The sequence below is a fragment of the Clostridium sp. AM34-9AC genome (genome assembly GCF_003480225.1).
GTDB lineage: Bacteria > Bacillota > Clostridia > Lachnospirales > Lachnospiraceae > Acetatifactor > Acetatifactor acetigignens.
In genome coordinates this window covers 173015-230685 of sequence record NZ_QUIU01000002.1, presented here as the reverse complement: position 1 = coordinate 230685, position 57671 = coordinate 173015, and the positions used below count along the sequence as shown (strand labels likewise).

The window sequence follows — 57671 nt, the reverse complement described above, 5'->3', positions numbered from 1 at the left end:
TGACATCCTTACCGCCGACATAGACCGTACCCTCATTTACATCATACAGACGGCTGATGAGGTTCACCAGACTGGTCTTGGAACTACCGGTACCACCCAGAATACCGATGGTCTCTCCGGCTTTGATCTCAAAGTTCAAATCATCCAGTACCGGCTTCTCACTCTGTTTGTTATAGCGGAAGGTCACATGATCAAAACGGATACTACCGTCTGTCACATCGTAGTCAGGCTGTTCAGGATTGGTGATATCTGCCTTCTCTTCCAGTACTTCTGCAATACGCCTTGCACTGGCTGCACTCATGGTCATCATAACGAAGATCATGGCTAACATCATCAGATTCATCAGGATACTCATGCAGTAGGTCAGCAGGCTCATCAGTTCACCGGTGGTCAACTGGCTGGCAACGATCATGTGAGCGCCAAGCCAGCTGATTCCAAGGATACAGCCGTATACGGTAAACTGCATTACCGGCCATACATAAGTCATGGTACATTCTGCTTTTTTGAACATCTTGTAGATGTTGTAGCTGGCCTTATGGAACTTGTCGATCTCATAGTCCTCACGCACATAAGCCTTTACCACACGCTGTGCGGCTACGTTCTCCTGTACGCTGGCATTTAAATCATCGTATTTCTTGAATACTTCACTGAAATACTTGGACACTGCTCTCATAATAAAAATGATAACGATTCCAAGGAACACTACCGCCACCAGATAAATGCTTGCCACTCTTGCATTGATCAGGAACGCCATCAGCATAGCACAGATCAGGCTGACCGGTGCGCGGAAGCACATACGTAAGAGCATCTGGTAAGCGTTCTGGATATTGGTAACATCCGTGGTCATACGGGTGACCAGTCCTGCCGTGGAGAACTTATCAATGTTGGAGAAAGAGAAGGTCTGAATGTTCTCATACATGGCCTCTCTTAAATTTCTGGCAAAACCGGTGGATGCTTTCGCACCGTATTTACCACCCATGACACCGGCGAACAATCCGACAATAGCTGCCAGGATCATGTAACAACCGATGACAAAAATATGTTTCATATCTCCCGCCTGCACGCCGTCATCAATGATGGATGCCATCAGGAGCGGAATCACCATTTCCATGGCTACTTCCAGGATCATGAAAATAGGAGTTACAAGAGATGCACTCTTATATTCCTTGATCTGTTTTGCTAATGTTTTGATCATAGCTGGTTTCCTTTCTTGTATTTTTCTATCCTATAATAAATGTTTTGTAACCTCTCTGTTATGCATGACTGCCAGCATCACTCGTTCCGGCATGGCCCGTTACAACGTCCGGTCCGCCTGCTGTCCTGTCCCAGATTCTGCATCATCTTATCTAAAATAGTTAAGAATGTCTGCTTCTCTTCTTCGGTAATACCGTTCTCCAGCTCTCGGTTGAAATCCCGGATCTGCTCTTCGATCAGATTGTGATGCTCGATTGCTTTCTCCGTCAACAGGATCCTTTTCAGTCGGGCATCCTCCGTGGATGCCACCCGGACGATATAGCCCTTCTGTTCCAGACTTTGGAGCATTACCGTTGCCGTGGATCTGCGGATTCGGAATTCCTTCTCCACATCCTTCTGATATACATCGCCGTTCCGGCTCTTGTGATACAGATATCCCAACAGCGGCCCCTGCATTCCGTTGATTTCATTTCCTTCCATCTGAGCAAAGATCGCATCGATCTTCCGGCGGATCATGTTGTTGGCGGCCTTGATCTCAAATCCAAGCTGACGGTTCGTCAGTACACTTGTCTCCTCGTTCATCCTGCCTCCTTATCTCCTATGCCTCTAATGCGGTGTTCGTCAAATCCTCATGCCAGCATGGGATTTTCCTCTCTACTCGCGCAAACTATGAGAAACACGCTTCGCGAGTTTCTCAAGTTATCGCGGCAGTCGCCAAGGTCTCGTGCAAGCACGGACTTTGGCTCGTTGCTCGCGTAAATAAAAATGTTAGATAGCTAACCATTTTTGTTAGCCATCTAACATTATAACGCAATCTTTTATGTTTGCAAGAAAAAAAGTATAAACTCTTTATAAACTCCGTCAATCCTTCAGTACCCGGTTCAGGACTTCATCTTCCAGCACCAGTTTCTTTGCTGCTTCGCGGTATTCTTCCTCGTGGAGATAGGTATGGCGGTGGGGTTTGATGGTGGGAGCCATGTCGATGGCTTTGAGGAAATCGGCCTTCTTCATATGTAAGGTTGCCACGTAATCCCAGAATCCGGTATCTTTAAGTACCGTGCTGACACGGATGTAACGGTGATCCTGTACCTTTGCCATGATATAGGTGGCAATACCTACCTGGATGCCATGAAGCTGCGGCACTTCCAGGATCTTATCCAATGCATGGGAAATCAGGTGCTCACTTCCGCTGGTAGGGGCACTGCTGCCGGCAATCTCGTTGGCAATACCGCTCATGGCCAGAGAATCCAGCAGTTCTTTTAGGAACAGCTCGTCCTTGATGCTCTCATAAGGGGTACGAACGAAGCTGTTCACCGCTTTCTTTGCGATCATCACTGCAAAATCATTCACCTCACCGCAGCCGGCCTTTTCTTCGAAAATCCAGTCATAGAGTGCCGTGATCTTGGAAATCATATCTCCGATGCCGGAGTAAATGAACTTCTCCGGAGCGGTACGGATCACCTGGGTATCCACGATAATGCCATAAGCCAGTCTGGCAGGGACAGAAGTACGCTTTCCCTGCACCAGAAGAGATGCGCTGGCACTGGAAAAGCCGTCGCTTGAACTGGAAGTCGGCACACTGATAAAAGGAAGGTTCCGCAGAAATGCCGCATATTTTCCGGCATCGATGACCTTGCCTCCACCGATAGAGATCACCGCCTTTGCCTTGTTGGGAATTGCGAAAGCCAGCGTAATGATATCGTCAATATCCACCGTATCCAATTCATTGTATTCCAGAACATTCACGTCCGCTTCCTTCAGTGAATTCATGACCAGCTCTCCGAACATATCGATCAGTCCGTTACCGAAAAATAACACTACCTGATCCAGACCTTCCGTTTTTAAATAACCACCGATCTTACCTAATGCCCCGTTTCCGATCTTCAGGATGGACGGGATCGCCATCTCTTTTCCTATCTGCATGGTAATCTCTCCTTTAACATTTCATAAAAAAACTTTGCCCGAAACCGCGTCCGGACAAAGTCATTTTACACTGTTTTCTATTTCAGTTCAACTTACAATTGGATCCCGAACATCTGCAGCACCCAGCAGATCAGTCCCAATGCCCAGCTGGCGAAAATTCCGTACAGGATCACAGGTCCTGCAATGGTGAATATCTTGCAGCCGATACCGAATACCTGGCCTTCTTTCTGGTATTCCACCGCCGGGGCTGTCACGGAATTGGCAAAGCCGGTGATGGGTACTAAGGCTCCTGCACCTCCCCATTTGACGATCTTGGGATAAATATGCAATGCCGTGAGTACCACCGATGCAAACACCAGGATCAGGGAACACCAGCTGCCTGCCGTCTGGGGATCCATTCCCAGCACATTGCCGGTATAGTTCAGGATTCCCTGCCCGATACAGCAGATGATCCCACCGGTCAGAAACGCTTTTCCCATCTGTGCCCACAGATTGTGGGTGGGAGTCACCGATTTGACATACTGTTCGTATTCCTGCTTCTGCTGTACATCCGGTTGTGCCGGATTCCCGGACATATGCGGGGTCTCTTTCTGCATCTTCTGCTGATTGCCCTGTTTTGTGTCTTCCTGTTTCATAGATGTACCATGCCTTTCCGCCGCCCGGCCGCTTGCACGGCAGGCAGACTCTGTGACTGCTCTCTCTGATAACAGAATGTCCTTTTTCACTCTTTTTATGTATGCTTCTATTTACAAATTTTCTTTTAACACAGTTTTCTTCCATAAAAACAGACTTCTCAACAGCTCCGCAACCTCTGCCACGGCGGTATCCATATCATTTCCGGTATCCATGATCTGTTCCGCATCCATAAGATTATGATCTTCTGCCAGTGTCTTGTGCACCATATCCGGTGTCGCCACCATCTGCTGCAATTTCACCGCGTCATAATAATACCCCGGTGTCACATCCACCGGAAGCCATCCAATACCGTCGAAATAGACCTCCGCGGTCGCAGGATCCTGCGGCCGCGGAACGCGTTATCCGCATTCTGTTCCCGATTCTCTGTTGTCGTTTTCTCTTCGATACTGCCTTCCTCTGCCAGAGGCAGCTGAAAAAACACGGTGAAATCCGAGCCCTTATCTTTCAGACTCTCTACGACGATTTCTCCGCCCATGAGCTGTACCAGCTGATCCGTGATGGCCATACCGATTCCGGTGTCATGTACCCGGATCATGAGGTCCACACCGTTTTCCTGTAAAAAAGTCTTTTCTTCTTTCCTGTGGTTCTGACTGTCCACCGGATTCCGGCTCCCCATCTTTTTACGAAAAAAAAAGAACCAGAATTTTGTTTTTTCTTTGGTATTTTTTCAGATTGTAAGCAATTACACTGTTTGACGCTCTCTTTTTTTCATGCGATAATGGGCGATGAGTATAAATTTTATTTCATGAGGGAGATTATTATGAAAAAAAGAACAAGGAAAAAGTTACGGGCCCTTTGGGGTCTGCTGCTGGTCCCCGTGGTTCTGACCGGGTGCCGCATCCGTACCACGCCTATGGGCGTATTTGCACAGATCCTGGAGTATGCCGGACAAAACAATTCGCAGGCATCCTCGCCTCACGGTCATGGTACTTACCATACCGAATCACAGCCGTCTTCCACCCCTATTCCCCAGATGGATTACGACTCGCTGGATGCTATCGGTGAGGTCCAGACCATCATGGTCTATCTGGTAGGCTCAGATCTGGAATCCGATTACGGTAATGCCAGTCTGGATCTGGACGAGATGGAAACGGCCGGAGTGGACACAGCGCACAATAATATTCTGGTCTATGCCGGTGGTGCATCCGAATGGCAGGACCGCGGCCTGTCCAGTGACGAATGCACCGTCCTGCTGTTGACCGACACCGGTTTCGTCCCCGTGGATACCTATCCGGCGGAAAACATGGGGGATCCCCTGACTTTGAGCAGCTTTTTAAATTACGGTTTTGATTTCTTCCCGGCAGATTCCTACAGCCTGATCCTCTGGGATCACGGCGGCGGACCAGTGCTGGGCTACGGCGTAGATGAGAATTTCCGTGACCTTCTGACGCTGGATGAACTGTCCGAGGCGCTGGAAGATTCCGTGGGTGCACACATGACAAAACTGGAATGGATCGGCTTTGATGCCTGCCTGATGAGTTCCCTGGAAGTGGCTTCCGTGCTGGCTCCCTACGCCAACTATATGATTGCCTCCCAGGAGACCGAACCCGGTTGGGGCTGGAATTACGATTTCCTGTCAGAGCTGTCCGATGAGGTGATCCCGGGCGATGTCATGGGGGAATATATCGTGGATTCCTACATGGATTACGGGGAATACGTCTTCGACATCTATCCGAATCTGTATTCCGACCTGACGCTCTCCTGCGTCGATCTGAGCGCCTATGCTGAAGCCGAAGAAGCTCTGAACGATTATTTTGCGGAACTGGACACTTCTCTGGATGTGCAGAATTACCCCAGACTGGTGCGTAACCGTGCACGGGTGAGAGACTTCGGTACTTACTCCTCCGATATGAATTACGGCATGGTGGATGTCCTGCATCTGTTAGAACTGGTGGGGAATGATTCTGAAGCCGCACAGGCTGCCACAGAGGCCGTAGAAAACTGTATCGTCTATTCCGACACCAACATGGACAATGCCGGAGGAATCTCTATCTGCTATCCTTACCAGACGGATACGGATTACCGGGATGCCTGCATTGAAATGTTATATTATCTGGACTTTGCTCCCAATTACACCCGTTTTCTGGAAGACTTTTACGCCATTGAAAACGGTGACACCCTGCTGGCAGATCGAGAGATCTCCAATGCGGAGACTTCCGTCACCACCCAGAACGACGGTGCTTACGATGAATCCGACATTACCTTGCAGCTGACCCCCGAACAGCAGGCGAACTTTGCCTCCGGCGGCTACTACATCCTCTGCAAAGCCAGGGACGAAGGCTATATTACCGCGGAGGAAGACGAACGTGCCGATGATATGTATCTCTTCATTCAGGGAAGTACCCGTGTGACTCTGGATGAAAATGGTTTCTTACATGCTGCTTACAAAAATAACGCTGTCTACATGCAGGATCAGGACGGTCTCTCCGATATTCCCATGATCCTGACAGAGACCGATATCAGCGACACAGAGAATCGTTATCTGGCACATGCGGTGCTGATGAATTATACTGACAACTGGGAATCCCAGACGGCGAAAGTACAGATCGTCGTCAGCGACGAATATCCCGATGGTATCATCCGTAGTGCGATTCCTCTGGATCATGACGATGCGGAATTGCAGAGTGCCAGCAAGCAGTTGATCCATCTGGATGACTATGAGACTATGTCCTTAATGGCAAGATGCAGCTACGTGACCCGGGATGATAACGGTAATCTGTTGAACTTCTTCGACTGGGAAAAATCCGGCTGGATGATGGGCTTCGATGTGGATCTGACCGGTGATTATCATACCGTGGTACAGCCGCTGAATCACCCGGAAAATTACGTATGCATCTTCTTCATGAAGGATTCCCAGGGGAATACCTCTTATTCCGAAATGATTCCGCTAAAATAAGGGAAGGTCAGCTTTCCAGCTCTTTTCCTTCTCTTCCTGCTTGTTCGATCAGGGTCTTATCCACGTCGGTCTCGTAGTTTTTGATGGAGACTTCGACGGGGGTAGGATCCTTGGTCAGGCGCCTGCCACCGACATGATTGAAGAAAACGATAATGCCAGCTGCCAGCCCAAGAGAATAGAATACTTCCAACGTATTCAAGCCTCCGGGTTCAGCACCCATGGCCATCCGGTACACTTCCGTGAAAACCTCATTGATCCCCACATCATTATGGTAAGCCATGATCGTATAGGCTGTACCGAAAAAGCTGATCAGGCACACAAAAGCAGCCTTGATCCACTGCTGCCAGCCTTTGTGTCTGTTCACACAGATCCATTCCACCAGCACATCTGTCTCTCCAACCACCTGCACATCGATCTCCGGACAGATTTCTTCCATAAGACTTACCAGTTTCAGACAACTGATCACACATCGTTTTTCGCCGTCCTTGGGAAAATGATAAATTTTGATGGCTTTTAGTTTTGCCTGCAATACCGGATCCTGACAGCGAATCTCTGCCACATCTTTCAGGAAAACATCCTGTGCCTGCACCTCCGCACTTCTGTCACATTTCAGATAAACCGTCTGCTGCTTCATATACCCTGTCCCTTCCTGCCGTTTCTGCTCTGCATAGACATATTTTCCCAGATTGTCCATATTATTTGTGTGCTTGCTCCTCCGGAAGAATTCCCCTGCTTATTGCACGGTCCGATGCAGTTCTGTGGCAAAATAAAACAGTGACCCGCAGATCTTTCCCGCTGCCATCCCCAGAATGGCCCCGCCCAGCCCGTGGCGGAAAGAGATTCTTCTGGCAAAAATAGGAATACTGTCCAGCATCTCAGCAATGGCCAGCGCCAGACAGCCGATGAACATTCCGGCAAACAGCCCGAAAACCGCCTGTGCTCCAATGCCCGCTGCCGTCCACAGCCTCATCTGTTCCGGGAAGTGTTCCCGCAGATAATTTCCCCACTGACTGTACTCTGGGAAAATCGTAACAAAACATCCCGCCAGCGTCCCGAAAATGACCATTTCCTCATAGAGAAGTACATAACGTGCGGTATGGGTCTTGCCTGCGAACCGGGGGATCAGCCCCACCGCCACCAGCACTGTAAACACTCCGGCTGCCGACAGCAGGCCGTAACTGGCCCCGGTTACTATGAGCAATAATTGTCTGATCAGCATCTCCGTTCCCCTTTCGCAAAGTTCTGCTCCCGGCAGTTATCAAAGGATCTGCAAATGATCTTTTTCTGCACACAATAGAATATCCCAAAACCGAAAATCATATACGGATGGCATTTTTTTCCAAAATGTGCTATACTATCTTTATATATGTGCAGACGCTGCCCCACTTACTGTTTGCGTCGTTTTGAGTGAAGAATTTTAGATTTCAAAATATATGTGAGGTTTTACAACTATGAATACAGCAGATACGACTGAAAATACAGAAAAAAAGACGAGTACACTTCCCGCAAAAAAAGTCTCCGATTCCGAGACCCATCAGCTGCACGTAGTCATTCATCCGGATATCAACGGCTTCGGCAGACTGTTCGGCGGAAGACTTTTGGAATGGATCGACGAAGTAGCCGGTGCCACCGCCAGAAGACATTGCGGCAGAGATGCCACCACCGTAGCCATCGATAACCTGTATTTCAAATCCGGTGCCTATCTGAATGACATTATCGTACTGATTGGCAAGGTCACCCATGTAGGACATACCTCTATGGAAGTACGCGTGGATACCTACCGCGAGGAGCAGGACGGCACCAGACACCCCATCAACCGGGCTTATTTTGTCATGGTAGCCATGGGCGACGATGGAAAGCCCACTCCGGTTCCCGGCCTCATTTTAGAAAACGACGGGGAACGCATGGAATGGGATAATGCCATTAAGAGAAGAGAGTTAAGATTAGTTCGTAAGAAGGAAGGATTCTAAATCCGATTCTCGTCGCATCCGCAGATGGGAGGACTCAGGAATCTTCGATTTCCCGGATAATAGATCAACGGTTCGATCACATTATGGTAGTTTTCCCGATACAGATCATCTCTGATCCAGAAGATCTTTCCGTAATCCTCATGTATCTGAAAAGAGATAAACTTTTTCATGATTCTTCCTTTTCATTCTCTGAAAGCACGATCACCAGCCGCTTTGGCGGCAATGTATCCGCATCGGGATTATCCTCCATACCGATTCCATATACGGGCCTGTCATCGTATTTCTCCGGTATGTTATCTCTGTACTTATACATTTCACCGGACCAGTTGTCTCTGTCCACTACAGAAAAATATCCGAATATCTGTAAATAAGGTTTCAAGTCCCGAAACAAAAGCTTTCCTTCCGTACTCCGGACAATATCTCGGGGTTTCTGATACAATACGATCTCCACCCGGTCGATGTAGAAATAATTCCTGTACATAAATATCCTCCTCCCGTTTTCAGGCGTAAAATCGCTCTTTTGTCTCCAGACAGAGACAGGCAAGTCTTCCACCGGCAAAGCCACATCCGCAATCTAAGAGATATACGTTATGTCTGTCGTTGCACCAGATGGAATTGCCCGGCTCGTCCAGATATCTTCTGTCCTTCTTCCACACAATGCTGTCCGTGGGTGTATGACCGCACATGGAGATATATCCATCGATACCTTCAAAGAAAAAGCAGTCAATATCCATCGTCCCCCGCATGTAATATCGGTCCTCCTCCCGGACATCCGGATGAGAAGTCATGGCATGGGCAAACAGATATTTCTTTCCCTCCAGCTCCAGTTCCTTCTGTAGCGGCAGTCCCTTGATCAGATCAGCAATGTTCCGCATGTCTACTTCGGTAATACGCTGTCGCAGCAGTTCAAAACTATTGTAACCGTAGGGAGCTAATTTGTGCCGTTTTTTCTCCGGAGTATTAAAATACTCATAAGTGTAATTTGCCAGCCAGTCATCGTGGTTGCCTCGTATCCAGGAGCACCTTCCCTGCAAGCCGGCAAGGGCACAATATACCCCGAAGGGGTCCGCAGTTTCTCCACCCCGGTCAAACACATCACCAAGGACGATCAGTTCATCATCCCTGGTGATATTGATCTGCTTTAGGATCTGTTTCAGTTTCTTCAGGTCGTTATGTATGTCGCCGATAACATAATGCATATCCTTCCTCCTTTTCTCATTTCCTTCGGTAGCACTTCTGATATCTGTCGAGCTTTCTGGAAGCGGGATCGCTCCTTGCTTCTGTTCCCCTTCGCCTCATATACCGGCGTATGCTTATAGCTTCTGCTCATTCAGACTCCTTAATATACTTTGTCCCATATAGTTTCTGCCTCACCCGCGAACCCGCTGTGCTCTCTACTTCTCATCCTGCACCTCTTCCATCTCCGGAAAATCTGCCTCCAGATGTCCGAGAAATCTTTCCCTTCTACGGCCTCCATGCCAAAGGGGATTCGGAAAAACTGATATTCAAAGCGGTCCTTTCTCTGGGAATCCACCCGCTCCTCTTCCTCCGCAGGAATCTCGCAAGAATCCCATGTCAGACATTCTCCACCGGCTTTATGCATGCTGTTCCCGCTGCTTATTCCTATGCATTCCTCCCTGCCGGGAAGTTCTGGCTGTAATATATTATGTGGTGAAAACCGGGGAATCGCAATATGCTCTTCCTCACACTTTTTACTACCATGTCTGCGAGCCGTTTCATAATCCGCGAAGACACGCCTGCTCTGCATATTATGTATATTCAGAGCCGTTAATCAGTTCCTTCAAATACTTCACTGCCAGCCGTCTGTTTCCCGTACCTTCTCTGAGTGTCACCGGGATCACATATTTTTGAAGCTGCGGCAGCAAAGAATAGGAAAAGTCCATTCTATAGAGTTGAGATAACAGTTCCTGCAAAGTACTGTAAAATCAATGTTTTTGTAAATAAGTGGTAGTATATTTAGAAAATAAAATGATTTTTGGATATGGGGATATGGATAAGGTTATAAAAAATTTCTGGCTACATAAAACGAGACGGCCGCAACCGTCTCGTTTAAAGTCTTACTTTTAAAAAGTATCATTATTTGTATTATAGGAGCTATATTCGCAAGTGAATGAATATCTATTCAGGCTTTCAATTTGTCTCTTTCTTCAATCATTTTTTTTGCGTTTTCGAAATATTCCTTCCAATCCTTATCCGTTGCGTTTGCTAATTTACTGGGACCATAACTCCAAAATGGTATTATTTCTTTATGCGGGTCCTTATCCACAAAATAACACTCAAATTTATTGGTCTTTACATAATCAACCCACTTGGCTTCTTCTTTTATGTCATTCTCATGTATGTTTTTCAGTTTTGCATCCCAATTATCCAAGGCACCACCCCTGGATGTCACTGCTGCACTTGTCATATTGCCCACGGCATAAACTGATCCAAGGAACCCCATAAATGCATCTATAACGTCTTTTTCTATTTTTTCCCCTGTTTTTTCATGCCGAATTTTTGATAAGCTTCCTCGGAGTTGCTCTTCATCCTTCCCCATAGGAATCAGTTCCAATAAGACTTCCTCCAATTCTTTCCTTGATTTTTGCATTAACTCCTTCTTATTTCCCAATAAAAAGATTTTAGTCGGAGTCCACCAGCTTGTCATGATATCATTTCTCATCTTTTTATCACTCTGCTTCGGCATCAGTGAAGCATCTGCTACGCTATTTTCAACATCTCCAGGATATAATTTAGAAAACATAAGAGAATTATATAACATATTATTGTTGTCCCAATCCTTCGACAGCTTCACAAATTCGTCCAGTAATGTCCTTCTACAGTCTTTCATCTAGATCTTCTCTTTCATCGTAATCACCCTTTAGAAGTCCCCGAACCAGATATTCAGATCCACTTCCTCATTAATACCGTCCACAGCACCTTTTTCGCTGTACTGCCATACCTTATAGGCATACGGATAATACAGATCATCATTATAATAAGCGAACCACTTATCGTACTGTTCCAGCTGTCCCAGATCCAGCATCAGTGTTCCCATCTCCATGTTGTGATAGATCATGGGCTTGTAGCCGGCATCCTGGATGGTCTGGCAGAACAGGGCGGTCAGGCGGGTTCTCTCTTCCACGCTCAGTTCGTTGGCACGGCCCTTGCCGCCGCTGACTTTTTCCACGTCGAAGACGATGGGCAGTTCGATGTTATAAGGTTTTACCTTTTCCAGTACCAGATTGGCTTCTTCCAACAGTTCCTCGTCTGTGATGGCCTGAGAGTAGAAGTAGACACCTACTTTGATTCCTGCCTGTAATGCTCCCTTGACATTCTGCTCAAAGTATTCGTCCTCCACCAGCTTACCCTCAGTGCCGTAGCCTCTGAGGCCTACACGGATGAATGCGAATTCCACACCGTCTGCGGCTACCTTGGTCCAGTCGATATTGCCCTGATGCTTGGAGACGTCGATTCCCTTGTGGGATACTACCTGACCGTCCTGCATATACTGCACTTCTCCGTCCTCGAGAATGTTCAGGTTCTCCAATACATAATCATTTTTCTGCAAATCATCACGAATGGGTACGAAATTAAAGGTTCCGTTGCTCACAACGACCAGTTCATTGGGATAGTAAGGACGCAGGGTCTCTACCATGGTAGTGCCGGAGGTCAGACCATCACGGATCCCGGAGAGGATCTTGTTCTCTTCCTCGTCCTCAGCCTGCTGCTTTGCTTCAGCGATCAGGGCATCCACTTCCTCCTGCGTATAGGTCTTCACCACTTCCTGTGTGCTCTCTTCCGTCTGGCTTCCGGCTTCCGCTGCTGCCGCCAGATCGTTGGCATTATTCTGGAACTTGCTGTCGATCCAGGAATACAGGATTCCCGCAACATACGTTACCAGTACTAACACCAGCAGGCATCCGGTCATGACCAGAATGGATGCTATGGTGTTGTTTTTCTTACGCTTATTTGCTCTGCTCAGACGATCCTCGGGGATCCGTCCGTTTTCATTTTGTTTTTTCATAAGTACCCCTGCTCTCCTTTTTCATGCTGTCTCTCTATAACTATGCAGCATTGCGGTCTATAAGATTATATATAACTATTCAGAGCCGTGCAAGTTATGGCAATATGTACGTCGAATGCTTGCATTCGTAAGAACATTTGACATAATTTATACGGCGAAATAACCACATAAGCAAAAAGCAAGCTCTGAAAGAGCGTTTTTGCGAATGCGGGCTGAATAGTTCCTTCATATAATATAATCGAATTTCCGACGGAAAGGAAGAGGAAAAAATTTGTTTTATGAATTATTAATGAATTGGCCCTTATCCGGCCATCTCCCGCATTTCCCGCAGGATCTTTTTCTCCAGACGGCTGACCTGCACCTGACTGATTCCCAGGATCCCGGCGATCTCCGTCTGGGTCTTATTCTGAAAATAGCGCATACGGATCAGCTCCCGGTCTCTCTCCGGAAGCTCCCCAAGCAACTGTGCCAGCAGCATCTGATCCAGCAGCCTGTCCTTCTCCACATCATTTTCCACCGCACCGCTGCTTCCCATGCTGGCTCCCACACAGCCGTGGGCCGCGGCCACCACCCGGTCCGCCAGACACAGCTCGCTGCCGTCCTCCTGCCCGCTGCTGCTATAGAGGGATTCCACCTCCGCTCCGGCCTCCATGGCCAGAATCACATCTTCTCTGTCCAGCTGTGCCTCCTCGGACAATTCTTGTAAGGTGGGCTCCCTGTGCAGTCTGCTCTGTAAACGCTGTCTTGCCAGTCTGACCTTCAGCCCATCCTCCTTGATGGTACGGGATACCTTTAACAGACCGTCATCCCGCAGAAACCGTTTGATCTCCCCGGTGATCATGGGGACGGCATAGGTGGAAAACCGTACCTCCAGCTTCAGGTCAAATTTATCGATGGCTTTCATCAGACCGATGACACCGATCTGGAACAGATCCTCCGGGTCATAGCCTCTCCCCAGGAATCGTTTCACGATATGGTGTACCAGTCCGAGATTTTTCTCGATCAGTACTTCTCTTGCTTCTTTATCTCCGCTCTGTGATTTTCCGATGAGTACTGATACTTCTTCCATTCCTCAGTCCTCTTTTCCGATCCAGTCTCCGCAGCGCATTTTCTTCCACATATGTACTCTTGTGCCCTTGCCCGGGATGCTCTCCACTTCCAGCTCATCCATGAAGGCTTCCATAAAGGCAAATCCCATGCCGGACCGTTCCAGTTCCGGCTTCGTGGTAAATAACGGTTCCATGGCTCTGGCCACATCCTCGATGCCTTTTCCCTGATCCGATACCTCGATGGAAAGCGTATCGTTCTCAAGAATGCAATGCAGTCTTACCTTTCCCGGATGGATAATGCTGTACGCCGGGCGCATCTCCCCATGCTTCGTATAACCGGACAGATTCTCGTATCCATGGATAATGGCATTGGTTACTGCCTCCGATACTGCGGTCTTGATATCCGCCAGTTCTTCCAGTGTGGGATTCAGATGGGTAATGAAAGCCGCCACCGCCACTCTGGCAAAGCTTTCATTACAGGAGACCGCGTCAAATACGATCTCCATCTCATTCCGGCTGCCCTGCGTTCTCTGCTGCAAAAGTTCTTTTTCTTCCGTCACCTGAATGTTTTCCCTCTCTGCTACCATGTTCTCCTCATTTCTGCGCCTATTATTGCACTGTTTTTCATAATTTTTTGAATAATTTCTTTCATTTTCGACAGAATCTTCCTTCCAACGTTTAACCCGGCAGGATCTCGACGATCTTGTGAAGCCCGGACATACGGAAGATCCGCTGGATCTGCCGGTCTGCATGGATCGCATAGACATGTCCGCCGAAGCAGGAAATCTTGCGGTACCGCCCCATGATGATCCCGATCCCGGAAGAATCCATGAACCGGGTATCCTCAAAATCAAACACTACATTTTCCACGTTTTCCCTGACCAAGAGCCTGTCCGCCCCTTCGCAGATATAGGAGGCTCTGTGGTGGTCCACTTCCTCCGGCATGCGCACCATCAGGCAGTTATCAATGATCTGAAAGTCTTCCATATTTCCTCACATTCCGCTGTTTTCCAGCATTTTTACTCAAAAGAAAAGAGAACCCGCGCTTTACTTTACGCAAGTTCTCTTTCGTGTGTTGTGTGTCATTGTCTGATGGTATGTTGTTCTTCCCTACTGTGCCGTATTCTCTGCCAGCTGGGAACGATATCTCTGGGCACTTCTGGCCGTCTCCGTATCCGGGAACAGCTCTATGATCTTGTCATAGGTGGTGATGGCATTCTGGGCATCGTCACTCTTACGGTAAGAGTTGCCCAGGCTCAGCCAGGCATCCTTGTTGGTCTCATCGTAAATAACTGCCTTGGACAGGTTCTCGATGGCCGTCGCGTAATCCTCGCTGCGGTAAGCATTGTAGCCTGTCTCATAATACTGTGCGGACAGCTGCGGCCCGATCAGGCCAAGCAACGTCTTGTACAGCTTCTGGAATGCTTCGGAAGTACTGTCCACATCCACGGATGCCGAAATGCTTTCCAGGTTAGCCGCCGTCTGGGTAATATCCTGCGTCTCCAGATATGTGGTGGCTGCCGCTAACAGGCTGTCGATGGTCTGTAGCGTACCGTCGGTTCCCACATACCCCTGCAGTTCCTGATTCAGCGTATCATTCTCTGTCTGCAGTGCCTGCATCCGGGTCTCCAGTTCCTGGATCCGGGAGGTCTTGGTGTCTAACTGATTGCCGATGTCGGTGATGGTCTTCTGGGCCTCATTGTTGGCATTGGATACCGCTGCCGGAACCACCAGAAAATACATCACGGCCAGACCAATGATCAGACCGATGGCAATATTGATCAGGGAAGAGAGACCTGCACTCTTCTGCTCCTTCACATTCAAAGGCTGAATGATGATCTCATTGTCACTCTGGTAGCGAACCGCATCATCCTTCTTCCGCCGGCCGGTCTGCTTGCTATTCTCGTCCGGAGTCAGCTGCATCTCAACTTCCTTCAGATACCGCAGGGTCAGCGTATTGTTGCGGTCAATGTCCATGCACTTACGCAGTTCTCTCTCCGCTCTGTCCCACTGTTCACTGTCCATATAAAGCAGGGCTAACAGCTGATGTGCCCGGATGAACTTCGGGTTCAGGGACAGTACCTTTTTCAGCTGGATGATAGCCAGATCCTTGCTGTCCTGATTGCAATAGACCAGTGCCTGATTGTATTTCTTGATGGTCTGGTTAATGGCATCCAGGCGGGCCGCATTGGACTGCAGCATATTGATGTAATCGTCCGCGATATTTTTCTCAGGCCGCATATTTTTGCTGATGACCCATTCGCTCAGTGCCGCAACGACCTCTCCGGTCTCAAAATACACCAGTCCCAGCAGATTTCTGGCTTCGATATTGTTCTTATTAAATTTCAGGCTCTGCCGTAAGCTGTTGATCGCACCTGTGAGATCCCGTACTCCTGCTTTCTCCAGACCGTCATTGTAGAAACGGTTGGACATACACATGATCTTCTTGTAGAGGGATACATCTGCTCCGCAGGACGTACAGAAATCGTGCTCTGACAGATGGCAGCCGCAGTTATAACAAAACATGCTCTCCCTCCTTATTTCTCTTCTTTTTCTTCGGATTCTTTTATCATTTTCACCAACAGATCCGCCGCATCGGTCAGATCCTGATTGTAGATAGCTTCCTCAGCGTCTTCCACTTCCAGGCTGGGATGAAATTTCTTCAGTTCTTCTTCAAAATTGATCATGGTCCAAAGACTCCTTTATTTCCCCGACAAGATACAGGCTTCCCGCGATATAGAGCCGTTCTCCTGGCTGTCTGCCCGAGACTTCCGTCCGCAGTGCCGTATCCGCTTCCGTATACATAGTAAACCGGTCTTCCGGATAAGCTGCCAGTAAACCTTTCAGTTCTTCCAGCGAAAGCGACCTCGCCGTCCGCATATGCGTAAAAGCGATCCGGTCGAATAATCCCGACGTGATCACCCTCTGTATCATATGCCTGCAATCCTTATCCGCCGCCACACCAAATAACAGTCTCCTGCCCTCCGTGCAGCCGTCCTGTTCCACGGTATCCAGAAAAGCCCGGATGCCGTCATCATTATGCGCACCATCCACGTACACCTCCGGAAGTACTTCTTCCATGCGTCCCTGCCAGAAGCAGCCAAGGATTCCCTGTCGGATCTCTTCCACAGTGGGACACCCGGCTGCGGCACACATTCTGCCGTCAGGCATGTCCGTACTGCGAAACAGCACTTCCACGGCCCGCACTGCCAATGCCGCATTTTCCATCTGGTAGCGTGCAATGGTATGCAAAGTAAGACTAATATAATTATAATACTCAGAGCGCAAGGAAAAATCAATGTATTTCTTCCGAAATCCAAGGAAAGTATAGTCCTTTTTCGACACCGGTATCTGTATCGCACCAAGTTCTGACGCTTTGCGGCAAATTACCGCACTGGCATCCGCATCCCCGTCCAGATACACCACCGGAACACCGGGGCGCAGGATCCCTGCCTTTTCCGCAGCGATCTTCGCCGTGGTGTCTCCCAGATACTGTACATGATCCAGACTGATCCGCGTAATGACGGTCAGGAGCTTATTGTCCACATAATTCGTGGCATCCAGTCTGCCCCCCAGTCCGGTCTCAATGATGCAGTAGTCTGGCTTTTCTTCTGCAAAACAGAGTAATGCCATGCAGAAAAGATATTCATAAAAGTTGAGTACAAATTCCGGGAGTGCTTCTCCTTCCGACAGCAAGACTCCCGGGTTAACGGAATTTGCCTCCTGCAGCGCATCCCCTACTGCACAGTAAACCTGTAAAAAAGCTTCTTCGGATATCATTTTACCATTGACGGCAAAACGCTCCCGCATATCCACCAGATGAGGTGAAGTAAATACGGCCGTGCGATAGCCTGCTTCCCGCAGGATCGAACTCATGTAGGCACAGACAGAGCCTTTTCCATTGGTACCCGCCACATGAATGATCCGAAGATCCTTCTCAGGATTTCCCAGTTTCTTTAAAAACCATTTAAGGTCCCTGCTGTCCGCAGGATTTTTTTTAACAGTAAAGCGGGGCATATCCTTCAGATATGCCACCGCTTCTTCAAACGTTATCATGTCATTACCGAATCTCATCGTATTCCTTATGCTTTACGTTCTTTTTATTCTGTACGTTTCGTTGCAGATCATGCCAGCTGTTCTAAGCGCTTTGTCACCTGTTCCATCATCTGCTCGTATTTTGCCAGCTTTTCCTTCTCCTCTGCGATCTTCGCTTCGGGAGCCTTGGACAGGAATCTCTCATTGGACAGCATTCCCCTGGAACGTGACAGCTCGCCTTCCAGTCTCTTCTGCTCCTTCTTCAGTCGCTCGATCTCCTGTGCGATGTCTACCAGCTCTGCAAACGGAATGTACAGGGTTGCACCGGGGATCACTACGGATACCGCATCCTCTGCGATTCCGGTCTTGTCAGCCTGGATCATGATCTCATTCGCATAAGCAAGGCTTGCGAAGAACAGCTTACCCTCCTCAAAAATCCTGCGGATCTCGTCATTTTCGCTGACTACATACACACTTGCCTTACGGCTGGGTGCTACGTTCATCTCAGTACGGATGTTGCGGATACCGCGAACGGCTTCCTTAATCGTTTCTATGGCCTTCTCCTCTGCGGGGAATGCACGATCCTCGCTGTACTCCGGCCACTTGCTGATCATGATGGACTCTTCTTCATTCTGAATGGTGCAGAAGATCTCCTCAGTGATGAACGGCATGTAAGGATGTAACAGCTTCAGGGCGTCGATCAGGACAGTCTTCAGCGTCCACAGTGCCGCATTCTGGCTGACTGCATCGTCGGTGCTGTACAGACGGGGTTTTACCATCTCGATGTACCAGTCACAGAACTCATCCCAGATAAAGTCATATACCTTCTGTACGGCGATACCCAGCTCGAAGTGATCCATGTTATCGGTCACATCTTTTACCAGAGTATTTAACCTGGACAGGATCCACTTATCTACGGGCTGTAAATCTGCTGCCGCAGGGGTGGTGATATCTTTTCCGGTCTTCTCCAGCGCCTGCTCCATGTTCATCATGATGAAACGGGAAGCATTCCATACCTTGTTGGCGAAGTTACGGCTGTTCTCTACTCTCTCATAGTAGAAACGCATATCGTTGCCCGGTGCGTTGCCGGTGATCAGGGTCAGACGCAGTGCATCGGCACCGTACTGGCTGATGATCTCCAGAGGATCGATACCATTGCCCAGAGATTTGGACATTTTCCGTCCCTGACTGTCACGTACCAGTCCGTGGAACAATACGGTCTTGAAAGGCTTCTCTCCCATCTGCTCGTATCCGGAGAAGATCATACGAATAACCCAGAAGAAGATGATATCATAACCGGTTACCAGGACATCGGTAGGATAGAAATACTTCAGATCCTCGGTCTGCTCCGGCCAGCCCAGGGTCTCAAAAGGCCACAGTGCGGAGGAGAACCAGGTATCCAGCGTATCGGGATCCTGTGTAAAGTGGGTGCAGCCGCACTTGGGACATACCTTCGGCATCTCCTTGGCTACGACTACTTCACCGCAGTCATCGCAGTAATATGCGGGAATCCTGTGTCCCCACCACAGCTGACGGCTGATACACCAGTCGCGGATGTTATCCGTCCAGTTGAAATAGTTCTTCTCCATACGCTCGGGGATCAGCTTGATCTCACCATTTTTCACTGCTTCTCTTGCAGGTTTGATCAATTCATCCATCTTAACGAACCACTGGTCTTTTACCATAGGCTCGATGGTGGTCTTACAACGGTCATGGGTACCTACGTTGTGTACATGATCTTCGATCTTTACTAACAGGCCCATCTGATCCAGTTCTTCCACGATGGCTTTTCTCGCCTCATAGCGGTCCATGCCCTCGAACTTGCCGCCGTTTTTATTGATGGTGGCATCATCGTTCAGGATATTGATCACAGGCAGATCATGACGCTTGCCCACCTCAAAGTCATTGGGGTCATGAGCGGGGGTGATCTTAACGACACCGGTACCGAACTCTCTGTCTACATAAGCATCCTCAACGATGGGAATCACACGGTTTACGATAGGAAGCAGTACCTTTCTGCCATGCAGATGGGTGTAACGCTCATCATCGGGATGAATGGCTACTGCGGTATCACCTAACATGGTCTCGGGACGGGTAGTGGCAAAGGTCAGAAACTCTGTGGTGCTGGGCGTTCCGTCCTCGTTCATCAGCGGATACTTGATGTGCCAGAAATGTCCTGCCTGCTCCTGATATTCTACCTCTGCATCGGAGATGGAGGTATTACATACGGGACACCAGTTAACGATACGGGCACCCTTGTAGATGTAGCCTTTTTCGTGCATCTTCACGAACACTTCGGTCACAGCCTTGTTGCAGCCCTCATCCATGGTGAAACGCTCTCTGTCCCAGTCGCAGGAAGAACCCAGTTTTTTCAGCTGACCAATAATACGTCCGCCGTATTCCTTCTTCCACTCCCAGGCTCTCTCTAAAAACTTTTCACGACCCAGATCGTGCTTGTCGATGCCTTCTTCCTTCAGCTTCTGGATGATCTTGACCTCGGTAGCGATACTTGCATGGTCGGTGCCGGGCTGCCACAGTGCGTTGTAGCCCTGCATTCTCTTATAGCGGATCAGGATATCCTGCATGGTGTTGTCCAGTGCATGACCCATGTGGAGCTGTCCTGTGATATTTGGGGGCGGGATCACGATAGTGAAGGGAGTCTTACTGTGATCTACCTCCGCATGGAAATACTTTTTGTCAAGCCACTTCTGATACAGTCTGTCTTCTATGCCGCTGGGGTCATAGGTCTTGGCTAATTCTTTGCTCATTTTGTCCTCCTTTTTTTGCATTTGCTCCTATTCAGACCTCATGCGCAAAATCGCATCTACGATGCTTTCCTTTTGCTTATTGAGGTTACTTCGCCCTATAAATCCGCATGGATATTCTTACGAATGCAAGCATTCGACACCTATCCATGTGAATTTACATGGCTCTGAATAGTCGCAAAAAAGCCCTCTGCTGACTCTCGTCAGCAAAGGGCGTCAGTAACGCGGTACCACCTTTGTTCACAGCTTGCGCTGCCTCGTGACTTCTTACAAAGTCCTATCCGGTAACGGGGATAACTCGTGAGAACTTACGCCCGGAATATCCGGTCTCGGCTCTCCGGCTTGGAAGCTACCTTCCACATTCCTGTCTTGAAGCAGCCTTCCAGCGCATACATGCAGCCGCTCTCTCTGGTAAGGGGAAATGTGTACTCCTCTTCGTCATTGCCTTTGATCTCATAAAAACTACTAATAAGAAATATAGTACAGGAAGCAATCCTTTGTCAAGAAAATCTTGTTTTCCTGCAGATCGTATTATCAACGTCCAAAACTGGTATGATAAAAAAAACACATTCTGGCTCTTTTAAGCAAGCCACTTTTTCTATACACTGAATCCTAACATATCCCACCGAACAAATGGGAATTATGAAAAAGAAATTAAAAGAGGAGATCATCATTATGGAAAAGAAAAAATCATACGGTGTATTGATTGCGGGAGCCATTCTCCTGATCCTGGGAATCGTCCTGGCAGTCATTACCCACAATAACAGTTATCAGGAATCCGTTGCTTATGGCAGCCAGTTAAGCGATGTCAAGGCACAGCTGGAAGAAGTAGAAGCTTCCATCGAGGCAGTCACCGGCGGCACAACAGACGGTGATCTGGATGCCCTGAATGCGCAGAAGGATGAATTGTCCGCTCAGAAGTCCACTCTGTCCGACCAGAAGCTGTCCGCAGAGCGTCCTTACTCCTACAGCCTGGTTCTGGTATTCTTCGCTATCCTGTTAACTGCCAAGGGATTGTACAATGCCATCGCAGGCGTAATTCCCGCACAGAAGGCGGATGTGAAGAAGCTGGCGCAGGCAGGTCTGTTAGCAGCTCTGTGCTATATCGGATTTGCTTTCTTCAAGATCGACATTCCCGTGGGTCCCGAGAAGACCGCATTCCATCTGGGCAATGTATTCTGCGTACTGGCAGCTCTGCTGCTGGGCGGTTACTGGGGCGGACTTGCCGGTGCCATCGGCATGACCATCGCCGATCTGACCACCGCTTATGTAACCAGTGCCCCCAAGACCTTCTTATTAAAATTGTGCATCGGTCTGATCGTAGGACTGGTTGCTCACAAGATCTTCCATCTGAGCAAAGAGCATTCCGTAAAATATGTGACCGGCGTAACGATTCTTGCTTCTGCCTGCGGTATGGCATTTAACGTGGTAGCGGATCCACTGGTTGGTTACTTCTATAAAATGTATCTGCTGGGTGTGCCTCAGGATATTTCCAAGGCTCTTGCCAAGATCAGCACCGTAACTACCGGTGTCAACGCCATCGTTGCTGTGATCTGTGCTTCCGTATTCTATCTGGCACTTCGTCCGGCACTGAAGAAAGCAGGATTATTCCATGACATCTAATTTCGATACTTCTGATAGAAATGCACAAAAAGGCGGGGATTTCGTTCCCCGCCTTGCTATGATCAACGATATTGCCGGTTTCGGACGCTGCTCCACCACCGTGTCCCTGCCCGTGATCAGCGTAATGAAGGTACAGGTATGCCCTGTGCCTACTTCTGTTTTATCGAACCATTTAGGATTTCCTCTCTGCCATTTTGATGACTATACCTCTCATATGCGAGATTATATAAAAGTGTGGGGCGAACTGGGACTTACCTTCGATGGGTTATACTGTGGATTCTTAGGAAATGAAGAGCAGATCGACATTGTACGGGAATTCGTGGAAATGTTCCGGCCGCCCCTGTTTTTGCTGGATCCGGTCATGGGAGACCACGGCAGAGCCTACTCCTCCATTACAGAGACCCATGTTCAGAAGATGAAGGAGCTGCTGCCTCTGGCGGATATTATCACGCCGAATATCACGGAGTCCTGCCTGCTGACCGGGACTCCCTGGAAGGATGGGGAATGGACGCTGCAGGAGCTGTCCGGATTATGTGAACGGCTGGCTGACATTTGTCAAACAGCTTCCATTACATCCGACGAAGCCTCCACGGGCACTACTGCCAGTGGTTCTGACGGGGGGTCCGTTGGCGCTGTCTCCAATGGCTCCGCCGGTGCATCCATCGTCATCACCGGGATCCGTCAGGGCGATTCTCTGGTAAATTTCCTGTGGGATGACGGTGTCTATACCACCGTTGCCACCCCCATCGCCGGAGCCTCCCGCCCCGGCACCGGAGACATCTTCGCCTCCATCCTCGCTGCCGATGCCGTCCGCGGGGAGACACTACTAACCTCCGTGCAGAAGGCTGCGAACTTCGTAGGACTGTGCATCGCCGGAAGCGAAAAGGCAGGAACGCCCGTGCAGGAGGGCGTGGTGTTTGAGAAGTATCTGGCGGCGCTGTTGTAAGAATATTAAAGCTCAATGATTTAGTTGACTTTTCATTTCATCTCTTTTATATTTTATATAGAAAAGGAATTGTGGTTGTTCTCAAGAATGAGATCCCGTATAGCAAATGCTTAAACGGTGTGCTGCGATTCTTTTTTTATATTATACTGGCTATCCTCCATCTGGAAAGGGGGCATTAAAATTGAGTAATTTGACACATACTGATTCTATGATGAATGAAATCAGAGAATTGTTATTAAATGCACGTCAGCGCGTGGCGGTACAGGTAAATACGGAATTGCTGTCTACCTACTGGAATGTAGGAAAGATCATTGTTGAGTATGAGCAGGAAAGCAAAGATCGGGCAGATTACGGAAAGCAGACCTTAAAGGAACTTTCTAAAGGATTGACAAAAGAATTTGGAAAGGGATTTTCTGTTTCCAATCTATACAATATGCGCCTGTTCTATATGCACCATCAAAAATTCCAGACAGTGTCTGGAAAATTGTCGTGGTCGCATTATTGTGAGCTGTTGACGATTTCGGATCCAGACAAACGCAGTTTTTATGAAAAGGAAACCATCAACTCCGGGTGGTCGATCCGAGAATTAAAGCGGCAGATTTCCACTTCTCTCTATGAACGATTATTACTGTCAGAAGGAAAGACAAACAAGGAAACGGTACTTGCCCTCGCGGAAAAAGGTATTGAAATGACTACGCCAAGCGACATTATCAAAGACCCCTATGTGTTTGAATTTTTGGGTGTGCCGGAAAACAAGCCCCTGCTGGAAAGTGATCTTGAAAAAGCACTGGTCGCGCAGATTGAAAAATTCCTGTTGGAATTAGGTCGCGGTTTTATGTTTGTAGGGACACAGCAGCGCATTACCCTGAACAATACCCACTACTATGTGGATATGGTTTTCTATAATAAAATTCTCCGGGCGTATGTGCTGATTGAATTAAAGACCACCAAGCTCACGCCGGAAGCCGCCGGACAGCTTAATATGTATCTGAACTACTACGCCGCAGAAGTAAATGATGAACATGATAATCCACCCATCGGTATTATCCTTTGTACAGACAAAGACAGTGTAGCTGCTGAATATGCTCTCGGAGGTCTGTCCAACAACATCTTTGCTTCACGCTATGTTTCTTATATTCCAAATAAGGAGCAGCTCATCGCACAGGTAGAAGCTGTTTTGAAGGAATGGCACAAACCGGAAAAAGAATTCTAACATTACCGCCTGAGGGAATCACAACTCCACTCAGGCGGTAATACCAAGAAATATTTTATTTAAACTCCACCACAACGCTGCCCATAGCACATTCCAGCTCCATATTTTTAGAAGCGTTGTTGCTGATCTGTTTCTCCTGTGCCAGGCCGTTGTAACTGTCATCACCGACTTTCAGTTCACCCATGCCGCAGCTTAAGTCGTAGTCGAAATCTGTCTGCGTTCCTGCCAGTGTCAGCTTCAGCTCTCCCATGGAGCACTCTCCGTCCAAGCGTTCGGTCACATCTCCGGTCAGCCGGACAGAACCCATTCCTACGGACACCTCTGCCACGCGGCTGCTCAGTTCTTCTACTGTCATCTGACCGGCACCACAGTCTAACTCTGCCTGATCAGCATCCAGTTTTTCAAACGTCATCTTGCCGGCACCCACATTGGCTTCCAGCGCCCTCGTCTGCAATTCCTCTACACTGAGACTTCCGGCGCCCAGATCCAAAGAGGTATTTTCAAAATGATATCCCTCAGGCACATACAGGCAGATGGAACCGACCAGATTGCCTTCACTGTTGCTGCTTACTTTTGAGGTTCCGCGGATCTCCATCGTACCGCCTTCCACATATCCTTGGAACTTTCGCATTCCATCGGCTTCTACCCGGAAGCAGTTATCCTCTGACACCTGAATCTTCATGACACAGCCACCGGCCTGCACCTGTAGATCCGTGATGCCCTGACTGTCATCCCCCAGAACATACAGCTCTATCTTTCCCGACCTAACTTCATAATCTGAGTCATAATCCACATTGTCCTCCAGATCATAGTGCACATCGCCCATATTTTCCCGGATCTGCTCCGTCACACCGTTGCTCCAGTCATCCACCTCTTCTCCGGAGATTCTTCCCAGGGTAACCGCTGACAGGATCTCCCCCGGCGAAACATGCGTGGAGCCATTCCCCAGGCTTCCGCTCACTCCCAGGATCAGTCCCAATAATATAAATAGCAACGCTGTGATGGCACAGCCCTTCATAAATTTTTTCATGCTTCTTTTTTACCTCTTTTCTGGAATAATCCTCCGATCCAACAACAGATCGCCGGTGTGGCGATTCCCGCCATGGCCACGGTCAGCATCAGGAACAGAAGTCCGACACCTCCGCAGATCAGTCCGGCACCGATCAGGCACATTCCCACAAAGGGATGTGTAAACATACTGATGATCCCTACTGCCACCAGTGCGATCAGAAGCAGTATCAGTGCTGCTGCCGTTGCCCCGAAACCGATGATCAGTCCGAACCATGTGGCGATCAGCCCTGCCGCCACGCCGATACCGGCGGAAGCTGCTCCCAGGATCACCGGGGATGCCAAAATACACAAAATGACGATCAGCACGATCATACCGGTGGACATTCCTTCTTTTTTCCGAGAGGACACTGCTCCAGCTGCCTGTGCTTCATTTTCCTGCCCAAAGCCTGCCTCTCCGGCACCGCTCTCCGCGCCGGAATCCGCCGGATAAGTGATCACCGCACGGTTGTCCGCATTGATCTTCTGGTAAATATTCTCTCCATAACCGTTCCCGAAAATGTCCTTTTTGATGTTTTCCGCCACCTTGGCAGGATTTCCCAAAGCCTCAATAACGTTCTGTTCATTTTCCGGACCCGCATCATTAAAATATTCATTATAGTATTGTAATGCTTCCTCCCGCTCTGTAGCGGAAATATTCTGCAACAGACTTTCCAGCTGCCTCATAAACTCCGTTCTATTCATTCTACTATGTTCTCCCATCTGCGCCTGTTTACGCCTCTGACCTGTCACTTAGTTTTCCTTCAAACAATCCCGTGATCTTATCGCTGTAGCTGCGCCACTCACTTTCATATAAATGAAGCTGCGCCCAGCCTCTGCTGGTGACTTTGTAATAACGCCTCGTTCTGCCACTGCATTCCCGGTCATAGACTTCCAGACATTCGTCCTTCTGTAATCGCCGAAGCACGGGATACAGGGTGGATTCCGACAATTCGATCACCTGCCGGACCTCCTGAGTGATCTTGTACCCATAGGTTCCTTCCGGTTCCCGGGCGACCACCGCCAGCACGATAGCATCCAGCAGAGCTGCTCCTGTATTAAAAAGCATCCTATCGCTCCTCTCTGAAATTTGCGGCTATCCGGCTTATCTTACAATATTATATGCCGTATAGTATTGCTCTGTGGCTATACTATACGGCATATAATATCATGCGTCAATATAGAGAAACCGTAAGAAATTCTAAAGACTTTCCAAAGATTCCACAATGGCTTTGCCATCATAACCGGGGATGCTCTGTTAGTTTTCCATCAGCCAGAAATATGCACTGTACGCCGGCAGAAGACTGCCGCCGCCAAAGTCATGTTTCTCTCCGGTGATCAGATCCACCGCCGTGCCGCAACCGGCATCAAAATGCGCCATGAAATCCGCTCCATCCGCATTGATAGCCACCATGACTCTCTCATGCTCCGACTTTCTTTCGAAAATGCACTGCTTATTGGTCAGCAGTACCGAACGGAAGGCACCGTAATTCAGTGCCTCGGAATGCTTCTTGGCCTCTGCCAGTCTGCTGATCCAGTCACACAGGCCGTTCCACTCCGGCTTGTCAAAGCAGGGACGCAGAGCAGGATCGCCGTCTTCCTTGCGGGCCTTGAATCCCCATTCACTTCCGTAATAGACACAGGGAATGCCGGGCATGCCGAATGCCATGGCATAAATCAGCGGCAGATGATTCTCGTTGTTCAAAATACTTGCCACACGGGTCACATCGTGGTTGTCCACAAAGGACAGCAGATGCTTGCCCTTATACAGGGTCCAGTTCTCCGGTCCGAACTGACGTAACAGGGAATGTACGATCTCGAACATATTCATACTGTTGAAACTGCTGTAAAGTCCCTTGTAGCACTCGTAGTTCGTTGCGGAATGCAGCATCTGATCGTTCATCAGACGGTTGTAGTCTCCGTGAAGCATCTCTCCCAATAAGAAGAAATCCTGTTTGTAAGCGCTGGTTACTTCCCGCAGTCTTCTGACGAAATTTTCATCCAGACTGTAAGCCACATCCAGTCGCAGACCGTCAATACCGAATTCATCGATCCATCCCTTGACACTGTCCAGCAGATAGTTCACCACATCGGGATTCTGCAGGTTCAGCTTCACCAGATCAAAGCAGCCTTCCCAGCCCTCATACCAGAGTCCGTCGTTGTAATTGGAATTGCCACCGAAGTCGATCCGGTAGAACCAGTTCACATACGGTGAATTCTCCCGGTTGCGGATCACATCCTGGAACTGGGCAAAGCCTCTGCCCACATGATTGAACACACCGTCTAACACAACCCGGATTCCTGCCGCATGCAATGCATCACATACTTCCTTAAAATCTCCATTGGTTCCCAGTCTTACATCAATTTTGCGGTAATCCCTGGTATTGTAACCATGAGTATCCGATTCGAATACCGGGGAGAAATATACCGCGTTCACTCCCAGCTTCTGCATATGGGGGATCCAGTCCTCCACACGTTTGATCTCATGTCTCTGTACTCCGTCATTTTCAAAAGGAACTCCGCAGAATCCCATGGGATAGATCTGATAAAAAACACTTTCATAAGCCCACATATTAGTCACCATACCTTTCATTGACTGATCCAGTACCGTTTTGTTTTTTTATCCACAACGGTTCTTTTGCTATTATACACCATTTTTGAACCGTCTGTCGTTTTTTCTGTGTAAAACCCCGAATAATCCACAAAATCCACAGACTTATCCACATATACACATGTGTCATATGTGGTTATGTGGATTGTCATATCGGATATCAACTCGTGTATCACATTGAAAATCATCCCTTTTGCCACAACCAGGCATCCCAGAAGCGCTCCACCTTTTTGGCTACCGTATCCACGGTCACAGGCTGCACCTGTTCCCACTCTCTGGGGAATAATCTCCGGTAGGAATACTGCTGAAACCGATCATCCAGCAGAACAATGATACCCACATCCTCCGCCGTCCGGATCACGCGGCCTGCCGCCTGCAATACTTTATTCATTCCCGGATAGCGGTAGGAATAATCGAAGCCGTTCTCTCCGTCCTCATCAAAATAGCCCTTGAGGATCTCCCGCTCACAGCCTACCTGGGGCAGTCCGGTTCCTACTACAATGACTCCGATCAGACTGTCCTTCTTCAGATCGATGCCCTCTCCGAAGATTCCCCCCAGCACGCAGAAGCCGATCAGCGTCTGCTCCTCTTCCTCCTCGATCTCCATACCGATGAGACTTTGCAGGTCACATTCCTCATTGCCCCGGAAGCGATTCAGGAAGTATTCACGCTCTTCCTCATTCATGGATTCCTGTTGGACGAGACATTCTTCTTCCTCTGTCATAAAATACTGTTCATAGATCTCGTAAATATGATTCATAAAGGAATAGGACGGGAAAAATATCATGTAATTGCCGTGCCGGTTCTTCACCACTTCGTGAATGTAACGGGCAATATTGTAGTATTCTTCCTGGGATCTTCTGCTGAACTTGCTGGTCACATCCCCGGCGATCAGTATGGTACGCTTCTCGGGATCAAACACCGAGTGGGCATACACCTCGTAATCCTCCTTCTCACCGCCCAGCAGGTTCTTGTAATACTGGATGGGCAGGAAGGTAGCGGAAAAAAGGATCGTACTGCGTCCTCTGATCATGCATTCCTTCAGGTTTTCTCTGGGATTCACGCAGAACAGCTTCAGTTCAAAGCTGCCATCCTCACACAATCTGGTATATTTCACATAGTTTTCATCTTGTCTCTCGTAAATATCCAGAAAATGACTGAGCTTGAAATAGAAGTCCAGCAGATTCTCCCGTACTTCCAGGCTGACCTTCTCCTGCTCCTCCAGATAATCACTGATCACAGCGTGCAGTCTGGTCAAGGGCTGCACCAGCATGTCAATATCATCCACCAGCCGGTACCCGTCACAGTCCCGCTTCATGGACAGCAGCTGTGCGTTGCATTTCTCCAGCAGCTGGCTGATCCGTTCCGCATAGCCTTCCCGCACAAAGGTACTCTTTCCGTCAGACTTTTTCCCTTTGTGTCCCCTTACATAGAGGGAATCGGTACCGTCTGTTTCCTCCAGGGTAATCTCCTGTGGCAATTGTTTTGACATACCTGTCATTTCTAATGTCATCTGCCCGGAAATCCCGTCTTTATCACGCTTTTTCTGGGCTGCTTCTTCCATTTCCGACGTGATTGTCTGTTTGATCTCCTGCTTGAGTTCCAACAGATCTTCCTTCCGTAGCGGTGCACTGTACATCTCCCGGCCCCGCTCTAAGAGGTTATGTGCCTCATCGATCAGAAATACATAATTACCCTGACTGCCATCTCCAAAGAAACGTTTCAGATACACATGGGGATCAAAGAGGTAATTGTAGTCTCCGATGATGCCGTCAGCGAACAGGCTCAGATCCAGTCCGAATTCAAAAGGGCATACCCGATATTTCAGGGCATATTCTTCTATTTTGCTTCTTGTAAAGCTCTCTTCGTGGGTCAGAAGATCATAGATAGCCTCATTGACACGGTCAAAATGCCCCTTTGCATAAGGGCACTGCTCCGGATTGCACTCCGTATGACCCTGAAAACAGATCTTCTCCTTGGCTGTCAGGATAATGCTCTTAAAGCGCAGTCCCTTCTGCCTGAGCAAAGAAAAGGTGTCCTCCGCCACCGTCCGGGTGATGGTCTTGGCGGTGAGATAGAACAGCTTGTCTCCCATATCCTTTCCCATGGCCTTTACCGTGGGAAAGATCGTGGATATGGTCTTACCGACTCCCGTAGGAGCTTCAATAAATAATTTTCTCTTATGATAAATGGTCTGGTACACATAGCTGACCAGCTCTTTCTGTCCATCCCGATAGTCGAAGGGAAACTGCAGCTCAGCAATGGACTGCTGCCGCAATTCTCTCCACTGCCAGGTATAGTCCGCCCATTTGCGGTAATCACTGATCAGCTGCTGGAACCAGGCTTCCAGTCTGACGAATTCATAATCTTCATAAAAATAGCGGATATCTTCCGTCTCTATATTGCAATAGGTCAGCCGCACCCGGATATAGGGCAGCTCCTTTTGCAGGCTGTACATATAGGCGTAGCATTTCGCCTGGGCAATATGTAAAGGCAAGGGTGCCTTCAGCTTCGACAGATCTCTATAGGTTCCCTTGATCTCATCGATGGTGGTCTCTCCATTCTGCTCGATGATGCCGTCGGCCCGCCCTTCCACGATGATGACATAGTCCTCCGTGGGATGGGTGTATTTTAATGCCACTTCTGCCTGATACTCCGCACCCATACGGCGCTGGATCATACGGTGGATCCGGCTGCCCTCCTGCATGGCATTCTCCGGGGATCCCTGCCTCCTGTCGTCGATGTCGCCACTGCGCAGGATGAACTCTACAAGATTACGTACCGATATTCTGACTTCTCCTGCCATGTGACTTCACCTCCCTCAAACAAGTCCCTACGATACCCAGATGCCTACGGCTTGTTCCGTGCTGCGCACTCTCACAAGCCTCCCCACTATTCGCATATCGTGGGGGCGGGGCTAAAGGTCTTTCATCCACTTATGAGCAAGCTCAAGTGGATTTAGACCTTTGTCCCCTGGCATCATATAATAAAACTACCCAGGTAAATAGTACTCTATCTTACCTGGGTAGTCAAATGACATTCTGTTGTTGAGAAATACTGACCTGTCAGTGCATTAACATGCAATCGCACACTGCTTCAGCATCTCTTCGAATTTATCATTGTAGCCGTCATAGGACACGGTCAACGGCTTCGTGAAATCCAATCCGTACACTCCAAGGAATGATTTGGCATCGATTACGTATCTGTTATAGCATATATCAATATCAAAATCACACTTTGAAGCTACATCAACAAAATGTTTCACGTCTTCAGGTGTCAAACGGATCGTCTTTAACATTTCTTGTTCCTTCCTTTCAATAGTAAGTTCGATCGTAAATAAAATAATACACCGGGTACTTTCCCCTCACATCTGAAATCATTACTATTATAGCCAACCATCCCCAAATGTAAAGCGGTTTTTTTCTTCCAGAAAACGCACATTTTGGGCATTTTTACCACTCTGTTATCATTTTCACAATATATGTTCGCCGTATGGAAAACCTTTTCGGCGTTTTGTATATTTGTTGCGTTACCGCGGTAAAATATAAATCCCAATTTGGCGAAATCTACCGAAATTCCACCATATATTCTTGGAACCTCAGCGGAAGCATATTTCGTTGCAGATCCCTGTTTTCACGTTCTTTTATGGCTATTGTATGACAGAAGGAACGGAAAAGTTCCCGGTAATGCAGCTCCGCCGTGGACAGCTTCTCCGTCTCAGACTGTACTCTCTCCCATGCATCCTTCCCTTGCAGCGTATACCAGGGCTTTCCCGCCGGATGTATTCCGAACAGATACCGGCCTGCATCGAACACCAGAAAGTCTTCCATGGGAAAGCGGTCTGCAAAATGCACCATCAGAAAGGTCAGAATATTATTCTTCGGCGCGATCTTCGAATAGAGGATTGTATTCTCCAATTCTTCAAACCGCGTAAATCCTTTCAGATGGTGATACTCATTCCCGGCGCCTCTGGCCAGGCTGAAGGTCTGGTTTACATACGTGTCTGCCATGGCATCCAGCAGATGTCCCGGCGGACACTTCTCGGAAAGCCCCTTTGCAATGGTACGGTATACCGCCTGGGCCTTTTCCGGCTTCGGGGATGAAAGAGCCAGACACAGGCTCTCATAATCTTCCTCCCCAAATCTGCGTTTCAATGTCCGGATCACCTTCACCGTCTTCTCCGGATCCGGCACCACCTCCACAGACTCAGAGAACAACAGATTCTCCTCGATGGTCGTGACCATGGTGTCCCGAGCGGGAGAATGATCTTCATAAGTATTATAAATGGCAGTGAATATCCCTTCTAACGAATCCTCGCAATGATATATTTTCATATAATAAGTTTCACCTCCCGCTGTTTCTGTTCTCTTCCCCTTCTGCCGCTGTCAACCTATCATTTTGCATTGCCTTGCTTCTGCAAATGGCCGTCATCTACCGGTACAGGACCTTACGTTTACCTGCCAATGCAGGCAGTCAGGAAATGCTTCCCTGTACGCTGTTCGCTACAGTTCTCCCACTGCTGCAGGCAGCACTTCCTCCTGCCGTACCCCGTTCGGGAACATCCCATCATCAAACAAGGTCATCTGCCGGTAACTCATGCCATCGCTGCCGAACCGGATCCGTTCCTTCGGATCCGTCAGATTCCGCACGATATAGTCCTCCTCCAGCTTCGTGGGATACATCATCCTGCCACCACAGGTAATAAAATAAACAGCCCGTTTCATCACCACGCCCAGCTTCTTCAGATCCTGAAACGTAAGCTTTGTGCTCCTCCTGGCACTAAGGATCCGTCTGGCGCTTTTCACGCCGATCCCCGGCACCCGAAGCAGATCTGCATAAGGTGCCCGGTTGATCTCCACCGGGAAACATTCCAGATGCCGCACCGCCCAGTCCTCCTTGGGATCCAGCATCACATTAAAAAACGGTCTTTTCTCGTCCAACAGTTCCTCCGCCTTAAACCCATAAAACCGCAGCAGCCAGTCTGCCTGATACAGACGATGCTCCCGCAGAAGCGGCGGCCCCCCGGGAAGCGCCGGCAGGCTCTTATCCTCATTGACCTTTACAAAAGCGGAATAGAACACACGCTTTAACTCAAACTTCTGATACAGATTCTCTGCTACATTTAAAATCTGATAATCCGTCTCCGGGGTTGCCCCTATGATCATCTGGGTAGACTGCCCGCCACTCACGAAAACAGGGCTCTTGCGGTACAGGATCAGTTCCTCCTTATTCGCATGAATTCCATTCTGGATCTGCCGCATGGGCGTCAGAATATTTTTCCGGTGCTTGTTCGGTGCCAGTGTCCGCAGCCCCTCCGCCGTGGGCAGCTCCAGGTTCACGCTCATACGGTCTGCCAGATACCCCATCCGCTCCACCAGCTCGGGATCCGCTCCCGGAATCGCTTTTACATGGACATAGCCGCTAAAATGGTATTGATTCCGTAGCAGCCATATGGTCCGATACAACAATTCCATGGTAAAAGTAGGATCCTGTATGATACCGGAGCTTAAAAACAGTCCCTCGATATAATTACGCCGGTAAAACTCCATAGTCAGTGTACAGATCTCCTCAGGGGTAAAGGTGGCTCTGGGAACATCATTGGACTTTCGATTCAGACAATATTTACAGTCGAAGATACATTCATTGGTCATCAGAATCTTCAACAAAGAAATGCATCTGCCATCCGAAGAAAAGCTGTGACAGATCCCGGCCTTCGTGCAGTTCCCCATGTGCTTCCCGTCGCCCTTACGTTCCACCCCACTGGAAGTACAGGCCACATCATATTTGGCTGCATCGGTCAGGATCTCCAGCTTCTGCATGATGGACAATTCCCCGTTTTGTATAAGATATTCCACATTATCACCGCCTTTTACCGAAAATTTACAGAATCAGAACGTTTGTTCTTGTGTATATTCAAGTTAGCACATATGTTCGATTTTTGCAAGTGGTTATTTTTTCCGAAAAAAGGCTTGCAAAATCATGCGTTTCGCAGTTAAATAATATAGGAGTATTTTGTAACACAAGCCGCCCGGCGGCAGAATGAGAGGTCAGTATGTCAGATATTGTCATACCTAAAAATTATAAGTCTCAGCTGAACCTGTACGAGACACAGGTTGCCATTAAGACAGTGAAGGACTTTTTCCAGGGATTGTTAGCAGAGCGTCTGCACCTGCTGCGTGTATCTGCTCCCTTATTTGTGGATCCTACATCCGGACTGAACGATAATCTGAACGGTGTGGAGCGTCCCGTGAATTTCCATATTGCAGCACAGGGAGACCGTGAAGCAGAGATCGTACAGTCTCTGGCCAAATGGAAGCGTTATGCCTTGCAGAAATACGGTTTTCAGCCCGGCGAAGGTCTCTACACCGATATGAGTGCCATCCGTCAGGATGAGGAGACCGACAACATCCATTCCATCTATGTGGATCAGTGGGACTGGGAAAAGATCATCACGAAGGAAGAGCGGAATCTGGAGACTCTGAAAGAGACCGTCCGCACCGTATACAAGGTTCTTCGCAAGACCGAGAAGTATATGTCCATCCATTACGACTACATCGAAGAAATCCTTCCTCATGACATCTTCTTTGTAACTACCAGTGAGCTGGCAGAGATGTTCCCCGACTACTCCCCGAAGGAGCGGGAATACTACATTGCCAAGGCAAAAGGCGCTGTCTGCATCATGCAGATCGGTGAGACCTTAGAGAATGGCAAGCCTCACGATGGCCGTGCACCGGACTACGATGACTGGTCGCTGAATGCCGATATCGTGGTATATTATCCGGTTCTGGACATTGCTCTGGAGCTGTCCAGCATGGGTATCCGTGTAGACAAGAAGGCTCTGTTAGACCAGCTACAGAAGGCTGGCTGCCCCGAGCGTGCCGAACTTCCTTACCACAAGGCAGTCATTAACGGTGAGCTTCCTCTTACCATCGGCGGTGGTATCGGTCAGTCCCGTATCTGTATGTTCTTCTTAAGAAAAGCTCATATCGGCGAAGTACAGTGTTCCCTGTGGTCCGATGAAGTGATGGAGACTGCAAAAGAGAACGGCTTACAGTTGTTATAAGACATTTCCATTCAGACTTCAAAATCCCCGGAAGATGAAAATCTCCCGGGGATCTGTTTTCTGTTTTTATTCAAAAATCACAAATTTCTCATTTTCAAAGGTTTTCTCGTATCCATATGCATCCATGAACTCACCGATCAACAAAAGCTTGGCATTATCCACGATGAGACTCCGTTCTCTTTCCGTGGGCTGTAATGCTTCCAGGGCATCCTCTCCCGCTTCCAGATACACAGCATATTTTTTCTCTAACAGTATCACCGGACGGTAAGTCGCATCCGCGTCCATCCGCTCCTGCATCTTATGCATATCCTCTTCCAGCTGTGCGATCTGATAGGAATCCAGATCCGGCCAGGGATTGAACGCTGCAGGCATCTGTAAATAATAAGACAGCGCCGGGATCTGTCCGTAGATCAGTACATCTCTTCCGGCAAGTCCCCGTTCATTCACATACTCTGAGATCCCCTGCATCCATCCGGCCCGTTCCTCGCTCATCCACACACCTTTTAATGTCTCATTATTCGTCACCTGCGCATCGATGTCCTGTATGCCGGTACCTTCGGCAAATGCAAAGTTTCTGCCGAACAGTCCTACCTGGACAAAGAACAACAGAAAGAAAGCGCCCAGGAGACATTTTACCGGCATAGCAGATATGGTGATCCGCTTCCACCGAAAGCTGCCAACATATTTGCAGAACCTGTAGAACTGCCAGTACATATAGGGCAATGCCAGAAACAGATTGTTCATGCTGGGGTATAGCTTGTTGTTACTGCCCAGGGAAGTGATCCATACGATCAGGAAGATCAGTCCGCTGATCAGCTTTTCTTCCTTCGGCGCGGAGGGCGTAAAGATCCGCCACAGGGTCACCAGCAGAGTCAATGTCAAAAACGTCACTCCGGGCCAGATAATGGCACCGTAATTCGTATATTCTCTGGCACAGAAGCCCTGGCGGTACAGCCAGAACACCATCACAGCCGCCAGTGCGATACTTCCCGCCCATTCCAGGATCCGCAGAACCTTTGTTACTGTATCTTTTCTCACGTAGGAGCCGATGAGTTCCAATACTCCCACAGCGACAATCCCCACTACAAGGAACACGCACATCCGGATCTCCCAGTACAGATTCTGAAAATACCAGTCGAACATGCCCATGATCATGGATGCCGCCGTATAGTCCGTTGCCACCTCCGTCATGGAAAACAGTCGCAGAATGCCCTTCACATATTCATCCATGCCGTAGCGGATCTGGATATAACCGAATAATACCAGCAGTGCCGTCAGATACCCCGCCAGACACATGCCGGTATCCTGTAATAATTTCTTACGGAGTTTCACCCCCGCTGCCTTTTTCCGCGCTTTTATTTTTTCCGCAGTTTCTGTCGTCTCCCCAGCCTGACCGAGACTCTTTCCAATCTCTTTGCGCGCTTCCAGCCAGCAGATGATTCCGTAAGCCCACACGCCCACGATCATGGCCGCCTCCGGCAGATTGGAGAATCGGGACAGCACATTACAGCCCAGCGCTACTCCGGCGGCAAACAGCCACCCCTTTTTCCCCCGGGCAAGGCCAAGATACAGACAGACCACCGATACCAGATAGAACACGTAGGTCACATAATTGTAAAAAGAGCCCGTGGGGCACCAGCAGAAGCTCACCGCCGTAAATTCTCCCAGGAATACCAGAAGTGCCGGGATCTTCAGTACTTTCGTGCAGAAATAATACCCAAGCACCGCCAGCAGACTGATACTCAGTCCGGTATAAAAGTTCATGCCGATCAAAGTCCCGGCCCCGGGCAGCAAACTGAAAAAATGTCCGATGGCTGTGGTCAGATAGGTGGAAAACAGCCACATGGGATCCATATGCTGCGTCCCCATATATTCAAAGTTCGCATAGCCGTAACCGGTATCCCACAGATCCAGTCCCCAGGCAATATGCCGCAGAGGATACAGCACCAGGATTGCCACGAATACAAATTCCCAGAGACGTCTCTGACTGTCAATACCCGCTTTTTTATTTTTTATTATCTCTGTCACTCCATTACCTCTCTTTTGAACATAGTATCTACGTCCCGTATTTTCTCTGTCAGACTGCGATAGGGACGGATATGCAGGAATATCTTATGCAGTCCGTCGCAGATAGCTTTCCGCACAAAATCCACCAGAATTCCCAGTACAAATACTACCACAACAACAAGTACCGTCCACAACAGCAACGGCAGTACACCGTCGATTTGCTCCACACCAAGCCACTTCTGCCAGGCATAGCGCACACCCAGATTTTCATGCAGCAGATACACTCCCAGCGTATAGGGCGCGATCCTCACCGCCACACTGCCGATCTTTCCCTGTATGCTGCTGTCCAAAAACAGGCAGAACAGCCCCAGTGAAGCCAGAAACGGGAAAATATGGTTATACTCATACGGAATCTTCAGGATCAGCTCCAGACTGCCTGTTTTCAAATAAAACAGGTGCAAAAGCATGGCTTCTCCAAAGGTTCCGAAGATACCGATCAGATACAACAATAATGCCCGGGATTTTTTCTGTAAAAACGGGATTCCAAATCGGCGCAGGTAAGCCGCCGCGCAGAATACACACAGATACCAGAGACAATCATAGCCTTTACCGTCTTCTTCCAGCCGGAAGGGCAGCACAGATTTTAACAGGCAGAAGGTGACAAACAGCAATACTAATGCCACCTGAAACTGCTGCTTCGTCATCCGCCGCAGTCCCATTCCCACAAAGGGGAGCAATATATATAAGAAAAGATACGCTGTCAGGAACCAGTAATGTCCCATAGTCACCGGGAACAACAGGGTCAGATAATAGTGAGTGCTGACTTCCGCCGCGGGAACGATCCCAGTCACCACCGCCAGCACACCGATGCCCACAGAATACAGCCACAGCTGCAGCCACAGTGTAAGCAGCCTGCTCAGTTTAAAAGAGCTTTCGCATAAAAAGTATCCGCTGATCATCATATACACATTCACAGCTACAATGCAGCATGCTTCCAACAGCCAGGCTACCATATCCTGCACCGATAAAGGCGCCGTCAGATCCGGCAACAGTCCTCCCTTGCCCAGATAGTGCAGCACCACGACCATCATCATTGCCACACAGCGCAGTACTTCCAGATTTGCCATACGTTCTTTTTTCTGCATATCGATTCCCGTTTCCTTCCTGCCATTGCTTCGTGCTACGCACTACCACAATTCTACCCAAGGTCTTTCACCCACTTATGAGCAAGCTCATGTGGGCTTAGACCTTTTGACCCTGGTATCATTATATTACTTTGTAACATATTATGTAAAGCAAAAGCGATTCCGCCCAGATTCTGCCTGATAAAGATGTTAATTTAGGAAATCGTTTTCATATTGATGTAGATATTTGTGTAAAACTTTGGTAAAATGCATCTATCAATACTAATCTGCATCGGAGGTGTCTGTTTTGACAAAAAATACCAAGAAAAACCCTATTCCTCTCTGGAAGCGGATACGCTTTAAGCTGATCTTCGCTTTTCTGATCCCTGTGGTCTTCATCATTGTCTTAGGCTTCGTATCCTATCAGAAGGCTACCACTCAGATCATTGCAACCTACCGTGACTCCGTAGACCAGACCGTCAGCATGATGAATCAGTACCTGACGCTTTCTTTTGACACGGTCCAGTCCAACTACAAGGGATATATGAATGAGGATACCCTGAAGCAGTATCTGAACGGTCTGTATGATAACGATGCCACTACCTTGTACAATACTCCAAACACCTATGAAGACACCTTTATCAAAGCCGTGACCACGGATGCCCTGCTCTCCAATATTTACGTGCTCTCCGACAAAGAGCGGACGATCTCTACCACGAAAACGAAGGAGACCGGTCTCTTAAGTGCGTACCTGGAAAGCTCCCAGGGGCAGATTTTATCTGCGGACAGGGCAAAATATTACCTTTTCGGCAACCAGTCCGAGGTCGATGCAAAGCTTGGCACGGATTCCTCCAAATACAGTGTCCGCCTCGCCAGATATTTCTCCAACGCTCCGGCGATCCTGATCATTGATTTCAAACCGAGTGTCCTGGATACCTCCTTATCCTCCCTGGATGGCGGTGAGGGCAGTCTCGTAGGCTTTGTCACCTGCGATGGCAACGAATACCTCTCCTCCCGGTCCGATACAGCGGCAGAAAATACGTTTGTCGGCAAATCCTATGTAGATGAAGCATTTGCCTCTGAGGAAGACAACGGCTCCTCCTATGTGGAAGAGGCAGGCGAAGAATATCTTTTTCTCTATTCCAAGATCGGTGCCCGTAATGCCATGATCTGTGCCCTGATCCCTCAGGCAAATATCATCGGTCAGACAGCGGAGATTAAAAATGTATCTCTGATCCTTGTCGTTGCAGCAAGTGCCGTGGCGATCCTACTGGGGTCTCTGCTGGCCGGACAGTATGGCGGCTCCATCTACTATTTTATCCGCCGGCTGAAAAAAGTCTCTGACGGAGATCTGACGATCGAAGTCCACTCCAAGCGCAATGACGAATTCCAGCTATTAGCTGATGGCATCTGTGATATGATCGCACACATGAAGAAGCTGGTATCCGGGCTGAAGGATGTCAATGAAGAATTATCCCGGGCTGCCACCGATATGTCTGCGGCTTCCTCACATTTCCTGGCGACCTCCCAGGATATCCAGAATCAGGTAGGTGAAATGCGCCAGGGTATCGAAAAACTGGATGAAAGCTCTGAGGACTGCCTGCAGCAGATGGACTCTCTGTCCGACACCATCGGCAGCGTATCCTCACATTCTGACCAGATCAGTGCGCTTGCCACCGGCACCACCGCTGCGATCCATACCGGTATCGAATCCGTGGAACATCTGAAGGAGAACACCTCTTCCACCATGCTGATCACCTCCAACATCGTAGATACCATCGGCAGGCTGAACGAGAAATCCAAAGCCATCGGCTCCATCACTGAAGCCATTAATGAGATTGCAGAGCAGACCAACCTCCTGTCCCTTAACGCTTCCATTGAAGCTGCCAGAGCCGGCGAATCCGGAAGAGGCTTCGCAGTGGTCGCTCAGGAGATCCAGAAGCTGGCGGATCAGTCCCTGCACTCCTCCGGTGAGATCTCCAGGATCATCGAAGAGATTGAGATTACCACTGACGAAGCTACGCAGGTTGCCAGACAGGCCGAGGGCATTGTAGCGGATCAGAACCAGTCCGTTGGCAGTACCACAGACTCCTTCCGTGAGATAGATTCCAAGGTAACAGAGCTTCTGAAATTCCTGCAGCAGATCAATGCAGGCGTGTCGGAAATGGAACACCAGCGCACCACTACCCTGTCCGCCATCTCCGGTATCTCCGCAGTATCCGCAGAAACTGCTGCCGGGTCCTCCAATGTACAGACTGCTGCCGAAAAACAGCTGCAGGCTATTCAGGATCTGGACAAAGCCACCTCCGCACTGGCAGCCCGCTCAGAAGAACTGACTACGATTCTGGAAGGTTTCATTGTATAGAAATGGCTATACACCCTGGAGAAAATATGTTATACTGATAACATCTTTTGACGAAGAAATTCTTAGGAAAATACATATAGAGAGGTAATCTTATGAGCAAAAAAAGAGTTGTCGTATCTCTGGGACACGATGCCCTGGGTTATACCACCACAGAACAATGGGATGCAGTAAAAGTAACCGCGAAAGCACTTGCCGATCTCGTGGAGGCTGATTATCAGCTGACGATCACCCACAGTAACGGTCCGCAGGTCAGCATGATCCATAAGGCCATGACCGAGTTACGCCGTGTGTACATCGACTATACCCCCGCACCTATGTGTGTCTGCTCTGCTATGAGCCAGGGTTATGTAGGCTATGATATCCAGAACTCTCTTCGTGCAGAGCTTTTGGATCGCGGCATTTCCAAGCCGGTCAGCACTATCCTCACCCAGGTGACCGTAGATCCTTATGATGAGGCTTTCTATGAGCCCACCAAGGTCATCGGTCGTTACATGTCCAAGGAAGACGCTGAGATTGAAATAAAGAAGGGCAACTATGTCAAAGAAGATCCCGGAAAGGGCTTCCGCCGTGTCGTTGCTGCCCCCAAGCCTATCGATATCGTAGAGATCGAAGCCATCCGTGCGCTGGCAGCCGCAGATCAGGTAGTCATCGCCTGTGGCGGCGGCGGAATCCCCGTGATCGAGCAGAAGCATGCTCTGAAGGGTGCCTCCGCTGTGATTGAGAAGGATGCCATTGCAGGTAAGCTTGCTTCCGATTTAAGCTGTGATGAGCTGATCATCCTGACCAGTGTTCCCTGCGTTTATAAAAATTACAGCAAAGAGGATCAGACTGCATTGGAGACTCTCACCGTTGCGGAAGCCAAGACACTGATGGCAGAAGGTCAGTTCGAGGAAGGCACCATGCTTCCCAAGATCGAGGCAGCCATTGCTTATCTGGAAAAGGTTCCAGCAGGAAAGGTCCTGATCACTTCCATGGATCACGTCAAGGATGCCATCAGGGGCAAGGCCGGCACCGTGATCACCGCTTAATTTTATATCGTAAGCAGTTAAGGCAACATAAAAGGAGATATCCGCCACGGATACCTCCTTTTTACATGTCATGATTCTAATATCTCTGGGTTCTATATCTCTGATCTCTATGCCTCTTTTCCGGTCAGATGGTTCGACAGGATATTATACAATGTCTTCGGGTTGATGGGCTTGGACAGGTGATAGTTCATTCCGGCCTCCAGCGTCTTTTTCTTCTCCTCTTCAAAAGCATCCGCTGTCATGGCAATGATAGGTACCGTTTGCAATCTCCACCACACATCCGGCTTTTTCCAGGATCAGCTGGGCCACATAAATGTTGATCTCGTTATCTTCCACCAGTAAAATTCTGGCATCCATCAGATTCTCCGTGATGTTTTCCTCGGAACGCTCCTGGGAGAACGGATCGTACAGGTGCGGCAGGAACTCCGGACTCATTCCGATACCGTTATCCCTCACACGAAACCGGATTTCCACCTTGTCATCCTACTTCATTTCTACACCACAGATACAATACCAACATTTTCTTTTTCGTTCTGCATACCATGCCATACTTAACTTATACTCTCCCTCTAAATAACTGCTATCTCTGTATAGATGTACTTCTGTAATAAACATTCCTAGGCCAGCCATCTACAACAAACTGATCGGCAAATTTATAGCCTGTACTCTCTATGCTACATACAGACGGAGTATTATTAGGATGAGCACAACACCAAATAGTATCATAACCCATCTGTCTAGCTTCTCTTATAGTAGCATCCATGAATCTCTTCTGTATACCATTACCTCTATATTCCATATCAACCACAACGAATTCATGACACATAATTTTATTGCCAGGAATTTCCATCCAATCAGTAATAGGCTTAGAGAAGAACAAACCACCTTCAAATGCAAAGCTTGCTGCAATAAGCTTATCTTTATTATATGATGCCAGGGTCAAAAGGTCTAAGCCCACATGAGCTTGCTCATAGGTGGGTGAAAGACCTTAGGACCCGCCCCGATATGAGCATAAAAGTGGGATGATAATCCCACGATATGCGAATATTGGGTAGGATTGTGGGAGTGCGTAGCACGGAACAATCCGTAGGCATCAAAGTCGGGGGCTTTTGACCCCGACATCATTATATACGCCTAATAAGATATAATCACCCTCCAAACATTCCTGTATAGTTCTTTCATCTGTAGGATAATAATATTCATCATGCAGCAAAGTCTTATTAACTTCATCCTGTAATTTAATAACAGGTTTCAAGTCTCTTTTTGGTTTCTTTATCTCAATCCTTCTTATTGATAAATCAAAATATTGACTCATATGAAACCTCCATTTACTCCGGCTTTTTTACTCGTATTTTTCCAGATAGAAGGAATACAGGATCCTCTCCTTCACGGGCAGCTGCATCAGCTTCGTCAGTGCCTCCTCATAGTATTGGATCTGGACGCTGTAGCGGTTCCAGAGGGCTTGCAGGGAATCGATCACATCGGTCTTGTAGTCCAGCAGGACGATCTCTCCGTTTTCTATAAAGAAGACATCGATGATACCCTGAATGAGAACCTTTTCCCCTTCAGGAAGGTCCTGATCCAGGCGCTTCGCATCAATGCCCAGCACGAAGGGCTGCTCTCTGTACAAAAGGCCCTGTTCGAAAGCTCTCCACATGCGGTAGGCCAGCTCCTGTTCCAGAAAATGCCGGATTTTGGGAAGGCTTACGGCCTGCGCATACTCCTCTGTCAGTCGTAGGGAAGCTGTCTCCCGCTGCAGGAATTCCTTCAGACGTACCTGTAACCGGTCCGTATCCAGGCCCTGACGGTATTCCTCATAAGTCCCAGGGCATCCGGCAAATAGTCCGGATTCCATAAACAGATAAGAAAAGTCCAACAGTTCCATGGTCCGGTGGAACGCGTTACCGCGGACGGCTCCGCTGACCTTTTCCTGTTCTCTGCGGAAAGCCGGGATATAAGGCACCACTTCTTTTTCTTCGAAGGTATGAAATGCCGCTTCATCCTTCTCCGCCATGGCCGCAATCTTCAGTTCCGATACCGTGGTCTTGGTATAGAGCTTCTGCAGGCCGGGATACGGATAGGCATAGGCAAATCGCTCCCGCAGTTTCGCAAGCTTTCGTTCGTTCTCCTCCGGGTCCCCAGGCAAAGGAGTCTCGCCGTCCGTCACACGCTGCAACAGTTCCCTGCGGTCTCCCATGCGCAGTTGTTCCCTGATCTCCTCTGCCACCAGGTCTTCTGTTCCCAGCGTTGTTACTGCAATTCCTGTCTTAGGCAGGATCGGCAGCAGAAAATCCATATAGCTCCCCGCCTCACAGAAATCCAGATAGGTCAGCTTCTCCTGTCCTGTCATCCGGGACAGCTCCCATTTTTCCTCCGCCTTATCCAACACCGCTGTCAGGATCAGTTTTTCTCTGGCACGGGTCAGTGCCACGTAAAGCACACGCAGTTCCTCCGCCAGATTGTCCTCCTTCATTTTCGCTGACAGAACGGCCCGGCGGAGGGTCTTATTTTTAATGCGGCGGCCGGAATCCACATAGTCCACCGCTACTCCCAGATCCATATCCACGATCAGGGACTGGTTCGCATCCTGCATGTTGAAACGCTTCGACAGCCCGGAGACAAATACCACGGGGAATTCCAGACCTTTACTCTTGTGGATGCTCATGATCCGCACCACATCGGCATTTTCGTCCAGGGTATCCGCCTCACCGTAATCCACATCGTATTTTTCCAACTGTTCCATATAACGGATGAAATGGAACAGTCCAAAATAACTGGTCTTCTCAAAAGCAGAAGCCTTCGTCAGCAGCATCTCCACGTTGGCCCGGCGCTTGCTGCCAGCAGGAAGTGCCGTCACATAGTTCAGATAATCGTAATCGTCCAGGATCCGCTGCAGCAGGTCGCGGATGGAGGTGAAGGGAGTCAGATCACGGTAATGATCAATACGTTGTAAGAAAGTATCTGCCTTTTGGGAAAGTTCTGTCTCCGGTTCCATGTCCTCCGGTACTGTTGCAGCTTCCAATGCGCGCTGCCAGTACTGTCCAGCCCCGGCGGTTTCTTCCCCGGCGCTTTCTTCCCCGGTGCTTTCGCCCGCTGATGCCTCTTCTCCCGCTTCCGCCATCCGTCCACTCTGCGCCACTTCTTTCAATGCCTCATACAGTGTCATTCTCTTCCGGGAATGCCCTTTGCTTCCGCTGCGGATCCGGGCGATTTCTTCCTGGGTAAAGCCTCCGAAGATCGACTGCATCACGCCGAACAGCGGAATATCCTGTCTCGGGTTGTCCAGCACTCGTAAAAACTGCAGCAGTTCCTGTACTTCCAGGGCCCCGAAATATCCGGTCTTGGATGTAATGTAGACAGGGATTCCCTGCTGTTCCAGTACTTTCTTGAATTCCTCATCCCAGCCACTGGTGGTACGAAGCAAAATCACCATATCCGAGTACCGCACCGGGCGCAATTCTCCCGTAGCCTTCTCCATGACTTTCAAACTGCCCTTCAGCTGCTTGATACATGCCGCAATAGCCAGTGCTTCCAGCTGTCTTACGTTGTCATAGTCCACGGGACCTCTTGCCCCGTCGGGACGCTGTTCTCCGCTGCCGCCTTCCGCACCATCCCCCTTCTCCGGCTTACGGATCAGTAATAGTTCACTGCCGTATGCAGGATCCTCTGTGGCGGGATATGTGGCCCCGGGATACAATGCTGCCTTATCATCATAGGCAATGCCGCCGATCTCCCGGCTCATGATGCGGGAAAACACATCGTTTACCGCATCCACCACCTGCACACGGCTTCGGAAGTTCTTCGCCAGGTCGATCCGGCACAGATCCCCACTCTCCTGATAGGTGTCGTATTTTTCCAGGAAAAGTTCCGGTCTAGCCAGACGGAATTTATAAATACTCTGCTTCACATCACCTACCATGAAGCGGTTATAATGTCCCTCCGCTTCCCCGGAGATGGCACTTAACAGATATTCCTGTACCAGATTACTGTCCTGGTATTCGTCAATGAGGATCTCCTGAAAATACTGGCGATACTCCAATGCCACGTCACTTGGCACAATGTCATATTTCACACCGGTGCTATCCATTCCTGTATCACCGGTCTCTTCCAATTTTTCCCGTTTTAGCAGGATCTGTAACGCATAGTGCTCCATGTCGGAAAAGTCGATCAGATGTCGCTCCTGTTTGGCCGCAAGAAGCCTTCTATCGAATTCCAGCACCAGGTTAAGCAGCATCCGGAGCGGCTCCCTGCAGGCTTTTCCCTGTTCCACCACCAGTTCCAGCGGTGTCTTAAAATAACTCTCTTCCAGACCGCCCAGCGTATCTTTTACACTGTTCCGAATAGATTTCGCCAGTTCCCGTTTTGCAGGATCCACACTGTCATCCTTTTTGGATGGCAGGCGGCCAAACGTCACTGCCGGTACTTTCGCAGCCTGTTCTTCCAGATCCTTACAGTCTGCCAGTCGCTCCAGTTGTTCGATCTCCGTCTCGGTCAGTTCGCCATACATATACGGACCGTCCGGCAGCTCACACAGCTTTTTCACTTCCACCAGTTTTTCCAGACACCCTTGCAGGACACGGCTCACACGCTCTGCCAGATATTGTCCGTAATCACTGTGCAGCAGGGCATCCAGATCTCCCGCCGCATAATCGTTTTTACGCTCTTCCAGCCATTCTGCGGGCCAGGGAAAACTTCCGGCATAGCGGGACAGGTTCAGGATATGCTGTTCCAGCACGCTCTCTCTGCCGCCGGGGCAGAAATATTCCACACAGGCGTGGAAACGTTCCCGTGCCTCCCGGGATGGGTCCCCGCTGTCACGTTTTCCCGGAACCTCTTCCGCAAAATCATTGCCTGACGCTTCCTCCGGTATCATCGCTCCGCTGTCACGGTTTTCCCGGGACGTCGGAACATCATCCGGAACAAATTTCCCCGCATAGGCATCCTCCAGCAGCTGTCCCAGCACCTCCTGCTGCAACAGCTTGATCTCACCCTCGTCTGCCACACGGAAATCCGGATCCAGACCGATCTCATTAAAATGATTCCGGATCAGGAACAGGCTGAAGCTGTCGATCGTGGTGATCTGGGCATTGTGTAACAGGGCGGACTGCTTCTGGATATGGTCGTTCCCCGGATCCTCTTCCAGTCTGGCGGCGATCCCGGCTGCGATACGCTCCCGCATCTCCGCAGCCGCCGCATTGGTGAAAGTCACGATCAACAGGCGGTCAATGTCCGCCGGATGCTCCCCCTCACAGATCATACGGATGATACGCTCTACCAGTACCGCCGTCTTACCGCTTCCCGCGGCCGCCGATACCAGAATGTTGCTGTTATGCAGTTCGATTACCTTTTGCTGTTCCGGGGTAAAATTCATTCCCATACGCTACCTCTGTTCCTGTTTCTTTTCTCCTGTTGCCATCCTGTTCCTCTGGGCAGCGGGCGCTTTCTCTTCGAGCTTCCTGTCAGGCACACACTCCCGCCGGGCACCCTTTGCCCTAAGCTTCCACGGTCTCCTGCATCCGCTGCATCAGCGCCTGCTTATCCAGATCTTCCAGCTGTCTCTTCTCATAGCCCGGAATACTGCCATCGAAACCGCAGACCTTTTTATAGGCGCAATAAGTACAAGCCTCTTCATTGCCTTTCTCATAGGGATTGGCTGCTATTTTTCCGTCCAGGATCTCCCGCCCGATGCTGCGGATCTTGGCATCTACATAAGAAGATATCAGCTGCATCTCCTCCCGGCTTAAGACACCGGATCTGGCACTGAAGCTTCCATCCTTTTTCTTCTCCACCGGAATTACCACAGACTTATCCTGCATATAGCGGTCCAGCCGCTCCACGACCTCAGGATCACTGTTTACTACACCGTTCATACGAAGCTTTGCAAGGATCTGTTCATTGATCTGCTCATCCGTGAGTTCCACCGGTGTCTCTATGGTGGGATCATCGATGTGATAATACAGAAGTGCCGCCGGAACAATCTCCTTGTCCGGATGCTTTCGGCTCTCCATCTCCATGGCTGCATTCATATATACCACCAGCTGCAACTGCAGACCGTAATACAATGCCGCCAGATCAAATTTCCTGTTGCCGGACTTATAATCAATGACCTTGACGTAGACATGCTCTGCATCTTCCGACACATCGATACGATCGATCCGTCCCTGCAAATGCATCTTCTCGTCCTCAGACAGATCCACATGAATGCTGTCCAGATCCTCCGCAAACCGGAAAGAAAGTTCATAATCATCTGGCTGGAAACTGCCCTGTTTCAAATGTTTCTGCAAGGTCAGCACTGTGCGGGTCAGGATCCTGCTCATGCGGGTAATGGCATATTCATTCCGCGCAGAGCTGTATAATACCGTCTCCCCGTAGGTTGCCGCATAGGCTTCCACGGATTCTTTGACGGCTTTGGCTGCAAAATCCTCCGTAAAATCCCACCATGTCAGGTTGGATTCTGCAAGTTTTCCTGCAAAGTTTTCCAATACTGCATGATATACCGTACCCATATCCGAAGCCTCGAAGCCGAATTCTTCCCGTTCCTGCAGGGAAAGACCATATTGCAAAAAGTGTCTGCAGGCACAGGCAGCATAAGTTTCCAGACGGCTGACACTGTTTTCCAGCTGCTGTCCGTACAATGCTCTGGCCACGATCCGGGACAGACCGCTCTCCCTGTATCTGCGGAATGCCGCCCGGGTCAGCAGGTCTCTGCCCGCCGCATCCGCCTCGTAGGCACGGTACATGAGATAGAAGTCCTGCCTCTCTTCTTCCGGCAGGGTTCCTTCCACATATTCCCGCAGTTCCTCCGCCAGATATCTGGCACCTTCCTGTCTGCCCTCGATCTGTTCCAGGCGGCTGCGGTTCTGGGGATACTCCACGCTCATTGCCGGGAACAGCTTCCGCACCGTATCGATCAGGTAGGACGGTCTTATGCCCTTTCCTTCACTGTTTACCTTGGCATAGGACAGATACAGCTGTTCTGAGGGCTTGGTCATATTCAGATACAGATATAATCTCTGGATATACATCTGCTGTCTCGGGCTGGGTGCCATCTCTGTCCCGGATTCAATCAGGAATTCCCGATCCATATCCGAAATGATCCCGCCCTTGGAAGCATTTTTCGGAATATTTCCGTCATTGACTCCCAGGAAAAACAATACCTTCACCTGTTTCAGACGGGTTCGCTCCATATCGCCCACCACGATACGATCCACGTTCTGAGGGATCGTACCGACAGTGATCTCGCCGAAACCGGCCTCTAAAATATCCGCAAATTCCTGTCTGGAGATTTCTTCCTCTCCCAACAGTTCATAGACCTGATCCAGCAGATCCATGACCAGCCGGTAAATCTGTGCATACTCTCTGGCTCTGGATAAGTCTCCCTCTTTTTCAAACTGCTGCTGATAGTTCAAAAGCTTTTGCTGCACCTGATTCTGTTCCAGGAAATCGTACAGATGGCTGACATAGTCTCCAGCCTTTTCCTGGCTTCCCATGTGCAGAATCTCCACCGCATCCATGAACTGTTGCCGGATACGGTTCAGACGCTCCATGGTCTTCTCTTCCGCCTGTTCGCTCCCCTCCGCATTTCCCTGCAGTTCTTCCGTTCTGCGGGTAAACAGACGGCTATAGGTCCGATAGCCTCTCGCCCCGGTGCGGATCACATAGTTTTCCAGCTCATCAATCTCTTCTCTGGAAATATCCGCCATGCCGCTGCGCAGAAAATGAAACACCGTATCATAGGAAAAATCCTTAATATACAGCTGCAATGCGCTCTTGATATATTCGATCATGGGATTCAGCACGATCCCTCTGGTACGGTCCAGGAAACATGGGATCTCCAGCTGCCCGAATTCTGTTTCCACATAGGAAGCGTATCCTTCCAGATCTCCGATGACCACGGCAATGTCCCGGTAGGTCATCCCCTGCTCTCTGATCAGGTGCCGGATGTACAGCGCTGTCTGGTGGACTTCCTCTCTGGGGGAAAGGGCTTCAAACATATGGATCTCTTGCTGTTCTCCCGCATACGGTTCATACTGATACCGGAACAGATTCTGTTCCAGATAGTGTAATGCCGGTGCCTTGGCGAAGCGATTGGGCCCCCCCTTGACAAAGAGATCCTCTCCCCGCTCTACCTCTGCCTCCGCTGCCAGCTTTTCCAGATCCGCCACCGTCTTCTTGCTCAGATGGAACAGCTTCTGTTCACCATCCATTTTATACGGATCCTCTCCCACTCCAATGGTCACGGTAACGATGGTCTCTGCGCACACGCGCATCAGTTCCTGGATCAGCCGGTTCTGTATGGGAGTAAATCCCGTAAAGCCGTCAAACACCACTACACTGCCCTTTAAGATCTTTGATTTGGACAGGGATCTGCGCAGTACATCCAGTGTCTCCTCGGTGGTGATAAAATGATCCCTGATATAATCCTGAAAGCCCCGGTACAGAGTCTTTAAGTCTTTCAGTTTCATGGCCAGCGCGCCACGCTTCTGTGCACTGGTGATCAGCTTGTCCATATCCTGTGTGCTGATACCGTATTGCATGAACTCGGAGATCGCACTTTTCACCTCATGGATATAGCCCTGCTTGTGCAGGAGACTTCCCATGGCCGGAAGCTGTTCCTTCAGATCCGCCGCCACTTTTTGCAGCACCAGGCTTTTGCCGGTGTCATCCAGTACCGGCATCTCTTTGGTCCCCACTTCCTCCAGAATGCGGTGGCTGAGTCGGCCGAAGCTCAGGACATCGATATTCAGGATGCCATCCCGGTCACTGCGCATGACCAGATCCTTCTGGGTCTGCATGGTGAACTGATCCGGCACAATGATCAGGAAATTCCTGCCCGGTTCCTCTGCCGCCCGCTGCATGATCTCTTCATAGATTCTGTGGCTTTTGCCCGACCCGGAAGGGCCAAAACAGAAACGTAAGCTCATAAGTCTCCTCCGTTATGCTGTCCGTTTATTTCAGATCCAGTTCAATGGGACAATGATCCGATCCCAAAATTTCCGTGTGGATCTTCGCATCCGCCAGCCGGTCTTTCAGACACTCCGATACCACGAAATAATCAATTCTCCATCCGGCATTTTTTGCTCTCGCCTGGAACATATAAGACCACCAGGAATACACCCCGGTCAGGTCCGGATAAAAATAGCGGAACGTATCGATAAATCCGTTCTCCAGTACCTTCGAAAAGCAGGCTCTCTCTTCATCAGTGAAGCCCGCATTGCCACGGTTGGTCTTCGCATTTTTCAGGTCGATTTCCTGATGCGCCACGTTCAGGTCTCCCGCATAGATCACCGGCTTTTTCTCTTCCAGCTTCTTAAGATACGCCAGGAAATCCGCTTCCCACTGCATGCGGTATTCCAGTCTCGTCAGCTCTCTCTGGGCGTTCGGTACATAGACTGTCACAAAATAGAACTCCGAATACTCTGCAGTGATCACCCGGCCCTCATGGTCATGTTCCTCCACGCCGATGCCGTAAGTCACCTGTATGGGCTCTTCCTTTGTAAAAATTGCAGTGCCGGAATAGCCCTTTTTCTCTGCGTAATTCCAATACTGATGATATCCGGGCAGATCCAGTGCGATCTGTCCCTCCTGCAATTTTGTCTCCTGTAAGCAGAAAATATCTGCATCCGTTTCCTGAAAGAAATCCAGAAATCCCTTCTGCATGCAGGCTCTCAGCCCGTTCACATTCCATGAGATCAGTTTCATATTTTCCCTACCTCTTTCCTGATTTGTCTTATGCCATCTTATCCCGGTCATAATTTTTATCCGCTTTTCTGTCATCTATTCGTTCTATCCGCCGTGCTTTTCCATCCATTCACATTCCTTCCGGGCAGCCTTCAGAGACGCTTCGTACCCTTTCAGGATCTCCATAAGTCTCTGTACATCGATGATGCCGCTGGCTTTATTTTCCGGGTGATCCATCCATGGATGCTGTTTTTCCGGCGGATAAATATTTTCTATGGTATTTTCCCCGATCCGATACCATTTCTTCTGATAGCAGATCGTGTTGTCCGCCGGGTTTAAAAAGGTTTCCAGTTCCGTCAGTAGATAGATCTCTGCCGGCATCCGGGGATTACCTTCCAGACCTCTCACGGCAGTGACCTTCACAGTTCCACCCTCCGGTACTACACACAGCCACATGGGCTCTGCAGGTTTTTTCCATAATTTATCCAGTATAAAGTTCAACGGTCCCAGCAACAGGATCGTCATGAAAACCGCCAGCGCTCCCGTCAGTTCCGGAATCCAGTCACCCCACAACAGCATCTGGAACAGCAGATGGTCACTCTCCCGCACACCCCAGACCTTCATCACTACCAGCACGGTTGCTACCATATAGATCAGTATAGTGATCAGGGCAAACGGCATCAGTACTTTTTCTTTTTTCATGCCCCATGCGGCATAAGCCTTGCATTCATCGTCCGTAAAAAGCACGGGCAGTTCATAGCTCTCTGTCATGCTCCGCTTCTCCCTCTTTTGCTATTCTCCGAGAATAATATGCAGGAACCGCTTGTCCAGCATCAACGTCCGGTTCCAGGGATTCAGGATCACACCCTCGATACCATCGGCAGTCAACGTCATGCGGAACAGCTGCTCCATATCTGTGAGAAAAGTGGACATTACGCTGCCGCTTCCCTTTAATTCTTCCTCAAATCCGGTGAAGGCCGACCACCATTTTTTCCCATCGGAGGTCTGCACCGCCTGCAGGCGCATGGCAGTTCCGGCGGCCTGTGTCACCGCTTCCTGCACATCTGCTGAGGGCGGTTCCACCGCCACGATAAGCTGTCCCTGCTCCCGCATACGTCTGCGCACCACCGTCAGGGCATGCGCCAGAAGTTCTTCTGTCGGCTCCTGCTGTAATGCCAGAATTGCCTCCTCTATTTTCTCATTTCCCTGTAAACCTTTATCTTTCTTTTCGTCCATAACCGTAATGTTGTCCTTTTTAATTGTAGTCGTTAAATCGCTTCATCCTGTTTCCCATGTCCCTTACGCAATCTTGTATGCAATCCGTCGAATTCCATAAGAGCTCCAGGCAACACAGCTCATGCCTATGCCCATCATACCATAAATGCCTCCGCAATTCCACTCACGTTTCCCTCCAGAAGCTGTCTTTTCCTTGACAGTGGGGATATTCGTTGCTAACATGAACCTGAGCGTTTGATGCTTAGAAATGAGGATAATTATGGATACTTTTGACCCGAAGCACATTTACAGCGATGCCGCAAAGCTGGCTCGTCTGAAAGATAAAAAGCTTTTCCTGTTCGATATCGACGGCACCATTGCCGTAGGCGATACCTTGTATGAGGGAAGTGCGGATCTTTTCCGCTACATTCAGGCCATCGGCGGCAGGGCTTATTACATTACCAACAATTCCACAAAAAGCGGACTGGACTATGTGAAAAAATTCCACGATGCATTTCACCTGGACAGCACGGAGGATCAGTTCATCACCTCCGGCTATATGACGCTGCGTTTTTTGAAGGAGAATTATGCAGACAAGAAAATCTTCGTTCTGGGAACCGCTTCCTTTGTGGCGGAACTGCGAAAGAATGGCCTCTGGGTAACCGAGGTCTGCGAGGACAGCATTGACTGCGTGGTCGTTGCCTATGACAGTGAATTAAATTATGCAAAGCTTACCGAAGTCTGCAAGATTTTATTCACCCAGGATGTTCCCTTCTACGGCACCAACCCGGATCTGCGCTGCCCCATCGACTTCGGCTTTATCCCCGATTGCGGTGCCATCTGCGACATGATCACCGCCACCACAGACAAACAGCCCATCTATCTGGGCAAGCCCAGCAAAGAGGTCGTAAAGCTTTGCCTTGAAGTCTCCGGCTTCACTCCCGAGGAGACTCTGGTGGTTGGCGATCGTCTGTACACCGATATTGCCTGCGGCATCAACGGTGGTGTGGACACCTGTGTTCTCTTCACCGGCGAGGCACAAAAAAAGGATATTCTGACTCCCGAGGGGGAGCCGAATACCCAATATCTGCCGGACTATGCTTTTGAAAATGTGCAGGAATTATTAAATGCCTGCCAGGGTGAAATAAATTTTAAATAGCTCTCTTCACGACACCGATTCCCAACGGATAAGGTCCGGTGTGTACGCCAATGGTGGCACCGATCTGGATGATGGGAATGGTGTCGATGTCGTATCCCTTTTCTTTCAGTCTGCCTGCCAGTCTGTCGCGGAACTCTACGGCTTCTTCATAATCGTAGCCATATCCCACGCAGACGCTGTAATTGGCAATATCTGCCTTTTCCTCTGCAAAATATGCTAACAGCAGATCGATATTTTTATCTACCGTCTTGCGACGGCTTCTGCCGATACCGGAGGGGAAGATTTCTCCCTCTTTTAAGGTAATGATGGGCTTGATGCCAAGCAGGCTGCCGGCCACGCTGGCTACTTTGCCGATACGTCCGCCGTGCTTTAAATATTCCATATTTCCTACGGTGAAAAAGATTCTGCCGGAGCTCTTGATCTCATTCAGGCGATCGATACTCTCCTGGTAACTCTTCCCCGCATCTCTAAGGCGTACCGCTTCCAATACATAGATGCCCTGCAATACGGTATTCACAGTAGAGTCGCAGACATAAATCTGTGCATTGGGATATTCCTCTTCCAGGATCGCTTTTGCATTCAGAGCAGACTGCATGGAGCCGCTGAACTTGGTGGTGATACAGATGCAGATAATGGGAGTTCCCGCCTTGACAAAAGGAAGAAATGCATCTACATAATCCTGCACGGAAGGCATGGAAGACTTCGGATATACATCCGGGTGATCCACCATTTCCTGATAGAACTCACGGACACCGATCTCTATCATTTCCTTCTGGTATTTCCCCTCTTCAAAAGATACATAAAAGGGAACTACCGTAATGTCTTTTTCTTTGGTCAGCTCCATGGGAAGATCACAGGAACCGTCTGATATAATATGAAATGCTTCGCTCATTATCGCATACACCTTTCTACTTGTTTGCAGAGTTTAGCTTACCACGTTGTGGAGTAAAAAGCAATGAGTTTTTGTTATTATATTTCATTTCGTGGTGTTTTATGTTGTTTTATGTAGTTTTTATTACTATATGTATGGAAAATCCGAATTACGCGATATTTGTCGATGAAAGTTTGTCAACCAACATACAACATTCGTTGACAATGGGCAGTTCTCTCGATATACTTGAGTTGTTAACCATTCATTCCCCCAGTTAACATTTTCTGCAGGAATGACCCCCTTTCATTCTCTGCAAACCCAAAAAACAGCCCGGCAGGATCTCCTGTCGGGCTGCGTTATTGTCTTCTATTATTCCTATCTTTATATGGAGTAATCCAGATTCTCCAGGCGCTTGTTCCGTCGTTCCACCAGATCCGCAATGGTGACTCCGTCCACTACCTTGTTCACTGCATCATACAATTCCTGCCATACCTCCAGAGTCTCACAGGTATCACATCGTTCGCAGATATCAGCGCCTTCCTCCAGACATGCCACCGGAGCCAGTGAGCCTTCCGTCAGTCGTAAGATCATTCCTACAGTAAAATCTGCCGGATCCTTGGCAATACGATAACCGCCCTGGGCACCACGGACGCTTTTTACATAACCTGCCTTGTTCAAAACAGCAATGATCTGCTCCAGATACTTTTCGGAAATCCCCTGTCTGGCAGCAATTTCTTTTACCTTGATACACTCTCCGTTGTTGTTCAATGCCAGATCCAGCATGACACGTACTGCATATCTTCCTTTGGTTGAAATTTTCATCCTATCCTCATTTCCGAGCATCTTCCTGCTCTGTTTCACTTTTAATGTCCGCCGGCTTATACCAAAGCGATTCTGAACTGCTCCAAATTTTCCACGGTTTCCACAGATTCTATCTTCTTTTCTCTTTTCCCAGAGTTCATATAGGATTTGTGGAAACAACAGAAAAATCAGGAGAGCACCCATGAATGCTACTCGATGGAATGCTCTCCGGATTTCGCATTACTTTACTGTCGCTTCATCTTACTTGTAAGGGATAACGCCACCATTATAATTGTCATTGATATACTGCTTGATCTCATCAGACTTCAGAGTATCTACCAGTGCCTTGATCTTAGGCAGATTCTCGTTGCCTTCCTTTACAGCGATAACGTTTACATAAGTAGCTGCTGCCTCAGAATCAGCACTCTCGAATAACAGAGCATCATCTGCAACAGTCAGGCCTGCTTCCATAGCGTAGTTACCATTCAGGACACCGAAGGATACCTCGGGAAGGGTTCTTGGAACCTGTGCTGCCTCCAGCTCTACGAAGGTGATGTTGTGAGGATTCTCTACGATATCCTTGGTAGTAGCGGTCAGACCTACACCATCCTTCAGAGTGATGTAACCATTATCCTGTAACAGTAACAGAGCACGTGCCTCGTTGGTGGTATCGTTGGGTACTGCGATGGTTGCATTGTCAATGTTGTCTAAGCTGGTCTCGGTTCCGGGATACAGTCCGAAAGGCTCATAGTGGATACCGCCGGCATTTACCAGGTGAGTACCCTTCTCCTCGTTGAAGCTCTCCAGATAAGGGATATGCTGGAAGTAGTTCGCATCGAACTCACCGGACTCTACTACTTCATTGGGCTGTACATAATCATCAAATACCTGAACCTCCAGAGTATAACCCTGCTCCTCTAACAGAGGCTTTGCTGCCTCCAGGATCTCTGCATGAGGTACTGCAGTTGCAGCTACCTTAATGGTCTTGTCGTCGGCTCCCTTGCTGCCGCAGCCGGTCAGTGCGCTCACGGACAATGCTGCAACGGCGATCAAAGCGATTACTTTCTTTTTCATAATATTTCTCCTCCTAAATCATTCGTTCATAATATTAACTTTATTGAATCAGGTGATCTGCACCTGTCTCAACCTTTTATCAAACCATCTTATCTGGTTCTCTTGTCCAGCTTTTTGGATAACTTCATTCCAACATATTGCATCAGCTGTACCAGCACTATCAGCAATACCACAGTCACCCACATGATGCTGCTATCGTAACGGTAGTAACCGTAACGGATTGCGATATCACCCAGTCCGCCACCGCCGACGATACCCGCCATAGCGGAGTATCCCAGGATCGTACCAAGAGCAATCGTTACATTGACGATCAGGGAAGTCTTTGCCTCTCCGATCATTACTTTCCAGATGATGGTCCAGAGGTTCGCTCCCATGCTCTGTGCCGCCTCAATAACGCCGTGATCCACTTCCAACAGAGAGGACTCTACCATTCTGGCTATAAACGGTGCCGCTGACAGTGTCAACGGAACGATCGTTGCGGTCGGTCCATAGCTTTTTCCTACGATGATCCGTGTCAAAGGCTGAATCACGATCAGCAAAATCAAAAACGGAAAGCTTCGAACAACATTCACGACCACATCTAATACCTTATAAATAATCTTATTCGGTCGAAGTCCCTTCGGTGCGGTAATTACCAGGGCAATTCCCATCGGCAGTCCGAGCACATACCCCATAAACGTTGTTGCCAACGTCATGTACAAAGTAACAAAGATGCCTTCCACCACCATCATAGTCGTTGCATTATCCCACATAGTCTCTCAACTCCTCCACTTCCAGTTTTCTCTCCTGTAAATAATGAACCATCTTGTTCGCCGCCATTTCATCCTCCGGCAGCTGTAAGATCATCTGTCCATGGGCGATACCGCCGATGTCCTTGGTATCCGCTAACAGGATATTAACGGGAGCCTTGCACTCCAGCACCATATTGGCGATCACAGGTTCAAAAGAAGAATTCTCAGTGAAAACAATGCGGATGCAGCGTTTGCCGGACATTTCCTTTGCCTTGGGATCCACCATGAACACCAGCTTTCTTGCGGCTGCGGACTGGGGTCTGGAGAATACCTCCTCCACAGTACCGTGCTCTGCCAGTTCTCCGGCATCGATAATGGCTACATGGGAACAGATCTCCTGTACCACAGCCATCTCATGAGTGATGATCACGATGGTGATGCCGTACTGTTTGTTAATGTCCTGTAATAATTTCAGGATCTCCTTGGTCGTCGTGGGATCCAGCGCACTGGTCGCCTCGTCACACAGCAGGATCTTCGGCGTATTGGCAAGAGCTCTT

At 49.1% G+C, this 57671-nt stretch carries 55 protein-coding genes (2 of these 55 running past the window's edge); 9 read left to right on the top strand and 46 right to left on the bottom strand.

Annotated elements, in window-relative coordinates; translation table 11 throughout:
• The 6 genes from DW835_RS02140 to DW835_RS02115 form a co-directional block, all read right to left on the bottom strand.
• Positions 1 to 1195, bottom strand: partial view of an ABC transporter ATP-binding protein gene (locus DW835_RS02140; protein WP_118668668.1) — the 5' portion only. Its footprint begins 560 nt before the window's first position; 1195 of the gene's 1755 nt are visible here — the first part of the coding sequence; it begins with the start codon at positions 1193 to 1195; its stop codon lies off the left edge, out of view.
• A gap of 77 nt (positions 1196 to 1272) precedes the next feature.
• Positions 1273 to 1776: a MarR family winged helix-turn-helix transcriptional regulator gene (locus tag DW835_RS02135; protein WP_022313033.1), complete on the bottom strand. Its 504-nt coding sequence runs from the start codon at positions 1774 to 1776 to the stop codon at positions 1273 to 1275.
• 279 nt (positions 1777 to 2055) lie between these two features.
• A complete protein-coding gene (locus DW835_RS02130; RefSeq protein ID WP_118504409.1) occupies positions 2056 to 3117 on the bottom strand; it encodes an iron-containing alcohol dehydrogenase family protein in 1062 nt (353 codons plus the stop codon).
• 92 nt (positions 3118 to 3209) lie between these two features.
• Positions 3210 to 3692 (bottom strand): SpoVA/SpoVAEb family sporulation membrane protein, encoded by a 483-nt coding sequence (locus DW835_RS02125; RefSeq protein WP_172594844.1) that lies wholly within the window; start codon positions 3690 to 3692, stop codon positions 3210 to 3212.
• Positions 3693 to 3863: 171 nt separating this feature from the next.
• Positions 3864 to 4085 carry a hypothetical protein gene (locus DW835_RS02120; RefSeq protein ID WP_118730600.1) on the bottom strand — a complete coding sequence of 74 codons (222 nt, stop codon included), beginning with the start codon at positions 4083 to 4085 and terminating at the stop codon, positions 3864 to 3866.
• Positions 4076 to 4429, bottom strand: a complete 354-nt coding sequence (locus DW835_RS02115) for an ATP-binding protein (protein ID WP_118730599.1) — start codon at positions 4427 to 4429, stop codon at positions 4076 to 4078. The genes DW835_RS02120 and DW835_RS02115 overlap by 10 nt, the downstream gene beginning before the upstream one ends.
• 144 nt (positions 4430 to 4573) lie before the next feature.
• Here DW835_RS02115 and DW835_RS02110 point away from each other — a divergent pair, with 144 nt between their 5' ends.
• Positions 4574 to 6709: a clostripain-related cysteine peptidase gene (locus DW835_RS02110; protein WP_182430208.1), complete on the top strand. Its 2136-nt coding sequence runs from the start codon at positions 4574 to 4576 to the stop codon at positions 6707 to 6709.
• A 7-nt stretch (positions 6710 to 6716) separates the two neighbouring features.
• Here the strand turns inward: DW835_RS02110 and DW835_RS02105 are convergent, their stop codons facing one another.
• Both DW835_RS02105 and DW835_RS02100 read right to left on the bottom strand, forming a co-directional pair.
• The gene (locus tag DW835_RS02105) at positions 6717 to 7403 is read right to left on the bottom strand and encodes a stage V sporulation protein AA (protein WP_022313039.1); all 687 of its coding nucleotides are present in this window, start codon (positions 7401 to 7403) and stop codon (positions 6717 to 6719) included.
• Positions 7404 to 7442: 39 nt separating this feature from the next.
• Positions 7443 to 7928 (bottom strand): stage V sporulation protein AB, encoded by a 486-nt coding sequence (locus DW835_RS02100; protein ID WP_022313040.1) that lies wholly within the window; start codon positions 7926 to 7928, stop codon positions 7443 to 7445.
• 232 nt (positions 7929 to 8160) lie between these two features.
• On the opposite strand from DW835_RS02100, the gene DW835_RS02095 reads away from it, so the two are divergent.
• Entirely contained in the window at positions 8161 to 8679 is a 519-nt protein-coding gene (locus DW835_RS02095) for an acyl-CoA thioesterase (RefSeq protein WP_118730597.1), read from the top strand.
• On the opposite strand, the gene DW835_RS17885 is transcribed toward DW835_RS02095, so the two are convergent.
• The 14 genes from DW835_RS17885 to DW835_RS02040 all read right to left on the bottom strand — a co-directional run bounded on the left by DW835_RS17885 (position 8676) and on the right by DW835_RS02040 (position 20558).
• On the bottom strand, positions 8676 to 8849 hold the full coding sequence (locus DW835_RS17885; RefSeq protein WP_182430206.1) for a hypothetical protein: 174 nt from the start codon (positions 8847 to 8849) through the stop codon (positions 8676 to 8678). The two genes, DW835_RS02095 and DW835_RS17885, sit on opposite strands and share 4 nt — an antisense overlap.
• On the bottom strand, positions 8846 to 9160 hold the full coding sequence (locus DW835_RS02090) for a hypothetical protein (RefSeq protein ID WP_118730596.1): 315 nt from the start codon (positions 9158 to 9160) through the stop codon (positions 8846 to 8848). Before DW835_RS02090 ends, DW835_RS17885 begins: the two co-directional genes overlap by 4 nt.
• A gap of 19 nt (positions 9161 to 9179) precedes the next feature.
• Positions 9180 to 9878 (bottom strand): metallophosphoesterase, encoded by a 699-nt coding sequence (locus DW835_RS02085; protein WP_118730595.1) that lies wholly within the window; start codon positions 9876 to 9878, stop codon positions 9180 to 9182.
• 140 nt (positions 9879 to 10018) lie between these two features.
• Entirely contained in the window at positions 10019 to 10447 is a 429-nt protein-coding gene (locus tag DW835_RS17880; protein WP_118730594.1) for a hypothetical protein, read from the bottom strand.
• A gap of 1 nt (position 10448) precedes the next feature.
• Complete coding sequence (locus tag DW835_RS18595) at positions 10449 to 10583, bottom strand: hypothetical protein (RefSeq protein WP_279221257.1); 135 nt, start codon at positions 10581 to 10583, stop codon at positions 10449 to 10451.
• Between the two features lie 239 nt (positions 10584 to 10822).
• Entirely contained in the window at positions 10823 to 11530 is a 708-nt protein-coding gene (locus tag DW835_RS02075) for a hypothetical protein (RefSeq protein WP_118730593.1), read from the bottom strand.
• 30 nt (positions 11531 to 11560) lie between these two features.
• Positions 11561 to 12706: a glycoside hydrolase family 25 protein gene (locus DW835_RS02070; protein WP_022313045.1), complete on the bottom strand. Its 1146-nt coding sequence runs from the start codon at positions 12704 to 12706 to the stop codon at positions 11561 to 11563.
• 301 nt (positions 12707 to 13007) lie between these two features.
• Positions 13008 to 13775, bottom strand: a complete 768-nt coding sequence (locus DW835_RS02065) for a SigB/SigF/SigG family RNA polymerase sigma factor (RefSeq protein ID WP_117464822.1) — start codon at positions 13773 to 13775, stop codon at positions 13008 to 13010.
• A 3-nt stretch (positions 13776 to 13778) separates the two neighbouring features.
• Entirely contained in the window at positions 13779 to 14261 is a 483-nt protein-coding gene (spoIIAB, locus tag DW835_RS02060) for an anti-sigma F factor (RefSeq protein WP_227064248.1), read from the bottom strand.
• Positions 14262 to 14433: 172 nt separating this feature from the next.
• Positions 14434 to 14742 (bottom strand): anti-sigma factor antagonist, encoded by a 309-nt coding sequence (locus DW835_RS02055; protein WP_022313048.1) that lies wholly within the window; start codon positions 14740 to 14742, stop codon positions 14434 to 14436.
• A 123-nt stretch (positions 14743 to 14865) separates the two neighbouring features.
• Entirely contained in the window at positions 14866 to 16281 is a 1416-nt protein-coding gene (locus DW835_RS02050) for a tetratricopeptide repeat protein (RefSeq protein WP_118730592.1), read from the bottom strand.
• An 11-nt stretch (positions 16282 to 16292) separates the two neighbouring features.
• On the bottom strand, positions 16293 to 16442 hold the full coding sequence (locus DW835_RS17875; protein WP_022313050.1) for a hypothetical protein: 150 nt from the start codon (positions 16440 to 16442) through the stop codon (positions 16293 to 16295).
• Positions 16429 to 17811: a folylpolyglutamate synthase/dihydrofolate synthase family protein gene (locus DW835_RS02045; protein ID WP_182430205.1), complete on the bottom strand. Its 1383-nt coding sequence runs from the start codon at positions 17809 to 17811 to the stop codon at positions 16429 to 16431. The genes DW835_RS17875 and DW835_RS02045 overlap by 14 nt, the downstream gene beginning before the upstream one ends.
• A gap of 68 nt (positions 17812 to 17879) precedes the next feature.
• The gene (locus DW835_RS02040; RefSeq protein WP_118730590.1) at positions 17880 to 20558 is read right to left on the bottom strand and encodes a valine--tRNA ligase; all 2679 of its coding nucleotides are present in this window, start codon (positions 20556 to 20558) and stop codon (positions 17880 to 17882) included.
• Between the two features lie 1035 nt (positions 20559 to 21593).
• On the opposite strand from DW835_RS02040, the gene DW835_RS18295 reads away from it, so the two are divergent.
• The 3 genes from DW835_RS18295 to DW835_RS02025 all read left to right on the top strand — a co-directional run bounded on the left by DW835_RS18295 (position 21594) and on the right by DW835_RS02025 (position 24337).
• On the top strand, positions 21594 to 22178 hold the full coding sequence (locus DW835_RS18295; protein WP_227064249.1) for an ECF transporter S component: 585 nt from the start codon (positions 21594 to 21596) through the stop codon (positions 22176 to 22178).
• Positions 22168 to 23124: a bifunctional hydroxymethylpyrimidine kinase/phosphomethylpyrimidine kinase gene (locus DW835_RS02030; RefSeq protein ID WP_118730589.1), complete on the top strand. Its 957-nt coding sequence runs from the start codon at positions 22168 to 22170 to the stop codon at positions 23122 to 23124. The genes DW835_RS18295 and DW835_RS02030 overlap by 11 nt, the downstream gene beginning before the upstream one ends.
• Before the next feature lie 208 nt (positions 23125 to 23332).
• On the top strand, positions 23333 to 24337 hold the full coding sequence (locus DW835_RS02025; protein WP_118668698.1) for a PDDEXK nuclease domain-containing protein: 1005 nt from the start codon (positions 23333 to 23335) through the stop codon (positions 24335 to 24337).
• Between the two features lie 55 nt (positions 24338 to 24392).
• Here the strand turns inward: DW835_RS02025 and DW835_RS02020 are convergent, their stop codons facing one another.
• From DW835_RS02020 to DW835_RS01980, 8 genes are all read right to left on the bottom strand, one after another.
• Positions 24393 to 25367: a DUF4097 family beta strand repeat-containing protein gene (locus DW835_RS02020; RefSeq protein WP_118668654.1), complete on the bottom strand. Its 975-nt coding sequence runs from the start codon at positions 25365 to 25367 to the stop codon at positions 24393 to 24395.
• A complete protein-coding gene (locus DW835_RS02015) occupies positions 25364 to 26089 on the bottom strand; it encodes a DUF1700 domain-containing protein (protein ID WP_182430203.1) in 726 nt (241 codons plus the stop codon). The genes DW835_RS02020 and DW835_RS02015 overlap by 4 nt, the downstream gene beginning before the upstream one ends.
• Before the next feature lie 28 nt (positions 26090 to 26117).
• On the bottom strand, positions 26118 to 26453 hold the full coding sequence (locus tag DW835_RS02010) for a PadR family transcriptional regulator (protein WP_117464831.1): 336 nt from the start codon (positions 26451 to 26453) through the stop codon (positions 26118 to 26120).
• A gap of 189 nt (positions 26454 to 26642) precedes the next feature.
• Entirely contained in the window at positions 26643 to 27956 is a 1314-nt protein-coding gene (locus DW835_RS02005) for an alpha-amylase family glycosyl hydrolase (protein ID WP_118730613.1), read from the bottom strand.
• Positions 27957 to 28179: 223 nt separating this feature from the next.
• Positions 28180 to 30801, bottom strand: a complete 2622-nt coding sequence (locus DW835_RS18290; RefSeq protein WP_243037000.1) for an ATP-dependent DNA helicase — start codon at positions 30799 to 30801, stop codon at positions 28180 to 28182.
• Positions 30802 to 31068: 267 nt separating this feature from the next.
• On the bottom strand, positions 31069 to 31293 hold the full coding sequence (locus DW835_RS01990; protein WP_022312539.1) for an HPr family phosphocarrier protein: 225 nt from the start codon (positions 31291 to 31293) through the stop codon (positions 31069 to 31071).
• Positions 31294 to 31561: 268 nt separating this feature from the next.
• Positions 31562 to 32329, bottom strand: coding sequence for a TIGR03915 family putative DNA repair protein (locus DW835_RS01985; protein WP_118730586.1), 768 nt, complete (start codon positions 32327 to 32329; stop codon positions 31562 to 31564).
• A 168-nt stretch (positions 32330 to 32497) separates the two neighbouring features.
• Complete coding sequence (locus DW835_RS01980; RefSeq protein WP_347559346.1) at positions 32498 to 33823, bottom strand: putative DNA modification/repair radical SAM protein; 1326 nt, start codon at positions 33821 to 33823, stop codon at positions 32498 to 32500.
• Positions 33824 to 34047: 224 nt separating this feature from the next.
• On the opposite strand from DW835_RS01980, the gene asnA reads away from it, so the two are divergent.
• A complete protein-coding gene (asnA, locus tag DW835_RS01975) occupies positions 34048 to 35058 on the top strand; it encodes an aspartate--ammonia ligase (protein ID WP_117464834.1) in 1011 nt (336 codons plus the stop codon).
• A gap of 66 nt (positions 35059 to 35124) precedes the next feature.
• On the opposite strand, the gene DW835_RS01970 is transcribed toward asnA, so the two are convergent.
• The gene (locus DW835_RS01970; RefSeq protein WP_118730585.1) at positions 35125 to 37086 is read right to left on the bottom strand and encodes a hypothetical protein; all 1962 of its coding nucleotides are present in this window, start codon (positions 37084 to 37086) and stop codon (positions 35125 to 35127) included.
• Positions 37083 to 38192 carry an acyltransferase gene (locus DW835_RS01965; RefSeq protein WP_182430201.1) on the bottom strand — a complete coding sequence of 370 codons (1110 nt, stop codon included), beginning with the start codon at positions 38190 to 38192 and terminating at the stop codon, positions 37083 to 37085. The genes DW835_RS01970 and DW835_RS01965 overlap by 4 nt, the downstream gene beginning before the upstream one ends.
• A 304-nt stretch (positions 38193 to 38496) precedes the next feature.
• Between DW835_RS01965 and DW835_RS01960 the strand changes: the two genes are divergently transcribed.
• Together DW835_RS01960 and arcC are read left to right on the top strand one after the other, a co-directional pair.
• Positions 38497 to 40554, top strand: a complete 2058-nt coding sequence (locus DW835_RS01960; protein ID WP_118504373.1) for a methyl-accepting chemotaxis protein — start codon at positions 38497 to 38499, stop codon at positions 40552 to 40554.
• A gap of 92 nt (positions 40555 to 40646) precedes the next feature.
• Entirely contained in the window at positions 40647 to 41582 is a 936-nt protein-coding gene (gene arcC / locus DW835_RS01955) for a carbamate kinase (protein ID WP_118504372.1), read from the top strand.
• A gap of 107 nt (positions 41583 to 41689) precedes the next feature.
• On the opposite strand, the gene DW835_RS18590 is transcribed toward arcC, so the two are convergent.
• From DW835_RS18590 to DW835_RS01910, 9 genes are all read right to left on the bottom strand, one after another.
• On the bottom strand, positions 41690 to 41824 hold the full coding sequence (locus tag DW835_RS18590; protein ID WP_118730584.1) for a hypothetical protein: 135 nt from the start codon (positions 41822 to 41824) through the stop codon (positions 41690 to 41692).
• Positions 41805 to 42056, bottom strand: coding sequence for a hybrid sensor histidine kinase/response regulator (locus tag DW835_RS01945; RefSeq protein WP_022311788.1), 252 nt, complete (start codon positions 42054 to 42056; stop codon positions 41805 to 41807). Before DW835_RS01945 ends, DW835_RS18590 begins: the two co-directional genes overlap by 20 nt.
• 106 nt (positions 42057 to 42162) lie before the next feature.
• Positions 42163 to 42525 carry a GNAT family N-acetyltransferase gene (locus tag DW835_RS01940; protein WP_147353692.1) on the bottom strand — a complete coding sequence of 121 codons (363 nt, stop codon included), beginning with the start codon at positions 42523 to 42525 and terminating at the stop codon, positions 42163 to 42165.
• 150 nt (positions 42526 to 42675) lie between these two features.
• The gene (locus tag DW835_RS17870) at positions 42676 to 42897 is read right to left on the bottom strand and encodes a hypothetical protein (protein ID WP_118730582.1); all 222 of its coding nucleotides are present in this window, start codon (positions 42895 to 42897) and stop codon (positions 42676 to 42678) included.
• Positions 42898 to 42924: 27 nt separating this feature from the next.
• Positions 42925 to 46959: a UvrD-helicase domain-containing protein gene (locus tag DW835_RS01930; protein WP_118730581.1), complete on the bottom strand. Its 4035-nt coding sequence runs from the start codon at positions 46957 to 46959 to the stop codon at positions 42925 to 42927.
• A gap of 115 nt (positions 46960 to 47074) precedes the next feature.
• Positions 47075 to 50506: a helicase-exonuclease AddAB subunit AddB gene (addB, locus tag DW835_RS01925; protein WP_118730580.1), complete on the bottom strand. Its 3432-nt coding sequence runs from the start codon at positions 50504 to 50506 to the stop codon at positions 47075 to 47077.
• A 25-nt stretch (positions 50507 to 50531) separates the two neighbouring features.
• The gene (locus DW835_RS01920) at positions 50532 to 51284 is read right to left on the bottom strand and encodes an exodeoxyribonuclease III (protein ID WP_022311792.1); all 753 of its coding nucleotides are present in this window, start codon (positions 51282 to 51284) and stop codon (positions 50532 to 50534) included.
• An 84-nt stretch (positions 51285 to 51368) separates the two neighbouring features.
• Positions 51369 to 52034, bottom strand: a complete 666-nt coding sequence (locus DW835_RS01915; protein ID WP_118730579.1) for a hypothetical protein — start codon at positions 52032 to 52034, stop codon at positions 51369 to 51371.
• A gap of 21 nt (positions 52035 to 52055) precedes the next feature.
• Positions 52056 to 52499: an SseB family protein gene (locus DW835_RS01910; RefSeq protein ID WP_022311795.1), complete on the bottom strand. Its 444-nt coding sequence runs from the start codon at positions 52497 to 52499 to the stop codon at positions 52056 to 52058.
• Between the two features lie 259 nt (positions 52500 to 52758).
• On the opposite strand from DW835_RS01910, the gene DW835_RS01905 reads away from it, so the two are divergent.
• The gene (locus DW835_RS01905; RefSeq protein ID WP_118668645.1) at positions 52759 to 53637 is read left to right on the top strand and encodes an HAD-IIA family hydrolase; all 879 of its coding nucleotides are present in this window, start codon (positions 52759 to 52761) and stop codon (positions 53635 to 53637) included.
• Here DW835_RS01905 and DW835_RS01900 read toward each other — a convergent pair.
• The 5 genes from DW835_RS01900 to DW835_RS01880 form a co-directional block, all read right to left on the bottom strand.
• Complete coding sequence (locus DW835_RS01900; RefSeq protein ID WP_172594703.1) at positions 53630 to 54529, bottom strand: DegV family protein; 900 nt, start codon at positions 54527 to 54529, stop codon at positions 53630 to 53632. The two genes, DW835_RS01905 and DW835_RS01900, sit on opposite strands and share 8 nt — an antisense overlap.
• A 360-nt stretch (positions 54530 to 54889) precedes the next feature.
• Positions 54890 to 55330, bottom strand: coding sequence for an Rrf2 family transcriptional regulator (locus tag DW835_RS01895; protein ID WP_022311798.1), 441 nt, complete (start codon positions 55328 to 55330; stop codon positions 54890 to 54892).
• A 240-nt stretch (positions 55331 to 55570) separates the two neighbouring features.
• Complete coding sequence (locus tag DW835_RS01890; protein ID WP_118668644.1) at positions 55571 to 56383, bottom strand: MetQ/NlpA family ABC transporter substrate-binding protein; 813 nt, start codon at positions 56381 to 56383, stop codon at positions 55571 to 55573.
• Between the two features lie 89 nt (positions 56384 to 56472).
• Positions 56473 to 57135 (bottom strand): methionine ABC transporter permease, encoded by a 663-nt coding sequence (locus DW835_RS01885; protein WP_118539283.1) that lies wholly within the window; start codon positions 57133 to 57135, stop codon positions 56473 to 56475.
• Positions 57125 to 57671 carry the 3' portion of an ATP-binding cassette domain-containing protein gene (locus DW835_RS01880; RefSeq protein WP_118730578.1) on the bottom strand. Its footprint extends 464 nt past the window's final position, so 547 of the gene's 1011 nt are visible here — the last part of the coding sequence; its start codon lies off the right edge, out of view; the stop codon is at positions 57125 to 57127. Before DW835_RS01880 ends, DW835_RS01885 begins: the two co-directional genes overlap by 11 nt.

Coding starts and splice junctions, on each gene's coding strand:
- DW835_RS02015 (WP_182430203.1), bottom strand. CDS start 26,089: ATGAATAGAACGGAGTTTATGAGGCAGCTGGAAAGTCTGTTGCAGAAT.
- DW835_RS17870 (WP_118730582.1), bottom strand. CDS start 42,897: ATGAGTCAATATTTTGATTTATCAATAAGAAGGATTGAGATAAAGAAA.
- DW835_RS17875 (WP_022313050.1), bottom strand. CDS start 16,442: ATGATCAATTTTGAAGAAGAACTGAAGAAATTTCATCCCAGCCTGGAA.
- DW835_RS02075 (WP_118730593.1), bottom strand. CDS start 11,530: ATGAAAGACTGTAGAAGGACATTACTGGACGAATTTGTGAAGCTGTCG.
- DW835_RS02045 (WP_182430205.1), bottom strand. CDS start 17,811: ATGATAACGTTTGAAGAAGCGGTGGCATATCTGAAGGATATGCCCCGC.
- DW835_RS02065 (WP_117464822.1), bottom strand. CDS start 13,775: ATGGAAGAAGTATCAGTACTCATCGGAAAATCACAGAGCGGAGATAAA.
- DW835_RS02090 (WP_118730596.1), bottom strand. CDS start 9,160: ATGTACAGGAATTATTTCTACATCGACCGGGTGGAGATCGTATTGTAT.
- DW835_RS01985 (WP_118730586.1), bottom strand. CDS start 32,329: ATGAAAATATATCATTGCGAGGATTCGTTAGAAGGGATATTCACTGCC.
- DW835_RS02105 (WP_022313039.1), bottom strand. CDS start 7,403: ATGGACAATCTGGGAAAATATGTCTATGCAGAGCAGAAACGGCAGGAA.
- DW835_RS02115 (WP_118730599.1), bottom strand. CDS start 4,429: ATGGGGAGCCGGAATCCGGTGGACAGTCAGAACCACAGGAAAGAAGAA.
- DW835_RS02040 (WP_118730590.1), bottom strand. CDS start 20,558: ATGAGCAAAGAATTAGCCAAGACCTATGACCCCAGCGGCATAGAAGAC.
- DW835_RS01905 (WP_118668645.1), top strand. CDS start 52,759: ATGGATACTTTTGACCCGAAGCACATTTACAGCGATGCCGCAAAGCTG.
- arcC (WP_118504372.1), top strand. CDS start 40,647: ATGAGCAAAAAAAGAGTTGTCGTATCTCTGGGACACGATGCCCTGGGT.
- DW835_RS01990 (WP_022312539.1), bottom strand. CDS start 31,293: ATGTTAAAGACGATCCGTTTGACACCTGAAGACGTGAAACATTTTGTT.
- DW835_RS18590 (WP_118730584.1), bottom strand. CDS start 41,824: ATGACAGCGGATGCTTTTGAAGAGGAGAAGAAAAAGACGCTGGAGGCC.
- DW835_RS02010 (WP_117464831.1), bottom strand. CDS start 26,453: ATGCTTTTTAATACAGGAGCAGCTCTGCTGGATGCTATCGTGCTGGCG.
- DW835_RS01900 (WP_172594703.1), bottom strand. CDS start 54,529: ATGAGCGAAGCATTTCATATTATATCAGACGGTTCCTGTGATCTTCCC.
- DW835_RS02070 (WP_022313045.1), bottom strand. CDS start 12,706: ATGAAAAAACAAAATGAAAACGGACGGATCCCCGAGGATCGTCTGAGC.
- DW835_RS01885 (WP_118539283.1), bottom strand. CDS start 57,135: ATGTGGGATAATGCAACGACTATGATGGTGGTGGAAGGCATCTTTGTT.
- DW835_RS01920 (WP_022311792.1), bottom strand. CDS start 51,284: ATGAAACTGATCTCATGGAATGTGAACGGGCTGAGAGCCTGCATGCAG.
- DW835_RS17880 (WP_118730594.1), bottom strand. CDS start 10,447: ATGCAGAGCAGGCGTGTCTTCGCGGATTATGAAACGGCTCGCAGACAT.
- DW835_RS17885 (WP_182430206.1), bottom strand. CDS start 8,849: ATGAAAAAGTTTATCTCTTTTCAGATACATGAGGATTACGGAAAGATC.
- addB (WP_118730580.1), bottom strand. CDS start 50,506: ATGAGCTTACGTTTCTGTTTTGGCCCTTCCGGGTCGGGCAAAAGCCAC.
- spoIIAB (WP_227064248.1), bottom strand. CDS start 14,261: ATGGAGATCGTATTTGACGCGGTCTCCTGTAATGAAAGCTTTGCCAGA.
- DW835_RS18290 (WP_243037000.1), bottom strand. CDS start 30,801: ATGGCAGGAGAAGTCAGAATATCGGTACGTAATCTTGTAGAGTTCATC.
- DW835_RS01930 (WP_118730581.1), bottom strand. CDS start 46,959: ATGGGAATGAATTTTACCCCGGAACAGCAAAAGGTAATCGAACTGCAT.
- DW835_RS01910 (WP_022311795.1), bottom strand. CDS start 52,499: ATGGACGAAAAGAAAGATAAAGGTTTACAGGGAAATGAGAAAATAGAG.
- DW835_RS02055 (WP_022313048.1), bottom strand. CDS start 14,742: ATGGAAGACTTTCAGATCATTGATAACTGCCTGATGGTGCGCATGCCG.
- DW835_RS18595 (WP_279221257.1), bottom strand. CDS start 10,583: ATGGACTTTTCCTATTCTTTGCTGCCGCAGCTTCAAAAATATGTGATC.
- DW835_RS02020 (WP_118668654.1), bottom strand. CDS start 25,367: ATGAAAAAATTTATGAAGGGCTGTGCCATCACAGCGTTGCTATTTATA.
- DW835_RS02130 (WP_118504409.1), bottom strand. CDS start 3,117: ATGCAGATAGGAAAAGAGATGGCGATCCCGTCCATCCTGAAGATCGGA.
- DW835_RS01965 (WP_182430201.1), bottom strand. CDS start 38,192: ATGGCAAATCTGGAAGTACTGCGCTGTGTGGCAATGATGATGGTCGTG.
- DW835_RS02005 (WP_118730613.1), bottom strand. CDS start 27,956: ATGTGGGCTTATGAAAGTGTTTTTTATCAGATCTATCCCATGGGATTC.
- DW835_RS02095 (WP_118730597.1), top strand. CDS start 8,161: ATGAATACAGCAGATACGACTGAAAATACAGAAAAAAAGACGAGTACA.
- asnA (WP_117464834.1), top strand. CDS start 34,048: ATGTCAGATATTGTCATACCTAAAAATTATAAGTCTCAGCTGAACCTG.
- DW835_RS02085 (WP_118730595.1), bottom strand. CDS start 9,878: ATGCATTATGTTATCGGCGACATACATAACGACCTGAAGAAACTGAAA.
- DW835_RS02110 (WP_182430208.1), top strand. CDS start 4,574: ATGAAAAAAAGAACAAGGAAAAAGTTACGGGCCCTTTGGGGTCTGCTG.
- DW835_RS01895 (WP_022311798.1), bottom strand. CDS start 55,330: ATGAAAATTTCAACCAAAGGAAGATATGCAGTACGTGTCATGCTGGAT.
- DW835_RS02050 (WP_118730592.1), bottom strand. CDS start 16,281: ATGTTTTGTTATAACTGCGGCTGCCATCTGTCAGAGCACGATTTCTGT.
- DW835_RS02025 (WP_118668698.1), top strand. CDS start 23,333: ATGATGAATGAAATCAGAGAATTGTTATTAAATGCACGTCAGCGCGTG.
- DW835_RS01890 (WP_118668644.1), bottom strand. CDS start 56,383: ATGAAAAAGAAAGTAATCGCTTTGATCGCCGTTGCAGCATTGTCCGTG.
- DW835_RS02135 (WP_022313033.1), bottom strand. CDS start 1,776: ATGAACGAGGAGACAAGTGTACTGACGAACCGTCAGCTTGGATTTGAG.
- DW835_RS01915 (WP_118730579.1), bottom strand. CDS start 52,034: ATGACAGAGAGCTATGAACTGCCCGTGCTTTTTACGGACGATGAATGC.
- DW835_RS02125 (WP_172594844.1), bottom strand. CDS start 3,692: ATGTCCGGGAATCCGGCACAACCGGATGTACAGCAGAAGCAGGAATAC.
- DW835_RS02100 (WP_022313040.1), bottom strand. CDS start 7,928: ATGCTGATCAGACAATTATTGCTCATAGTAACCGGGGCCAGTTACGGC.
- DW835_RS02030 (WP_118730589.1), top strand. CDS start 22,168: ATGACATCTAATTTCGATACTTCTGATAGAAATGCACAAAAAGGCGGG.